Origin of the sequence: Streptomyces sp. NPDC047525, from assembly GCF_040643025.1 — a bacterium.
In the GTDB taxonomy this organism is placed as follows: Bacteria; Actinomycetota; Actinomycetes; order Streptomycetales; family Streptomycetaceae; genus Streptomyces; species Streptomyces durmitorensis.
In genome coordinates this window covers 465,945-523,615 of record NZ_JBEYTL010000006.1, presented here as the reverse complement: position 1 = coordinate 523,615, position 57,671 = coordinate 465,945, and the positions used below count along the sequence as shown (strand labels likewise).

46 protein-coding genes and 1 pseudogene (2 of these 47 cut by a window edge) are annotated in these 57,671 nt (G+C 70.1%); 31 read left to right on the top strand and 16 right to left on the bottom strand.

Going from position 1 to position 57,671, the window contains the following annotated elements; translation table 11 throughout:
• Both ABZ833_RS20505 and ABZ833_RS20500 read left to right on the top strand, forming a co-directional pair.
• Positions 1–1,120, top strand: the final stretch of a protein-coding gene (locus ABZ833_RS20505) for a glycoside hydrolase family 3 N-terminal domain-containing protein (RefSeq protein WP_361048583.1). Its footprint begins 1,187 nt before the window's first position; 1,120 of the gene's 2,307 nt are visible here — the last part of the coding sequence; its start codon lies off the left edge, out of view; its stop codon occupies positions 1,118–1,120.
• Between the two features lie 99 nt (positions 1,121–1,219).
• Positions 1,220–1,738, top strand: coding sequence for a methylated-DNA--[protein]-cysteine S-methyltransferase (locus ABZ833_RS20500; RefSeq protein WP_249591643.1), 519 nt, complete (start codon positions 1,220–1,222; stop codon positions 1,736–1,738).
• 36 nt (positions 1,739–1,774) lie between these two features.
• Here the strand turns inward: ABZ833_RS20500 and ABZ833_RS20495 are convergent, their stop codons facing one another.
• Complete coding sequence (locus ABZ833_RS20495) at positions 1,775–2,545, bottom strand: IclR family transcriptional regulator (RefSeq protein ID WP_361048581.1); 771 nt, start codon at positions 2,543–2,545, stop codon at positions 1,775–1,777.
• 231 nt (positions 2,546–2,776) lie between these two features.
• Here ABZ833_RS20495 and ABZ833_RS20490 point away from each other — a divergent pair, with 231 nt between their 5' ends.
• The 8 genes and pseudogenes from ABZ833_RS20490 to ABZ833_RS20455 all read left to right on the top strand — a co-directional run.
• Positions 2,777–3,937 (top strand): mandelate racemase/muconate lactonizing enzyme family protein, encoded by a 1,161-nt coding sequence (locus tag ABZ833_RS20490; RefSeq protein ID WP_361048579.1) that lies wholly within the window; start codon positions 2,777–2,779, stop codon positions 3,935–3,937.
• Positions 3,934–4,953 carry an alcohol dehydrogenase catalytic domain-containing protein gene (locus ABZ833_RS20485; RefSeq protein WP_361048577.1) on the top strand — a complete coding sequence of 340 codons (1,020 nt, stop codon included), beginning with the start codon at positions 3,934–3,936 and terminating at the stop codon, positions 4,951–4,953. The genes ABZ833_RS20490 and ABZ833_RS20485 overlap by 4 nt, the downstream gene beginning before the upstream one ends.
• Before the next feature lie 97 nt (positions 4,954–5,050).
• Positions 5,051–6,019 carry a hypothetical protein gene (locus tag ABZ833_RS20480; protein ID WP_361048575.1) on the top strand — a complete coding sequence of 323 codons (969 nt, stop codon included), beginning with the start codon at positions 5,051–5,053 and terminating at the stop codon, positions 6,017–6,019.
• A gap of 3 nt (positions 6,020–6,022) precedes the next feature.
• Positions 6,023–7,144, top strand: a complete 1,122-nt coding sequence (gene chvE, locus ABZ833_RS20475) for a multiple monosaccharide ABC transporter substrate-binding protein (RefSeq protein ID WP_361048573.1) — start codon at positions 6,023–6,025, stop codon at positions 7,142–7,144.
• A gap of 17 nt (positions 7,145–7,161) precedes the next feature.
• On the top strand, positions 7,162–8,700 hold the full coding sequence (gene mmsA, locus ABZ833_RS20470) for a multiple monosaccharide ABC transporter ATP-binding protein (protein ID WP_361048767.1): 1,539 nt from the start codon (positions 7,162–7,164) through the stop codon (positions 8,698–8,700).
• A 10-nt stretch (positions 8,701–8,710) separates the two neighbouring features.
• The gene (gene mmsB / locus ABZ833_RS20465; RefSeq protein WP_361048571.1) at positions 8,711–9,940 is read left to right on the top strand and encodes a multiple monosaccharide ABC transporter permease; all 1,230 of its coding nucleotides are present in this window, start codon (positions 8,711–8,713) and stop codon (positions 9,938–9,940) included.
• A 33-nt stretch (positions 9,941–9,973) separates the two neighbouring features.
• Positions 9,974–11,128, top strand: coding sequence for an aldose epimerase family protein (locus ABZ833_RS20460; protein WP_361048569.1), 1,155 nt, complete (start codon positions 9,974–9,976; stop codon positions 11,126–11,128).
• Positions 11,129–11,199: 71 nt separating this feature from the next.
• Positions 11,200–12,198 (top strand): annotated as a pseudogene (locus ABZ833_RS20455) (glycoside hydrolase family 43 protein); the annotation flags it as partial.
• 70 nt (positions 12,199–12,268) lie between these two features.
• Here ABZ833_RS20455 and ABZ833_RS20450 read toward each other — a convergent pair.
• From ABZ833_RS20450 to ABZ833_RS20440, 3 genes are read right to left on the bottom strand one after another with little or no spacing between them, the layout of a single operon-like run.
• The gene (locus tag ABZ833_RS20450; RefSeq protein ID WP_361048567.1) at positions 12,269–13,099 is read right to left on the bottom strand and encodes a pectate lyase; all 831 of its coding nucleotides are present in this window, start codon (positions 13,097–13,099) and stop codon (positions 12,269–12,271) included.
• On the bottom strand, positions 13,096–15,402 hold the full coding sequence (yicI, locus tag ABZ833_RS20445) for an alpha-xylosidase (protein ID WP_361048565.1): 2,307 nt from the start codon (positions 15,400–15,402) through the stop codon (positions 13,096–13,098). Before yicI ends, ABZ833_RS20450 begins: the two co-directional genes overlap by 4 nt.
• The gene (locus ABZ833_RS20440) at positions 15,399–18,248 is read right to left on the bottom strand and encodes a glycoside hydrolase family 3 C-terminal domain-containing protein (protein ID WP_361048765.1); all 2,850 of its coding nucleotides are present in this window, start codon (positions 18,246–18,248) and stop codon (positions 15,399–15,401) included. The genes yicI and ABZ833_RS20440 overlap by 4 nt, the downstream gene beginning before the upstream one ends.
• A gap of 338 nt (positions 18,249–18,586) precedes the next feature.
• Between ABZ833_RS20440 and ABZ833_RS20435 the strand changes: the two genes are divergently transcribed.
• From ABZ833_RS20435 to ABZ833_RS20415, 5 genes are read left to right on the top strand one after another with little or no spacing between them, the layout of a single operon-like run.
• Positions 18,587–20,287 carry an extracellular solute-binding protein gene (locus tag ABZ833_RS20435; RefSeq protein WP_361048563.1) on the top strand — a complete coding sequence of 567 codons (1,701 nt, stop codon included), beginning with the start codon at positions 18,587–18,589 and terminating at the stop codon, positions 20,285–20,287.
• A 1-nt stretch (position 20,288) separates the two neighbouring features.
• The gene (locus ABZ833_RS20430; protein ID WP_361048561.1) at positions 20,289–21,308 is read left to right on the top strand and encodes an ABC transporter permease subunit; all 1,020 of its coding nucleotides are present in this window, start codon (positions 20,289–20,291) and stop codon (positions 21,306–21,308) included.
• Positions 21,305–22,237 (top strand): carbohydrate ABC transporter permease, encoded by a 933-nt coding sequence (locus ABZ833_RS20425; RefSeq protein WP_361048559.1) that lies wholly within the window; start codon positions 21,305–21,307, stop codon positions 22,235–22,237. Before ABZ833_RS20430 ends, ABZ833_RS20425 begins: the two co-directional genes overlap by 4 nt.
• Before the next feature lie 7 nt (positions 22,238–22,244).
• Positions 22,245–24,281, top strand: a complete 2,037-nt coding sequence (locus tag ABZ833_RS20420) for a beta-galactosidase (RefSeq protein WP_361048557.1) — start codon at positions 22,245–22,247, stop codon at positions 24,279–24,281.
• Positions 24,278–24,991, top strand: coding sequence for a hypothetical protein (locus ABZ833_RS20415; RefSeq protein ID WP_361048555.1), 714 nt, complete (start codon positions 24,278–24,280; stop codon positions 24,989–24,991). The genes ABZ833_RS20420 and ABZ833_RS20415 overlap by 4 nt, the downstream gene beginning before the upstream one ends.
• Here the strand turns inward: ABZ833_RS20415 and ABZ833_RS20410 are convergent.
• The 5 genes from ABZ833_RS20410 to ABZ833_RS20390 all read right to left on the bottom strand — a co-directional run bounded on the left by ABZ833_RS20410 (position 24,988) and on the right by ABZ833_RS20390 (position 31,529).
• Complete coding sequence (locus tag ABZ833_RS20410; protein WP_361048553.1) at positions 24,988–27,711, bottom strand: Tat pathway signal sequence domain protein; 2,724 nt, start codon at positions 27,709–27,711, stop codon at positions 24,988–24,990. The genes ABZ833_RS20415 and ABZ833_RS20410 overlap by 4 nt on opposite strands.
• 82 nt (positions 27,712–27,793) lie before the next feature.
• The gene (locus tag ABZ833_RS20405; RefSeq protein WP_361048551.1) at positions 27,794–28,357 is read right to left on the bottom strand and encodes a hypothetical protein; all 564 of its coding nucleotides are present in this window, start codon (positions 28,355–28,357) and stop codon (positions 27,794–27,796) included.
• 6 nt (positions 28,358–28,363) lie between these two features.
• Positions 28,364–29,230, bottom strand: coding sequence for a carbohydrate ABC transporter permease (locus tag ABZ833_RS20400; protein ID WP_361048549.1), 867 nt, complete (start codon positions 29,228–29,230; stop codon positions 28,364–28,366).
• Complete coding sequence (locus ABZ833_RS20395) at positions 29,227–30,216, bottom strand: sugar ABC transporter permease (protein ID WP_361048547.1); 990 nt, start codon at positions 30,214–30,216, stop codon at positions 29,227–29,229. The genes ABZ833_RS20400 and ABZ833_RS20395 overlap by 4 nt, the downstream gene beginning before the upstream one ends.
• Positions 30,217–30,227: 11 nt before the next feature.
• Positions 30,228–31,529, bottom strand: coding sequence for an extracellular solute-binding protein (locus ABZ833_RS20390; protein ID WP_361048545.1), 1,302 nt, complete (start codon positions 31,527–31,529; stop codon positions 30,228–30,230).
• Positions 31,530–31,830: 301 nt separating this feature from the next.
• Between ABZ833_RS20390 and ABZ833_RS20385 the strand changes: the two genes are divergently transcribed.
• The 13 genes from ABZ833_RS20385 (at position 31,831) to ABZ833_RS20325 (ending at position 46,547) form a co-directional block, all read left to right on the top strand.
• On the top strand, positions 31,831–32,475 hold the full coding sequence (locus ABZ833_RS20385; protein WP_249591624.1) for a GntR family transcriptional regulator: 645 nt from the start codon (positions 31,831–31,833) through the stop codon (positions 32,473–32,475).
• On the top strand, positions 32,472–33,407 hold the full coding sequence (locus ABZ833_RS20380) for a dihydrodipicolinate synthase family protein (RefSeq protein ID WP_361048543.1): 936 nt from the start codon (positions 32,472–32,474) through the stop codon (positions 33,405–33,407). The genes ABZ833_RS20385 and ABZ833_RS20380 overlap by 4 nt, the downstream gene beginning before the upstream one ends.
• A complete protein-coding gene (gene araD / locus ABZ833_RS20375; RefSeq protein ID WP_361048540.1) occupies positions 33,404–35,119 on the top strand; it encodes an L-arabinonate dehydratase in 1,716 nt (571 codons plus the stop codon). The genes ABZ833_RS20380 and araD overlap by 4 nt, the downstream gene beginning before the upstream one ends.
• Before the next feature lie 99 nt (positions 35,120–35,218).
• Positions 35,219–36,175 (top strand): sugar ABC transporter permease, encoded by a 957-nt coding sequence (locus ABZ833_RS20370; RefSeq protein WP_361048538.1) that lies wholly within the window; start codon positions 35,219–35,221, stop codon positions 36,173–36,175.
• A gap of 32 nt (positions 36,176–36,207) precedes the next feature.
• Positions 36,208–37,083, top strand: coding sequence for a carbohydrate ABC transporter permease (locus ABZ833_RS20365; RefSeq protein ID WP_361048763.1), 876 nt, complete (start codon positions 36,208–36,210; stop codon positions 37,081–37,083).
• A 34-nt stretch (positions 37,084–37,117) separates the two neighbouring features.
• Positions 37,118–38,332, top strand: coding sequence for a Gfo/Idh/MocA family oxidoreductase (locus tag ABZ833_RS20360; RefSeq protein ID WP_361048536.1), 1,215 nt, complete (start codon positions 37,118–37,120; stop codon positions 38,330–38,332).
• Between the two features lie 7 nt (positions 38,333–38,339).
• Complete coding sequence (locus tag ABZ833_RS20355) at positions 38,340–39,194, top strand: PmoA family protein (protein WP_361048534.1); 855 nt, start codon at positions 38,340–38,342, stop codon at positions 39,192–39,194.
• Positions 39,191–40,744, top strand: a complete 1,554-nt coding sequence (locus ABZ833_RS20350) for a family 43 glycosylhydrolase (protein ID WP_361048532.1) — start codon at positions 39,191–39,193, stop codon at positions 40,742–40,744. Before ABZ833_RS20355 ends, ABZ833_RS20350 begins: the two co-directional genes overlap by 4 nt.
• 29 nt (positions 40,745–40,773) lie before the next feature.
• Positions 40,774–41,817 carry a right-handed parallel beta-helix repeat-containing protein gene (locus ABZ833_RS20345; RefSeq protein ID WP_361048530.1) on the top strand — a complete coding sequence of 348 codons (1,044 nt, stop codon included), beginning with the start codon at positions 40,774–40,776 and terminating at the stop codon, positions 41,815–41,817.
• A 72-nt stretch (positions 41,818–41,889) separates the two neighbouring features.
• Complete coding sequence (locus ABZ833_RS20340; RefSeq protein WP_361048528.1) at positions 41,890–43,254, top strand: sugar ABC transporter substrate-binding protein; 1,365 nt, start codon at positions 41,890–41,892, stop codon at positions 43,252–43,254.
• Complete coding sequence (locus ABZ833_RS20335; RefSeq protein ID WP_361048526.1) at positions 43,251–44,069, top strand: rhamnogalacturonan acetylesterase; 819 nt, start codon at positions 43,251–43,253, stop codon at positions 44,067–44,069. The genes ABZ833_RS20340 and ABZ833_RS20335 overlap by 4 nt, the downstream gene beginning before the upstream one ends.
• Before the next feature lie 2 nt (positions 44,070–44,071).
• On the top strand, positions 44,072–45,370 hold the full coding sequence (locus tag ABZ833_RS20330; protein WP_361048524.1) for a polysaccharide lyase family 1 protein: 1,299 nt from the start codon (positions 44,072–44,074) through the stop codon (positions 45,368–45,370).
• A 58-nt stretch (positions 45,371–45,428) separates the two neighbouring features.
• Complete coding sequence (locus ABZ833_RS20325) at positions 45,429–46,547, top strand: pectinesterase family protein (protein ID WP_361048522.1); 1,119 nt, start codon at positions 45,429–45,431, stop codon at positions 46,545–46,547.
• Here the strand turns inward: ABZ833_RS20325 and ABZ833_RS20320 are convergent.
• The 4 genes from ABZ833_RS20320 to ABZ833_RS20305 form a co-directional block, all read right to left on the bottom strand.
• Positions 46,471–47,706 carry an MFS transporter gene (locus tag ABZ833_RS20320; protein ID WP_361048520.1) on the bottom strand — a complete coding sequence of 412 codons (1,236 nt, stop codon included), beginning with the start codon at positions 47,704–47,706 and terminating at the stop codon, positions 46,471–46,473. The genes ABZ833_RS20325 and ABZ833_RS20320 overlap by 77 nt on opposite strands.
• A gap of 64 nt (positions 47,707–47,770) precedes the next feature.
• Entirely contained in the window at positions 47,771–49,486 is a 1,716-nt protein-coding gene (locus ABZ833_RS20315) for an ABC transporter ATP-binding protein (RefSeq protein ID WP_361048518.1), read from the bottom strand.
• The gene (locus ABZ833_RS20310) at positions 49,483–51,249 is read right to left on the bottom strand and encodes an ABC transporter ATP-binding protein (RefSeq protein ID WP_361048516.1); all 1,767 of its coding nucleotides are present in this window, start codon (positions 51,247–51,249) and stop codon (positions 49,483–49,485) included. Before ABZ833_RS20310 ends, ABZ833_RS20315 begins: the two co-directional genes overlap by 4 nt.
• Positions 51,246–52,706 (bottom strand): MFS transporter, encoded by a 1,461-nt coding sequence (locus ABZ833_RS20305; RefSeq protein WP_361048514.1) that lies wholly within the window; start codon positions 52,704–52,706, stop codon positions 51,246–51,248. Before ABZ833_RS20305 ends, ABZ833_RS20310 begins: the two co-directional genes overlap by 4 nt.
• Positions 52,707–52,845: 139 nt before the next feature.
• Between ABZ833_RS20305 and ABZ833_RS20300 the strand changes: the two genes are divergently transcribed.
• Positions 52,846–53,520 (top strand): helix-turn-helix domain-containing protein, encoded by a 675-nt coding sequence (locus ABZ833_RS20300; RefSeq protein ID WP_361048512.1) that lies wholly within the window; start codon positions 52,846–52,848, stop codon positions 53,518–53,520.
• Between the two features lie 53 nt (positions 53,521–53,573).
• Here the strand turns inward: ABZ833_RS20300 and ABZ833_RS20295 are convergent, their stop codons facing one another.
• From ABZ833_RS20295 to ABZ833_RS20285, 3 genes are all read right to left on the bottom strand, one after another.
• On the bottom strand, positions 53,574–54,416 hold the full coding sequence (locus ABZ833_RS20295) for a pectate lyase (protein WP_361048510.1): 843 nt from the start codon (positions 54,414–54,416) through the stop codon (positions 53,574–53,576).
• 107 nt (positions 54,417–54,523) lie between these two features.
• Entirely contained in the window at positions 54,524–55,405 is an 882-nt protein-coding gene (locus ABZ833_RS20290; RefSeq protein ID WP_361048508.1) for a hypothetical protein, read from the bottom strand.
• On the bottom strand, positions 55,405–55,938 hold the full coding sequence (locus ABZ833_RS20285) for a SigE family RNA polymerase sigma factor (protein WP_249591609.1): 534 nt from the start codon (positions 55,936–55,938) through the stop codon (positions 55,405–55,407). Before ABZ833_RS20285 ends, ABZ833_RS20290 begins: the two co-directional genes overlap by 1 nt.
• 426 nt (positions 55,939–56,364) lie before the next feature.
• On the opposite strand from ABZ833_RS20285, the gene ABZ833_RS20280 reads away from it, so the two are divergent.
• Together ABZ833_RS20280 and ABZ833_RS20275 are read left to right on the top strand one after the other, a co-directional pair.
• Entirely contained in the window at positions 56,365–56,937 is a 573-nt protein-coding gene (locus ABZ833_RS20280) for a hypothetical protein (protein WP_361048505.1), read from the top strand.
• A 137-nt stretch (positions 56,938–57,074) separates the two neighbouring features.
• Positions 57,075–57,671, top strand: the start of a protein-coding gene (locus ABZ833_RS20275) for a rhamnogalacturonan lyase (protein WP_361048503.1). Its footprint extends 1,308 nt past the window's final position; the window shows 597 of its 1,905 coding nt (coding positions 1–597); its start codon is at positions 57,075–57,077; its stop codon lies beyond the right edge, outside the window.

Below are 57,671 nucleotides of genomic sequence, written 5' to 3'. Positions count from 1 at the left end.
GTCCGTGGTCCTGCTGAGCCATGACGGGTCGACGCTCCCCCTGGCGGAGCCCTCCCGCATCGCCGTCATCGGCCCCAACGCCGACGCGCTCCCCCAGCAGCTCGGCGACTACACCGCGCCGCAGCGCCCCGGCACCGGGCTCACCGTCCTCGACGGCATCAGGGCGGTGGCGCCGCCGGGCACCGAGGTGGCGTACGCGCGGGGCTGCGATCTTGTCGGCGGCGACCAGGGCGGGGTCGCGGAAGCCGTGGCACTCGCCGCCGGTGCCGATACCGCCGTCCTCGTGCTCGGCGGGTCGAGCGCGCGGGAGGCCGACACCCGCTTCGACAGCAATGGGGCCGCTGTCGTGGCTTCCGGCGCTCCGGCGGGCATGACGTGCGGCGAGGGTGTCGACCTCGCCGAACTGGCGCTGCCGGATGGGCAGTTGGCACTGCTCGATGCCGTGGCCGCCACCGGTACGCCCGTCGTCGTGGTCCTCGTCCAGGGTCGGCCGCATGCCGTGCCGGAGCTTTCCGGGCGGGCCCGTGCCGTGCTCTGTGCCTGGTATCCGGGGCCGTGGGGAGGGCGGGCGGTCGCCGACGTGCTCTTCGGGCGCGCGGAGCCCGTGGGGCGTCTTCCCGTCTCCGTGCCGCGCTCGGCGGCCCAGCTCCCGGTGTTCTACAACGCCAAGGATCACGGCTACCGGGGCTACGTGGACCAGCCCGCCACCGCGCTCCACGCCTTCGGTCACGGCCTCTCGTACACGACCGTCGAGTACGAGGGGCCCCGGCTCTCCCGCACGCAGGCTCCGGTCGGCGATCCGGCGCTCACCTGCACGGTCGCCGTGACGAACACGGGTGCGCGGGCGGTGCGGGAGACCGTGCAGCTCTATGTGCGCCGGGTCGCGGGCTCGAGCTCCTGGCCGCGCGTCCGTGAGCTGCGCGGATTCGCCCGCATCGACCTGGATCCCGGCGAGCGGGCCGAGGTCGCCTTCGTCGTCGACGCGGATACGCTGGCCTCGCTGGACCGCGCCCTGGAGTACGTCGTGGAGCCGGGCGAGGTCCTCCTGGAGACGGGCCCCTCATCGGATCGCACACGCTGCGCCCGGCTGACCCTGACGCCGGCCGCGACACCCGGGTGAGCGCCACGTCCGAATCCCGCCAGCCGCGCGCCCGCGAAGACCGCAGACTTGTGGATGTCACCGGGCCACCAGGGAGCACGGGACACTAGGGAGCAACTGATGACCAAGGTCATGGCGAAGGCCGTCTACACGACCGTCGACAGCCCGCTGGGCGAGCTGCTGCTGGTGGGCGAGGAGTCGGCCACCGCGAACGGCGGCACCGCGCTGGCCTCGCTGTCCCTGCCGGGGCAGAAGGGCGGCGCCGTCGTGCGGGACGGGTGGGTGCGCGACGACGAGGCCTTCGCCGTGATCGCCGGGCAGTTGCGCTCGTACTTCGAGGGGACGCGTCGGCACTTCGACATCGAGTACGTGAGCGGCGTCGGCACCGACTTCCAGGAGCGGGTCTGGCACGCCCTCGACACGCTCCCGTACGGCACGACCACCTCGTACGGGAAGCTCGCCGAGCAGCTCGGCATCTCGCGCGCCGCGGTCCGCGCCCTGGGCACGGCGATCGGGCGCAACCCGCTGCTCGTCGTCCGCCCCTGCCACCGGGTCCTCGGCGCCGACGGCTCACTGACCGGCTACGCGGGCGGCCTGGAGGCCAAGCAGCTGCTCCTGGACCTGGAGTCGAAGAACTAGCCCGGGGCCGAAGAAGGCCAGCCCCGAGTCGAAGGTCTAGCGTCCGCCCCGGTGCCCCAGGCGCTCCGAGAGATCGCCCGCCCCCTTGGCGGCCAGCTCTGCCAGTTCGTCCTCGCGCTGCTCGCTCCAGCGGATCATCGGCACGGAGATGGACAGCGCCGCGACGACGTGGCCCGCGCTGTCGCGGACCGGGGCCGCCACGCAGCTCACGTCCGGGTTGGACTCGCGGTGTTCGGCCGCGACCCCGCGCTCGCGGACCTCGGCGAGCGCTGCCAGCAGTGCGTCCGGCTCCGTGATGCTGTTCTGGGTCATCGCCACCAGCTCCCGTCCCGCGAGCCGGGTCTCGAGCTCGGCCGGGGGCAGTGAGGCGAGCAGCATCTTGCCCACCGACGTGCAGTGCGCGGGCAGTTTGCGGCCCGCGGCGGAGACCATGCGGACGGCGTGCGTGGAGTCCACCTTGGCGATGTAGATGACGTCCGTGTCCTCCAGGACCGCCACGTGGACCGTCTCGTCGCAGGTCTCGGCGACCTCGCGCGCCACCTGCTGGCCCTCGGCGGCCAGGTCGAGCTGTTCCGCGTACCGGCTGCCGAGCTGGTAGGCGCGGACACCGAGGCGGTAGCGGCCCGTCTGGTCCGGGATCTGGACAAGGTACGAACGGGCGGCGAGGGTGGTGAGCAGTTCGTGCACGGTGGTGCGCGGCAGCTGGAGTCTGCGAGTGACCTCGGGGGCGGACAGTGTCCCGTCGCCCTCCAGGAACAGCTCCAGTATGTCCAGCGCCCTGGTCACCGCTGGAACCAGTCGTCCCATGGTCGGCCTCCCACCCCGTGCGTCCGAAGCTGCGTCCGAAACTTCGGTCAACGATCGATATGACGAACACAGGCTAGACACAGCGAGGTTCGACGCGCAACGGCCTGAGGGTCACCTGTGGGTCCAAGACCGTTTCGCGCGACCCATTGACACCCTGCCGCCTGCGTGAATACGGTCACGCCAACATTTCGAACGTGTGACGAAATACCGAACAACCAAGGGGCAACTGCCTTGCGTATTACGGGAATCAGCACGCACGTGGTGGGGACGCCGTGGCGCAATCTCACCTACGTCCAGGTCCATACCGACGAAGGCCTCACCGGCGTCGGCGAGACCCGCATGCTCGGCCGCACCGACGCGCTGCTCGGCTACCTCCAGGAGGCGGCGGCCAACCACATCGTGGGGTCCGACCCGTTCGCGGTCGAGGACCTCGTGCGGAAGATGAAGTACGGCGACTACGGCCGGGCCGGCGAGATCGTCATGTCGGGCATCGCCTGCGTGGAGATGGCCTGCTGGGACATCAAGGGCAAGGCCCTGGGCGTGCCGGTCTGGCAGCTGCTCGGCGGGAAGGTGACCGACAAGGTCAAGGCGTACGCCAACGGCTGGTACACCACCGAGCGCACCCCGGAGGCGTACCACAAGGCCGCTCGGGCCGTGGTCGAGCGGGGCTACCGCGCCCTGAAGATCGACCCGTTCGGGACCGGGCACTTCGAGCTCGACCAGGCGGGCACGTCCTACGCGGTCTCGCTGATCGAGGCGGTGCGGGACGCGATCGGCCCGGACGCCGAGCTGATGCTGGAGATGCACGGGCGGTTCAGCCCGTCCACGGCCGTGCGCCTGGCGAAGGACATGGCGCCGTTCCGGCCGGCCTGGCTCGAGGAGCCGGTGCCGCCGGAGAACCTCAAGGCGCTGGAGAAGGTCGCCGCCAAGGTGGACATGCCGATCGCCACGGGTGAGCGCATCCACGACCGGATCGAGTTCCGCGAGCTCTTCGAGTCCCAGGCCGCCGACATCATCCAGCCGGACCTCGGCCACATCGGCGGCATCCTGGAGACCCGCAAGCTGGCCGCGACCGCGGAGACGCACTACACGCTGATCGCCCCGCACAATGTGGGCGGCTCCGTGCTCACCGCGGCCTCGCTCCAACTCGCCGCCTGCACACCCAATTTCAAGATCCTCGAGCACTTCAACGACTTCGCGGACGCGGAGATCAAGAAGGTGGTCAAGGGCGCGCCCCAGGTGGTCGACGGCTACTTCGAGGTGTCGCACGAGCCGGGCCTCGGCGTCGAGCTCGACACGGACGCGGCGGCCGAGTTCCCGCAGCAGCAGGCGCGGTTCGACCTGTGGGCCGAGGGCTGGGAGAAGCGCGCCCCCAAGGCGGCGGGGAAGTGAGCACCGGCTCACGCGCGATCGTCGTCGACCGGCCGGGCTCCCACCGGCTCACGGTCGGGGCGCCGCCCGAGCCGGGACCCGGTGAGGTCCTGGTCCGGGTGGCGGCCGCCGGGATCTGCATGAGCGACCGCGAGGTCTACGACGGTCACCGGGACGCCGCCTATGTGCGCTATCCCGTGATCCCCGGGCACGAGTGGTCCGGCACCGTCGAGGCCACCGGCGAGGGCGTCGACCCGGCGCTCGCCGGGCAGAAGGTCGTCGCCGAGGGGTTCCGCGCCTGCGGCACCTGCGAGCGGTGCCGGTGCGGCGAGACGAGCCTGTGCGGCGGCGGGTACGCGGAGACCGGGTTCACCGAGCCCGGCGCCTTCGCCGACCATGTGGCCGTACCCGCCCGTCTGTTGCATCTCCTGCATCCGGACGCGGACCTGGCCGCCGCCGCCCTGCTCGAACCCGCCGCGGTGATCGCCGGCGCGGTGCGGACGGGGCGACCGAGGCCCGGCGAGCGGATCGCGGTGGTCGGCGCGGGCACCCTCGGGATGCTCGCGGTGCAACTCCTCGCCGCCTCGTCGCCCGGCGAGCTGTCCGTGATCGACCCGCGGGCCGAACGTGGCAGGCAGGCACTGGACTTCGGGGCGAGCGAGAGTCTGACGCCCGCCGAATCGGAGGCGTACCACGGTCGTTTCGACCTGGTCGTGGAGACCGCGGGCGCGCCGAGCACGGCCGCTTCCTCGTGCCTGCTCGCGCGCAGGGGCGGCCGGGTGGTGCTGACCGGCATGTTCACGCCCGGCGCCGTCGGCATCGATCCGGTGCATCTCTCGCTGAGCCAGCTGGAGGTGCGCAGTGTCTTCGGCGCGCCGTCCTCCGCCTGGTCGGACGCGGTGCGGGCGTTCGGGCTCGGTCTGCTCGACCCGGCCCCGCTCATCACGCACGAGTTCCCCCTTGAGCAGTTCGGCGAGGCCGTCGCGCTGGTCGGCGGCGGTGACCCGAAGACCGGGAAGGTGCTCCTGCGCCCCTGACCCACCGGGGAGTCGTGGCCGTACCGCCGTGCACCCCTTGAACCGACCAACGTACGAAATATCGAACACAGCAGAATCCACTGCGTATGGGAGTCCCGTGACCAGCCCGTCAGCACCCCGCCGTCCCGGCGTCGACGCCCTCGCCCGCATCGGGCACCCCGTACCCGCCATCGACCCGGCCGACGCGTCCCCGCACGCGTTCCCCGACGGTGGCACCTGGCGCACCGAGATCCCCTCCGTGGAGGGCCCCGAAGCGCTGGCCGTCGTCCTCAAGGAGAGCTCGCGGCTCGACGTACCGATCCACCGGATCAGCCAGGGCAGCGGCATCTGGATGCTCTCCGACGACGAGATCACCGAGATGGTGGAGGCCTGCGCCGAACGGGACATCGAGCTCTGCCTGTTCACCGGGCCGCGCGGCACCTGGGACATCGGCGCCGCGACCCGCACCGACTCCGGCGGCGGCGGCCTTCGCTCGCGCGGCCACGACGCGCTCGCCGGATGCGTCGAGGACGCCGTGCGCGCCACGGAGTTGGGGGTGCGCTGCCTGCTCGTCGCCGACGAGGGCGTGCTGTGGACGCTGCACCGGCTGCGGGTGGCCGGTGTACTGCCCGCCGACACCACGTTCAAGGTGTCGGCCCTGATCGGCCCGGTCAACCCGGCCTCGTACGCGGTCTACGAACGGCTCGGCGCCGACTCCCTCAACATCCCCTCCGACCTCACCCTGGACCACCTCACGGAGATCCGCCGGGCAAGCAGCGCCCCGATGGACCTGTACGTCGAGGCACCCGACGACCTCGGCGGCTACGTCCGGATGTACGAGGCGGCCGAGCTGATCCGGCGCGGCGCCCCGCTCTACCTCAAGTTCGGCCTGAGCAAGTCCCCCGGCATCTACCCCTACGGTGCCCACCTGCGCGACCACACCCTGGCCACCGCCCGTGAGCGGGTCCGCCGCGGCCGTCTCGCCCTCGACCTGCTCGCCCGGCACGGAGCGGACGGCGGGATGTCGCCGCTCGGCTCGCGCCTGCCCGGCGAGCTCCAGCGCTTCCCCGTCCCGGAAGGGGACTGACCCATGACTACCCGCACATCGAGAAAAGTACGGCTCACCGCCGCCGTGGCCACCGCCGTCCTGCTCGGCTCGCTGACCGCCTGCGGCCAGGAGGCCAAGGGCGGCAGCCGCTACCAGCCGGAGGAGGGCAAGGGCAGCACCATCGGTCTCGCGATGCCCACCAAGGCCTCCGAGCGGTGGATAGCCGACGGCAACAACATGGCCAAGCAGTTCCAGAAGGCCGGGTACAAGACCGATCTGCAGTACGGCGACGACAAGGTCGAGAACCAGATCGCCCAGCTGGAGAACATGATCACCAAGGGGCGCAGTCTTCTGGTGGTCGCCGCCATCGACGGCTCCGCGCTCACCGAGGTCCTGCAGCGCGCACACGACGCGGGTATCCCCGTGATCTCGTACGACCGCCTCATCCTCGGCACGCCGTACGTCGACTACTACGCGTCGTTCGACAACGAGCGCGTCGGCCGCCTCGAAGCCCAGTACATCGTGAAGAAGCTGAAGCTCGGCAAGCCGGAGAAGGGCGGCGACGCGCACAGCATCGAGCTGTTCGCGGGCTCGCCGGACGACAACAACACCAAGTACTTCTGGAACGGCGCCATGAAGGTCCTTGAGCCGTACTTCAAGAGCGGCCAGCTCAATGTGCGCAGCAAGCAGACGAAGATGAACCAGGCCACCACGCTGCGCTGGGACGGCGGCACCGCGCAGAAGCGCATGGATGACCTGATCAGCAAGAACTACGGCTCCGACAAGGTCGACGCGGTCCTCTCGCCGTACGACGGGATCTCCATCGGCATCATCTCCGCCCTGAAAAGCGCCGGATACGGCTCCAAGAGCGAGCCGCTGCCGGTGATCACCGGGCAGGACGCGGAGCTGGCGTCGGTGAAGTCCATCATCCGCGGTGAGCAGACGCAGACGGTGTTCAAGGACACCCGCAAGCTGGCCGCGCAGACGGTGTCCATGGGCGACGCCGTCCTGAACGACAAGAAGCCGAAGGTCAACAACACCAAGGACTACAACAACGGCAAGAAGACCGTACCGTCCTTTCTCCTGGACCCGGTCAGCATCGACAAGTCGAACACCCAACTCCTCGTGGACGAGGGTTACTTCAAGGCAGGGCAGCTCCAGTGAGCGGGCCCGTACTGGAGATGCGCGGGATCACCAAGACGTTCCCCGGCGTCAAGGCGCTCTCCGACGTGAATCTGACCGTGGGCGCCGGGGAGATCCACGCGATCTGCGGCGAGAACGGCGCGGGCAAGTCGACGCTGATGAAGGTCCTCAGCGGCGTTCACGAGCACGGCAGTTACGACGGCGAGATCCACTTCGAGGGCCGTCAGATGGCCTTCAAGGACATCCGCGCCAGCGAGAAGCACGGCATCGTGATCATCCATCAGGAGCTGGCGCTCGTCCCGTATCTGTCCATCGCCGAGAACATCTTCCTGGGCAACGAACAGAGCACCCGGGGCTTCATCGACTGGAACGACACGCTGCGCAGGGCGAGTGCGCTGCTCAAGCGGGTCGGTCTGAGCGAGAAGCCGCAGACTCCGGTGGCCGACATCGGTGTGGGCAAGCAGCAGCTGGTGGAGATCGCCAAGGCCTTGTCGAAGGAGGTGAAGCTGCTCATCCTGGACGAGCCGACGGCCGCGCTGAACGACGAGGACAGCGCCAAGCTGCTCGACCTCATCCTGGAGCTGCGCGATCAGGGCATCGCCTGCATCATCATCTCGCACAAGCTGAACGAGATCCGTGCCATCACCGACTCGGTGACGATCCTGCGCGACGGGCAGACCATCGAGACCCTGACGGTCCGTGAGACCCCTTCGGCCGAACCGCAGTTGTCCGAGGACCGCATCATCCGCGGCATGGTCGGGCGCGACCTCGACCACCGCTTCCCCGACCGCACGCCCTACGAAGGCGACGACGCGGGATCTCTGGCGCTGTCCGTGGAGGGCTGGACGGTGCGGCACCCGATCGACCACCAGCGCAAGGTCGTCGACGACGTGTCGCTGACCGTGCGCCGCGGTGAGATCGTCGGCATCGCGGGCCTGATGGGCGCGGGCCGCACGGAGCTGGCGATGTCCGTCTTCGGGCGTTCCTACGGCCAGTACGTGGCCGGCACGGTGGCCGTCGGCGGGCGCGACGTCGTGACGAAGAACGTGCCCGCCGCGGTCGACGCCGGGATCGCGTACGTGACCGAGGACCGCAAGCAGTACGGCCTCAACCTCATCGACAACATCAACCGCAACATCTCCCTGCCCTCGCTCTCGGGCATGCGGCGGGGGGACGGCTTCGTCGACGAGCACCAGGAGCGCTCCGTCGCCGAGCGCTACCGCAAGTCGATGAACATCAAGGCTCCCACCGTCTTCGAGCAGGTGGGGCGGCTCTCCGGCGGCAATCAGCAGAAGGTCGTCCTGAGCAAGTGGATCCACGCCGACCCCGAGGTCCTCATCCTCGACGAGCCGACGCGTGGCATCGACATCGGCGCCAAGTACGAGATCTACACCGTCATCGACAAGCTGGCGGCCTCGGGCAAGGCGGTGCTCTTCATCTCCTCCGAACTGCCCGAACTGCTCGGGATGTGCGACCGGATCTACACGATGGCCGAGGGCAGGCTGACCGGTGAGGTCGACCGCGCGGACGCCACCCAGGAACTCCTGATGCGCCACATGACCAAGAACAGAAGCTGAGGCATCCGCCATGACCACCACGACCACGCCGCCACGTGACACCTCGTCCACGCCGTCCGCCAAGGAGTCCACCAGGGCTCTGCTGCTGCAGAGCGTGCGCTCCAACATGCGCCAGTACGGCATGCTCGTCGCCCTGGCCTTCATCGTCATCCTGTTCCAGATCTGGACCGACGGCACGCTGCTCCTGCCGAACAACGTCTCCAACCTGATCCAGCAGAACGGCTACATCCTCATCCTGGCCATCGGCATGATGATCGTCATCATCGCCGGGCACATCGACCTGTCCGTCGGCTCACTGGTCGCCTTCGTCGGCGCCATGTCGGCGGTGATGATGGTCAAACACGACATGCCCTGGGTGCTCGCGCTCGTCCTGTCGCTCCTCATCGGCGCGGTCGCGGGTGCGTGGCAGGGCTTCTTCATCGCGTACGTCGGCATCCCGTCGTTCATCGTGACCCTGGCCGGCATGCTGCTCTTCCGCGGTCTCACGCAGATCGTCCTCGAGGGCCAGTCGCTGTCGCCGTTCCCCGAGGGCTTCCAGAACATCGCCAAGGGGTTCATCCCCGAGATGGGCCCGTACACGCAGTACCACAACCCGACGCTTGTGCTCGGTCTCGTGACGGTCGCCTTCCTGCTCTTCCGCGAATGGCGCAGCCGCAAGCAGCAGTTGGCGTACGACCTCGACGTGACGCCGACGGGCCTGTGGGTGGCCAAGCTGGTCGCGATCACCGCTGCCGTCGTCGCCTTCACGCTGACCCTCGCGAGCTTCCACGGCGTGCCCGTCGTGCTGCTCATCATGTGCGGCCTCCTGATCGCCCTCGGCTATGTGATGCGCAACGCGGTGGTCGGACGCCACGTGTACGCGCTCGGCGGCAACAAGGCCGCGGCGAAGCTGTCCGGCGTCAAGGACAAGCGCGTCACCTTCCTCATCTTCGTCAACATGGGTGTGCTCGCCGCGCTCGCGGGCTGTGTGTACGCGGCGCGCCTGAACGCGGGCACGCCGCAGGCGGGCCTGAACTTCGAACTCGAGGCGATCGCGGCCTCGTTCATCGGCGGCGCGTCGATGAGCGGCGGCGTCGGCACGGTGATGGGCGCCGTGATCGGCGGCCTGGTGCTCGGCGTCCTCAACAACGGCATGTCCCTGGTCAACATCGGCACCGACTACCAGCAGGTCATCAAGGGCCTGGTGCTGCTTGCCGCGGTCGGCTTCGACGTCTGGAACAAGCGGAAAGTCGGCCGCTAGTCCTCACCTCAACTTCGCTGCCTGGAGTCGCACATGGAAACAAGCAGACGCACCGTCCTGGCCTCGGCTGCCGCCGTCGGCCTCACCGCCGCCGTCACCGGCACCTCGTACGCGTCACCGGGGTCGGGCAGGACGCCCACCAAGGAGCTCTTCGGGAAGCTGGCCGACGGGACCAGGGTGTACCGCTGGTCCCTCGCCAACGGAGGCACCCGCATGAAGGTGCTGTCGTACGGCGGCATCGTGCAGTCCCTCGAACTCCCGGACCGGCACGGCCGGTACACCAACGTCTCGCTCGGTTACGACACCGTCGAGGCGTACGTCGCGGGAACCACGTTCTTCGGCGCGCTGATCGGCCGCTACGGCAACCGCATCGCCAAGGGCCGCTTCACGCTGGACGGCAAGACCCACCAGCTCTCGGTGAACGACGGCGAGAACAGCCTGCACGGCGGGGCCAAGGGCTTCAACACGCGGGTGTGGGACGTGGAGCCGTTCGCCGACTCCACCGGCGTGGGCCTCGTCCTGCGGTATGTCAGCGTCGACGGCGAGATGGGCTACCCCGGCACGCTGCGCGTGAAGGTGACGTACACGCTCACCGCGCGCGGCGACTGGCGCATCGACTACGCGGCGACCACGGACAAGGCCACCGTGGTGAACCTGACGAACCACACGTACTACAACCTCGCGGGCGAGGGCAGCGGCGACATCCTGGACCACGAACTGAGCCTGGCCGCGGCCCGGTTCACCCCGACCGACACCGGTCTCATCCCGACCGGCGAGCTGGCGAAGGTGGCGGGCACGCCCTTCGACTTCCGCCGCGCGAAGACCGTCGGCAAGGACATCCGTGTCTCGCACGAGCAGCTGGTGACCGCCAAGGGCTTCGACCACAACTGGGTCCTGGACAAGGGCATCACGCAGCGACCCGAGCCCTTCGCGACGCTGCGCGACCCGGAGTCGGGGCGCTCCATGAAGATCGCCACGACCGAGCCGGGCGTGCAGTTCTACTCCGGGAACTTCCTCGACGGCACCCTCACCGGGCCTTCGGGGCGCACCTACCGCCAGGGCGACGGTCTGTGCCTGGAGACCCAGCACTTCCCGGACTCCCCCAACCAGCCGAAGTTCCCCTCGACGGTGCTGCGGCCCGGCGAGACCTACCGGTCGAGCACGGTGCACAGCTTCTCGGCGCGCTGAGTCGCGCTTTGCCCGAGAGAGGACACATCTTGCGCCCCAGATCCAGATTCCTGATCCCCCTGCTCGCCCTGATGGCCGGGCTGCTCGCCGCCCCGGGAGCCGCAGCGCACCCGGGCACGGCCCCCGCGAAGCAGAAGTACGCGGGCTATCTCTTCAGTTACTTCACCGGTGAGGGCACCGCCGACGGCGAGCAGATCCGCATGGCGCTCAGCGACGGCGACGACCCCACGCGCTACCGGGAGTTGAACGGCGGCAAGCCCGTGCTGACCTCGCAGCTCGGCACCAAGGGGCTGCGCGACCCGTTCATCATCCGCTCGCCGAAGGGCGACAAGTTCTATCAGATCGCCACCGACCTGCGGATGTACGGCGGCAGCGGTGGCAGCTGGGACCAGGTGCAGCGCACCGGCAGCAAGTCGATCATGGTGTGGGAGTCCACGGACCTGATCCACTGGACCGACCAGCGCCTGGTGAAGGTCGCCCCGGACACGGCGGGCAACACCTGGGCCCCGGAGGCCTATTACGACGACAAGCTCAAGGCATACGTCGTCTTCTGGGCGTCCAAGATCTACGGCGCCGACGATCCGGACCACACCGGTTCGACGTACAACAAGATGCTGTACGCGACCACGAAGGACTTCCGTACCTTCAGCAGGACCAAGGTCTGGAACGACCCGGGCTATTCGGTGATCGACTCCACGGTGGTCAAGGACGGCGGCGACTACTACCGCTTCACCAAGGACGAGCGGGACCCGGCATCGGGCACCCCCTGCTCGAAGTTCATCACCGCGGAGAAGTCGAGGAGCCTGACGGACACGTCGTACGACTTCGTGGCCGACTGCATCGGGAAGGGCGTGATCGACCGGGGCGAGGGGCCCGCGGTCTTCAAGTCCAACTCCGGGGACAAGTGGTACATGCTCATCGACGAGTTCGGCGGGCGCGGCTATGTCCTCTTCGAGACGACGGACCTCGCATCGGGCACATGGGCCGAGACGAAGAACGCCGCCCTGCCGGCGGGCGCCCGGCACGGCACGGTCCTGCCGGTGACCCAGGCCGAGTACGACCGCCTGCTCGGCACCTGAGCTCCTGGAAGCACAGCGATGCGGCACGGCCGAGGGTGGCCGTGCCGCATCGCCGTGACCGCTACTTGTAGCTGATGTCCGAAGCGGTGAACTTGCAGTACTTGCCGTCGGGGCCCGTGCCCGTCTTCGGCGGCTCGGCACCGGTGTTGTTGCCGGTGAAGCGGTCGCAGGTGGCGATCTTCTTGTTGCTGTCGCCGTGGATGCGGATGTTGCGCAGCGCGGCCGTGTCGCCGTAGTTGGTGTTGATGCCGACGATCGACTTGCCGGGGGCGGTGATGTCGACGTCGTTCACGATGATGTTGCGCTGGTACTGCTTGGAGCAGTTGCCGCAGGCCCGCACCAGCTTGCCGAAGTCGGAGACCTGGAACTTGGTCACGACCAGCTTGCCCGCGCCGTTGAACTGGAAGACCTTGTCGTCGGCCTTCTTCGCGCCACCGCCGTAGACGGTGTACGTCGAGTTCGCCGATGTCCCCTTGAACGTGGCCGCGTCCTCGCCGACGTCCTCCCACCACACGTTCTGGAGGGTGCAGCTGCCCGAGCAGTGCACGCCGTCCGCGGCCGGGGAGCCGAGGATGACGTTCTTGAGGACCGCACCGTCCTTCAGCTTGAAGATCGGGTCCTGGCCCTCGTCCTGGCCGTCGCCGCCCAGGTCGCCGGTGCCGTAGTGGCGCTTGAGGCCGCCGTCGTAGGTGCCGGAGACCTCGATGGTCTTGGACGTCGGCTTCTCGCCCTTGGCCTCGGGCCACGCGGTCGCCGCACCCGCGCTCGACATCATGGTGCTGGTGACGAGGGCGGCGCCGGTCATGCCGAGCGCGGCGATGCCGCCGACGACGGCACGGCGCTTGGTGAGACCTCGGCGATGACGGACGCGCTTGGTCGCTCGTGGGGTCATGTTCCCGAATCATTCCTTCGGTGGTGGACGGCTTGCATGTCCTTGTCGCCGCCGCCCGGCGAAGGGTTGCCGCCCGGGTCCGCCCAATCCGCCACCGTCCGCACCGTGAAGGCGCGTGCGCTCCCCTCGGCCATGACGCGGACCCCGGCGCCGTCCCGTTCCGCGCGGAAGACGGCCGCGGGCCTGCCTTCCAGGTCGGGCACGGTGATCGCGGTGCCGTCCTGCGTGTCCGGGGTGACCAGGAGGGTGAGGTCCTGGAGCCAGTCGCCGTCGGCGCGCTGGTCGTCGGCGCCCAGTGGGAGCAGCGCACCGGGCCGGACGTACAGGGGAAGGCTGTCGAAGCCGTGGGTCTCGTGCCGCCATGCGGGACCGGTGACGGTCTCGCCGGTCAGCAGGTGGGTCCAGGTGCCTTCGGGCACGTAGAACTCGACGTCCCCCTCCGCGGTGAAGACGGGGGCGACCAGGAGGTCGGGGCCGAGCATGTACTGCCGGTCCAGGGTGCGGCAGGCGGGGTCGTCGGGGAACTCCAGGAACATGGGGCGCATGACGGGGACACCGGTGCGGTGGGCCTCGACGGCCACGCCGTACAGGTACGGCATGAGGCGGTGCTTGAGCCGCGTGAACGTGCGTGCCACGTCGACCGCTTCCTCGCCGAACGCCCACGGCACCCGGTAGGACACATTGCCGTGCAGGCGGCTGTGCGAGGAGAGCAGGCCGAAGGCGAGCCAGCGTTTGAAGACCGCAGGGTCCGGGGTGCCCTCGAAGCCGCCGATGTCGTGGCTCCAGAAGCCGAAGCCGGAGAGCGACAGGGAGAGGCCGCCGCGCAGCGACTCGGCCATGGCACCGAGCGAGGCGAAGCAGTCGCCGCCCCAGTGCACGGGGAACTGCTGGCCGCCCGCCGTCGCGGACCGGGCGAAGACGATCGCTCGGCCGGGGCCTCGTTCCTTCTCCAGGAGTTCGAAGACCGTGCTGTTGTAGAGCTGCGCGTAGTAGTTGTGCATGCGCTCGGGGTCCGAGCCGTCATGCCAGTGGATGTCGGTGGGGACGCGTTCGCCGAAGTCGGTCTTGAAGCAGTCGACTCCCTGGTCGAGCAGGTTGCGCAGCAGGCCCGAGTACCACTCGCGCGCGGCCGGGTTCGTGAAGTCCACGAGCGCCATGCCCGGCTGCCAGAGGTCCCACTGCCAGATGTCGCCGTTCGGCCGCCGGACGAGAAATCCCTCGGCGGCGGCCTCGGCGAAGAGTGCGGACTTCTGCGCGATGTACGGGTTGATCCACACGCTGACCTTGAGGCCTCGTTCGCGGAGCCTGCGCAGCATGCCCTCCGGGTCGGGGAAGACCTCCGGGTCCCAGCGGAAGTCGGTCCACTGGTACTCGCGCATCCAGAAGCAGTCGAAGTGGAAGACACCGAGCGGGATGTCGCGCTCGGCCATGCCGTCGACGAAGGCGGTGACGGTCTCCTCGTCGTAGGGCGTGCAGAAGGAGGTCGTCAGCCACAGGCCGAACGACCAGGCGGGGGGCAGCGCGGGGCGGCCGGTCAGCGCGGTGTAGCGGCGCAGGACGTCCTTGGGCGTGGGTCCCGCGATGACGTAGTACTCGACCGACTGGTCCTCGACGCTGAACTGGACCTGGCCGACGGACTCGGAGCCGATCTCGTAGGAGACCTTGCCGGGGTGGTTGACGAAGACGCCGTAGCCGCGCGAGGAGAGGTGGAAGGGGATGTTCTTGTAGGCCTGCTCGCTGCTGGTGCCGCCGTCGGCCTGCCAGATGTCCACGTTCTGGCCGTTCTTGACGTACGGAGTGAAGCGCTCGCCGAGGCCGTAGATGTACTCGCCGACTCCCAGGGCGAGTTGACCGATCATGTGGTGGCTTCCGTCGGGCGCGGTCGCGAAGCCGGTGCCTCTGCGTTCGACCGCTGTCAGCAGCTTGTCCTCGGCGTCGAGGAATTGGAGGCCCCAGGGCTTGTCGGTGTCCAGGCGCACGGTGAGCGGGCCACTGGCGAGCTCGATGACGGTGCCCTCACGCTTGAGGATTCCCGCGCCCTCGGTCTCGTACAGGCGGAAGTCAGGTCCGTGCGCGGCCTTTCCGGCGTGGTGGGTCGCCCGGACACCGATCACGCCGTCGGCGGGCGAGAAGCATTCGATGGTGATGAGCGGCGTGTTGAGGGTGTCGCCGCGTTCACGGACCCGGTGGACGGCGGCGTACGCCGTGAACCGCCCCTCGCCCTCCCGCACGTCGCGCACATCGGTCGCGTACGAGGCGCGCACCCCGTCACGCATCAGCCAGAAGCCGTCGGTGAACTTCATGCGGTCTCCCTCGGCTGTGCGGTGGCGGTGAAGGCGAGCCGTGCGAGCCGCAGGGGGCCGCGCAGCCGCACGCGCAGATCGCGTACTCCGGCGGCGGTGAAGCCGGAGGTACGCAGGCGGTAGTCGTACGCGCCGCCGGTCGCCGGGACGGTGACGGTGGTGGCGGTGCTGCCCGAGATGAGGTCGACGGCTCCCTCCCCCGAAGCCTCGACCGAGACGGCACACACGCCGTCTCCGAAGTCGCAGTCACGGAAGAGCAGTTCACCGGTGCCTCCGTCCACCGCGCGCACGGCGTCGCCGGCCGTCCTGGTGCGGTCGACGATCTCGGTGCCGTCCTGTTCGTCGTAGCCGGTCGCCGCGAGCCCCGCCTCCCGCACCGGCCTGGGGGCGATCGGGGCGGCGTCGATGTCGACGGTCGCAGCGATCCGGAGGTCGCCGCTGGAGGCTCCGGCAAACATCTCGTACGTGCCCGGCGCCACGACCCAGCGGTCGTGGCGCACGTCCCAGAACGCAAGCTCGTAGAGGGGCAGTTGGAACTCCAGGCGGCGCGCGGCCCCTGGCGCGAGGTGGACGCGGCGGTGCGCCATGAGTTGCCGGTGCGGCAGGGCGAGGGCCGCCGCGGGGTCCCGGGGTGCCCGGGTGTAGAGCTGGGCCACCTCGTCCGCGGCGCAGGCCCCGGTGTTGGTGACGGTGAACGCGACCCGGATCAGTTCCCCTTCGCGCGCGGTCACCAGGTCCGCGTACGCGAAGGACGAGTAGCCGAGGCCGTGCCCGAAGGGGTAGAGCGGGGTGCCGTCGAAGTAGAGGTAGGTCTGCCGGGAGCCGATGACGTCGTAGTCGAGCAGGTCCGGCAGGTCGGTGTCGGCGGCGTACCAGGTCTGCGGGAGGCGTCCGGCAGGGGAGACGTCGCCCGCGAGGACCCGGGCGAGCGCGGTGCCCGCGGCCTGTCCGCCGTGCGCGGTCCACAGCAGCGCGGGCAGCTGGGCGTGGGCGTCGGCGACCGCGTACGGATAGGCGGAGACCAGGGCGAGCGCGGTGCGGGGGTTGGCGGCTCGGGCCGCCCGCCAGAGCCGATCCTGGTGGGGTGGCAGGGCGAGCGTCGTGCGGTCCTCGGTCTCGCGGCCGTTGATGTGGGGGTCGTTCCCGGCGACGACGATCACGGCGTCGGCCTGCGCTGCGGCGCGGGCCACGGCCTCGTCGCCGCGCTCCAGGTATTCGAGGGTGAAGACCTGCGGCTCCTCGGCAACCTTCACGCCGTCGGCCGCGACAGAGACGTACCCACCCGTCCCTTTGTGCTCGATGAGGTACCCGTCCCCGTGGCCGACCAGCGCGAACGTCTCCTGTACGACCCAGCCGCCGGGCTGGTCCGCGGACGCGCGCACGAACCCGTCGTCGGCGACCGAGAGGTAGCGGCCGTCGGGGGCGCGCAGCGTCCACGTGCCGCATCCCCAGTCGACGAGGGCGAACTCGGTCGGCTCGGGGCCGCAGGTCAGGGGGGCCAGGTCGGTGCGGCCGGTGAGCAGGGCCGGGTCCAGGGCGATCTCGGGTCCTTGGACGTGGACACTCTCCCCGGACTCCGGCACCCGCAGCCACCCGGCCGCGCACTTCAGGCGCACCCGGTCCACGCCCTCGGTGAAGGTGATGCTGTCGGCGCCGAACCGTTCGCGCAGTCCGTCCAGGGGTGTGCTGCGGCGGATCAGGGTGCCGCTGTACCAGTCGGTCTTGCACGCGTCGGCGAGCAGGCCGACGACCGCGATCCGGGTGTCTTCGGGCAGCGGGAGCAGGCCGTCGTTCTTCAGCAGGACGACGGCCTGCTCGGCGGCCTCCTGGGCGAGCGCGCGGTGTCCGGGGGTGTCGAAGGCGTGCGATGCCGGGTCCGCGTACGGGCCCTGGCCGGGGTCGAACTCGCCGAGCCGGAAGCGGACGGACAGGTGACGGCGTGCCGCCGTGTCGATGTCATGCTCGATCAACAGGCCTTGTTCAAGCGCGCGTTGGATGCGTCCGGTGATGATGCTCGCGTCGGTGCCGTGGTCGGTGAAGCTGTCGACGCCCGCGACGAGCGACGCCGCGGTGGCCTCCTCGTGGGTGTCGAAGTACTTCTCGGAGTCGACGAGGTTGCTCGGCGCTCCCGCGTCGGAGCAGACGAGCAGGTCCTGGTCCGTCCAGGCGCGCAGATGCTCGCGCAGGTACGGCGAGACGTGGTTGGGGCGTCCGTTGACCAGGTTGTACGCGGGCATGACCCCGGCCACAGCGCCCGCCTCGACGGCCGCGCGGAAGGCCCGCAGGTCGTACTCGTGCAGGACGCGCGGGCGCACGGAGGCGGACGACGTGTCCCTGTCCGTCTCGTTGTTGTGGGCCAGCCAGTGCTTGAGCACGGGGGCCGTGCGCCAGTGGTCCGGGTGGTCGCCGCGCAGGCCACGGGTGTAGGCGACGGCGATGGCGGAGGTGAGCCGGGAGTCCTCCGAGTAGCCCTCCTCGTTCCTGCCCCACAGCGGGTGGCGGAGCAGGTTCACCGTCGGGGCCCAGAGGTTGAGGCCGACGCGGTCGTCGCGCGCCCGCATGGCGCGCGCCTCGGTGGCGACGGCCTCGCCGATGCCGCGGACGAGGTCGTCGTTCCAGGTGGCGCCGAGGCCGATCGCCTGCGGGAAGACGGTGGCGGGGCCCATCCAGGCGACGCCGTGCAGGGCTTCCTGTCCGGTGCGGAACGCGGCGATGCCGAGCCGTTCGACGGCCGGTGTGAACTGGTGCAGGAGCGCGATGCGTTCGCTGCCGGTCAGCCGGGACAGCAAGTCGTCCACGCGCTGGTCCAGGGGCAGTTCGGGGTCATGGAAGGGCAGCTGTTCCAGGGCGCGGAGCGGCGGCGGGCTTGCGGTCACGTGCGGATCCCCTTGGCGAGCGGTGGGCACGGAGGAGCTGACTCGTTCTTGTTCTCGTTCTCATTCTTCGAAGCGCTTCGATGCTCTGTGCCGCTCAGGGCTCATGTCAAGGAGAGGAACGCGTACTACCCGCGAACTCGGGCTGGTTGGCGTATTCCTGGAACTCCCCCGCGCCTTGGAGGAATTCAGAACCGAGTCTTGTTACGGCCCAAGCCTTCACTTAACCTCGCAGCAACATCGAAGCGCTTCGAAAGCCGACCGGCGGTGACCGCCGTGTGTCCGGGCGCGCGCCACGAAGGGTTGACGCAATGACGCCGAACTCCCTCTCCACCAGCTCCCGTTCGGGAAGCCCCCGATCGAGCCGGAGAACCTTCCTCGCCCACTCCGGCCTCGCCGCGCTCGTCGTGGCCGGCGGAACCCCACTGCTCACGGCCTGCGGGGGCAGCGGGTCGAAGAACGAGGGCACCACGACGGGGAAGAAGCTCAAGGGGCTGCTCCCCACGTACGCCGCGTCGTCCCTGGCCAGCCCGGACATCCCCGCCAAGAACGGCTCGGCGGCGGGCTTCACCAAGGCCCTCCCGGCGGCCGAGCTGAAGGTGTCGGTGCCTCAGAAGCTGGGCGAGGGCGGTGAGTTCACCGTCATGGCACCGATCTGGGGGAACGTCCCGAAGCAGGGAAATCCCTACTGGGCGGCGATGGACAAGGCGGCCGGCGTCCGCGTCAAGTGGCAGAACCAGCAGGGCGACACGTACGGCCAGAAGCTGGGCGCGGTCCTCGCCTCCAGCGGCGTCCCGGACGCCGTGGTCGTGCCCGGCTGGGAGCTGACCGGCAAGATACCGAGCGCCATCGCCAACAAGTTCGCGGACCTCGGCCCCTACCTGAGCGGCGACAAGATCAAGGAGTACCCGAACCTCGCCGCGATCCCCACCGGCGCCTGGCAGCGCTCCGTCTTCGGCGGCAAGCTGCGCGGCCTGCCGATGCCCTCCGCCACCACGCCGAACATCGCGCCGTTCTACCGCACCGACCTCTTCGAGAAGGAGGGGCTCGAAGCGCCCACCAGCGCCCAGGAGTTCTACGACCTGTGCAAGCAGCTCAACGCCCCCAAGAGCAAGGTGTGGGCGTGCGGCGACATGAGCTGGGCGGCCTGGAACATCTTCGGCGTGCTCCCGGAGAAGCCGTACTACTGGAAGCTCGTCGACGGCAAGCTGGTCAACCGCTACGAGACCGATGAGTATCTGGAAGCCCTGGAGTGGTCGCGCAAGCTCTACTCGGCGGGCTTCGTCCACCCCGACGCGAAGGCCGAGACCGGCAGCATCGGTGACCTGTGCGCGGCGGGCAAGGTCTGGATGTACTGCCAGGACCTGTCCGACTGGTACGGCAAGGCGGCCGTGCAGCGCGTGGACAACAAGAAGTTCCGCATGGAGGCGTTCGACTACTTCGCCGCCGACGGCGGAGCGCCCACGCTGTACGCGCGTCCGCCCGCCGACATCTGGACGTTCATCAGCGAGAAGGCCGACGAGAAGACCGTCCGTGACATCCTCGCGCTCGCCAACTACACCGCCGCTCCCTACGGTTCGAAGGAGCAGCGCCTTCGCATGTACGGCGTCGAGGGCGTCCACCACACGTTCAAGGACGGCGTCCTCACCAAGAACGGCAAGGGCAACAACGAGGTCTTCTCGACGTACGAGTATCTGGCGTCCCCCGCGCCCTTCGTCGCCTATCCCGATCTGCCGGACGTCACCGAGGGCATGGTCGAGTGGCAGCAGCGCCAGGGCGCGCACACGAAGAAGCCGCTCTTCCACGGCATGATGATCATCGAGCCGACCCGGTACACCGAGCTGAACGCCGAGTTCGAGGACCTGGAGAAGGACATCGTGCGCGGCCGCAAGAAGGTCGGCGACATGCAGCAGGCTGCTGCGGACTGGAAGTCGGGCGGCGGCGACAAGCTGCGCGACTGGTACAAGAAGCTGCTCGATGAGACCGGGGCGACCGGCGACTCGGCGTCCTGACATGGCCCAGATCACGACTCACGCGCGCGACACCACCGAGCGGGCGCCCACCGGGCCCGTCGAAGCCGCGCCCCCCGCGAAGAAGGCGCCCGCCCGCATGCCGCTGCGGCACCGGCTGCGCCGCGACCGCGCGCTGCTCCTCATGGTGCTGCCCGCGCTGCTGCTCCTGCTCGTCTTCAACTACGTACCGCTGATCGGCAACGTCGTCGCCTTCCAGGACTACGACCCCTACATCGCCGACAACGCGTTCCAGGCGATGACGCAGAGCCCCTGGATCGGCATCGAGCACTTCCGGCACATGGTCGACGACCGGCTGTTCTGGCAGGCGGTCAGGAACACCCTCGCGATCTTCGCGATCCAGCTGACGCTGTTCTTTCCGCTGCCGATCGCGCTGGCGCTGTTCATCAACAGCTTCGTGCGGCCCCGGGTGCGGGCGGTCGCCCAGGCGATCCTGTACCTGCCGCATTTCTTCTCCTGGGTCCTGGTCATCACGGTCTTCCAGCAGATGTTCGGCGGGGCGGGTCTCGTCGCGCAGGTCCTTCGGGACCACGGGCACGAGGGCTTCGACCTGATGACCGACCCGGGCCTGTTCAAGTTCCTCGTCACTTTCGAGATGGTCTGGAAGGACGCGGGCTGGGGCGTCATCGTCTTCCTCGCCGCACTCGCCGCGGTCAGCCCGGATCTGTACGAGGCGTCGGCGATGGACGGCGCGAACCGCTGGCGGCGCATGTGGCACATCCAGCTGCCCGCGCTGCGCCCGGTGGTGGCGCTGCTGCTCGTGCTCCAGGTCGGCAACGCGCTCACGGTCGGCTTCGAGCAGATCCTGCTCCAGCGCACCGCCGTGGGCCCCACGGCCTCCGAGGTCCTTGACACCTACGTGTGGAACACCGGCCTGGACAACGGCAACTTCGGCTACGGCGCCGCCATCGGCATCGTCAAGGGCGTCTTCGGCCTCCTGATGGTGCTCGGGGCCAACAAGGCCGCCCACCTCATGGGCGAGCAGGGGGTGTACAAGCGATGAGCCAGTGCCTCTTGAACTTCGGCATCAAGCCCGGCAGCCGCACCGGTCTGCGTCCGGTGTGGGAGGAGCCCCCGACCCGGGCCGGCCTGGCCACCAAGGGCGTGACGCTGACCCTGGTCTGCCTCGCGGTCCTCTTCCCGGTGTGGGTGGTGGTCGTCACCAGCCTCTCCTCGGTGAAGACGATCACCGAGACGGGCGGTCTGGTGGTGATCCCCCGGGGCGTCACCTTCGTCCACTACCAGGAGCTGCTGGGCGGCGGCCAGGTGTCGCGGGCCACGCTGGTCAGCGTGGGCGTCACGGTCGTCGGCACGCTCTTCAGCATGGTGGTGTCCGTCCTGTGCGCCTATGGTCTCTCGCGCCCGGGATCGGTCCTGCACCGCCCGGTCCTCCTGCTGATCGTCGCCACGATGTTCTTCGGCGCCGGACTGATCCCCACCTATCTGGTGGTGCAGGGCCTCGGCCTCACGGACACCTATCTGTCGCTGATCCTGCCGAGCGCCCTGAACGTCTTCAACATCCTCGTCCTGCGGGCGTTCTTCATGGGCACGGCGCAGGAGCTGATCGAGAGCGCCCGCATCGACGGAGCCGGGGACCTGCTCATCCTGTGGCGGATCGTCATGCCCCTGTCCCGCGCGGTGATCGCGGTCATCACGCTCTTCTACGCGGTGGGGTACTGGAGCGCGTGGTTCAACGCGTCGATCTACCTCAGCGACCCGGACATGATGCCGCTGCAGAACGTCATGCAGCAGCTGGTGATCAAACAGCAGAAGCCGACGGGTCTGGCCCAGGCGATCAACACGGGGCATCTGTCGCCGCTCGCCATCCAGATGGCCGTGATGGTCCTGGCTCTCCTGCCGGTCGCCGTCCTCTCGCCGTTCGTGCAGCGGCATTTCAAGCAGGGCATGCTCACCGGCGCAGTGAAGGGCTGATCCACCGATGCCTTCCCTCGACGACACCACCCGCGGCCGGATCCTGTTCGGCGGCGACTACAACCCCGAGCAGTGGCCGGAGGAGGTCTGGCTCGACGACGTACGCCTGATGCGCGAGGCCTCGGTCAACTCCGTCACCCTCGGCGTCTTCTCCTGGGCGAGGCTCGAACCCCGGCCCGGAGAGCGCGAGTTCGGCTGGCTCGACCGGCTGATGAACCTGCTGCACGAGCACGGCATCGGTGTCGTCCTGGCGACGCCGACCTCCGCTCCCCCGCCGTGGCTGGGCCGCCTGCACCCCGAGACGCTGCCCCGGGACGAGAACGGGCAGGTGGAGTGGTGGGGCTCGCGTCAGCACTTCGCGCACTCCAGCGCCGACTACCGAAGGTACGCCGCCGCCATCACCGAGGACCTGGCAGCGCGGTACGCGCACCACCCCGCGCTCACGATGTGGCACATCAACAACGAATACTGCACCTACGACTGGGGCGACGAGGCGGCCGTGGCGTTCCGCCGCTGGCTGCGGGCGAAGTACGTCTCCCTCGACGCTCTCAACTCGGCCTGGGGCAGCGCCTTCTGGGGCCAGAGCTACGACAGCTGGGCGGAGATCCTGCCGCCCCGCCGCGCCCACTACCTGAAGAACCCCACCCAGGTCCTGGACTTCAAGCGCTTCACGTCCGACTCCTGGCTGGAGTGCTTCCGTGCCGAGCGGGACATCGTCACCGCGCACACCCCGCACCTGCCGGTCACCACCAACTTCATGCCGCTGTGGTCGGGACAGGACGCGTGGGAGTGGGCCGCGCACGAGGACGTCGTCTCCGTCGACGTCTACCCCGACCCCAGGGATCCGCTCGGCGCCCAACAGGGCGCGCTCGTACAGGACATGACGCGCTCTCAGGCAGGCGGCGCCCCTTGGATGCTGATGGAGCAGGCGGCGGGTCCGGTCAACTGGCGCGGCGTGAACCACCCCAAGCCGCCGGGCCTGAACCGCCTCTGGTCCTGGCAGGCGGTGGCGCGCGGCGCGGACGCCGTCTGCTACTTCCAGTGGCGTCAGTCCCGGCAGGGCGCGGAGAAGTTCCACTCCGGGATGGTCAGCCACGCGGGCGAGCACGGCCGCACCTTCCAGGAGGTCAGGGAGCTCGGCGCCGAACTCGCCGCGGTCGGCCCCGCGGTGGCGGGCACGCGTGTCACGGCCGAGGTGGCGGTCCTGCACGACTGGGACTCCTGGTGGGCGAGTCAGCAGGAGGGCCGCCCCTCCCGCCTGGTCGACCACGCGGAGGTCCTTCGCGCCTGGCACCGCGCGCTGTGGGAGGCGAACACTCCCGTCGACTTCGCCCACCCCGAGCACGACCTGAGCCCGTACCGCATGGTGGCCGTCCCCCACCTGTACCTCCTCACCGACAGCGCGATCGACAACCTCCTGTCGTACGTACGCGACGGGGGCACCCTCGTCTGCGGCTTCCTCACCGGTGTGGCCGACACCGACGACCGGGTGCGGCCCGGCGGCATGGACGCCCGCCTGCGGGAGCTGTTCGGCATCCGCACCGTGCACGAGTGGTGGCCGCTCGATGCCGGCGAGAGCGTGGACTGCGGGGAGTTCACCGGAACGCTCTGGTCGGAGGAGCTGGAGGCCGACGACTGCGCGAAGACGGTCGCGAGTTACCGGGGCGGCGAGCTCGACGGTCTTCCTGCGGTACTGCGCCACGACCGCGCCTGGTATCTGTCCACGCTTCCCGAGCCCGAGGCCCTGCGCGAGCTGCTCGCGCGCGTGGCCGCCGAAGCAGGCGTACGGCCTTTGCTCGCAGGCCTCCCCCGCGCGGTGGAGGCCGTACGCCGCGGCGATCTCCTGTTCCTCCTGCACCACGGCCGCGAGCAGGTGACCGTGCCCGTGCCGGGCAGGCACCTCGATCTGCTGACCGGCAAGGAGGCCGAGGGCGCGATCGCCCTCGGCCGCCACGGTGTGGCCGTGCTGCGCCACGCCGACGACGACCGCGGGCCCGACCCGGACCCGCGGCACTCCTCCCCCCACCCTGGAGACCCCACATGACACGACACCCCCGCCGCACCCTGACCCGCCTGCTGCTCGCCCCCACCCTGGTGGCGGGCGCGGCGCTCGGGCTCGCATCCGCCCCCGCCCAGGCCGCCGTCTGGAGCTCCTGCGACCAGTGGGGCAACACCACCCTGGACGGCTACACCCTCTACAACAACATCTGGGGCTCGGGCGCGGGCAGCCAGTGCGTGTCGGCGGACTCCGGCACCAAGTGGAGCGTGCACGCCGACCACCCGAACACCAGCGGCATCAAGTCCTACCCGAACTCCAAGAAGGTCATCGGCAAGCCGATCGACTCACTCTCCTCGCTCAAGAGCTCGTACGACGTCAAGGTCCCCTCGGCAGGCGACTACAACTCCTCGTACGACATCTGGGACACCGACCACGACTACGAGATCATGCTCTGGGTCAACTACAACGGGAACGTCGGCCCGCTCGGCACCGCCCAGGGCACCGTCAGCCTGGGCGGCCACACCTGGGCGGTCTACAAGGGCACCAACGGCGCCAACGAGGTCTTCTCCTTCCTGCGCACCTCCGACTCCTCGTCCGGGACCGTCGACGTCCTGCCGATCCTCAAGTGGATCAAGAACACCAAGGGCTGGATGGGCAACGAAACCATCGGCGACGTGCAGTTCGGCTACGAGATCAGCGGCTCGGCGGGAGGCCTCGACTTCACGACCAACTCCCTCACTGTGTCGGGCGGTTAGCCGGGGATCCGGTCGCCGACCAGGGCGAGGTTCTGGATGGCGGCAAGGCCGAACAGCGCGGTCTCGTTGGTGTTGATCCGCAGGTTCTCGTAGCCGGGTTCCAGGACGGCCGGGCCTTCCAGGTCGGTCTTGTCCCAGCTCATCGCCTTCGTGTAGCCGTCGCTGTCGTGGAACTTCTGCCAGGCGCGCGTCGCGAGCCCGCCGTCCTTCAACTGGGCGGCGGCGTACGCGTCCTGGCGGGAGTGGCCCTGGAACAGCAGCAGGCTGCCGAAGTCCTTGCCGTAGCGCTCCTTCTGCTCGGCCTTGGTGGCGTTGAAGTAGCGGCAGTAGTCCAGCCAGGCCTCCTTGAACTTCGGCTGGTCGACGAGGTCGATCAGCTCGGCGCACATCTCGACGAGGCCGAACATCGCGGAGAGGTGGGAGACGTTCACCGCGGGCTCGGCGGCCACCGCGAACGTTCCGGTGTCGAGGTCGTAGAGGCCGCTGCCCTGGACGAAGCCGTTCGGCTGGGCGGCGATGGTCTCCATGGTGGAGCGCAGGCGGGCCTCTGCCTTCGCCGCCTTGGGGCCGCCGCGCTCCCATTCCGTGAGCCAGGCCGCCGCCAGGCCGCTCCAGTCGGTGCCGAAGCCTATGGACAGGGCGTTGCGGTCGGGTTCGTACGGCTCGGTGCGGATCTTGCGCAGGGGGTCGAGGACGAGGAACGTCTCGTCGGAGTCGACCAGGGCGTGCATCAGGTCGCCGACGCGTTCGTCGGCGGTGAGGAAGTAGTAGGGGCGACGGTAGACGGCCGTGGAGATCCGCTGCTGCTTGGCGCTGTCCGCGAAGTGCTGCACGCCGTGGCGGGTGCCGAGGCCCGCCCACTTTCCGAGGTGGTAGGAGTCGACCTCGCCGGTGTGGCGGGTCATGGCCTCGGCGAAGCGGAAGATGTCGGCGCGGCCCGAGCGCAGGTAGGCGAACCAGAGCCACAGGTCGGGCGAGAGCTCGGAGTTGTCCCAGGCGTAGCCGCCGACGTCGTACCGCCACTGGTGCCGGTCCTCGTCGTAGGTGTGCATGATGTCGCCGTAGTCCCAGAAGCCGTACCAGCGGCGCTGCTCGGCCTGGTCCTTGTAGTACGTGAAGAGGAAGTCCAGGTGGTCCTCGATCGTCGCCTTCGCGGGCGTGGAGCGGTCGACGGGTGAGAAGAGGCCGCCGAAGACGCCCGTCTTCGTCACATGCTCGGGGGCGGCGGCCAGTTGGGGCGGGGTGCGCACTGCGGTGACCTGGTCGACGAGGGTGGACGCGGAGGGGGTCGCGGCGTTCGCCCAGAACATCAGCTCGCTGGTGCGGGCGATGCCGTACGGGGTGCCGAAGCCGGGTTCGTAGTCCTCGTAGGTGATGTTGAGGCCCTCGATCTGCTCGGGGAACGTGTCCTGGCCCATCCCGTCGTGGTACGTGCGCAGGTCCATCGGCTGCGCCTCGGGCGACCAGAGCCAGAGCGTGACCTCGGCCGTGTCACCTGCGGCTCCCCGGATGTCCAGCTGGGCGGGGTGCTTCTCCCAGAAGTCCCGCAGGCCGAAGGAGAAGCCGCCGCCGACACCGCCGACGTACCCGAACCCGGTCGCCCGGCCGCCGCCTCCCGCCGTGATCCAGGTGTGCCCCGGCTTGGTGCGCTTGCGCAGGGTGAAGCCGTCGGCGGAGAGCTGGGCGAGGGTGTAGTCGCCCCAGGTGGGGACGTACTGCAGGCGGGTGGTGACCCGCTGGTCCCAGGTCGCCGGGTCCGGCAGCTTCTCGCCCTTGACCTGGGCGGTGCGGACGGCGGCGCCGGGGTCGCGGCGAAGCCCGGTGATGCCCTTGACCGCCTCGGTGAGGAATCCCTTGCCCTCGCCGGCGATCCGGATGTGCCGGTCGTACGCCGCGTCGCGCATCGGCACGCTGAAGCGGACACCCAGGCCACGGATGAAGTCCTTCTCCGCGTCGCCGTCGTACGTGATGGTGTGCACCATGCGGAAGGAGTCGGCGCCCGCGTAGAAGTAGAGACGCACGCTGAAGGGCAGCCAACTGCGGCTGCCCTTGCGGTGCTTGCCGTCGATGCGGACCACGGCACGCACAGGGCCGTCCTGCTCCGTCTTCGCGCCGCTGATCTCGCCGTCGAACCGATCCCACTTGGCGTTGCCCCGGTCGCCGTCGTCGAGGTCGCCCTGGCGAAGGAGGACGAGCCGCCCGTCGGTGGCGATCTTCGTGCCGCCGCGGGTCACGGACTCGACCAGCCGCTCACCGTCCTTGGCGATGACGGCCTTGATGACGCCGGTGTCGATGGTGATGGCACGGCGGGTCTCGGTGACGCTGACCTTCTTGTCCGGTGCGGCGGGCGTCCCGGCCTTGAGGGTGAACTCCTCGGCACCTGCCGCCGCCGGGCCCACCGCATGCGCGGTCCACTTGAGCGAGCCGTCGGGCCAGTGGGCGGTCTCCCAGGTCTGTACGGGGATGTCCTTGCCCTCGGCGGCGACGGCGAACTTCTGCCCGGCGGGGTGGGCGCCCTTGGGCCACGGGACGCCGAAGGTGGAGCCGGGCGCGGCACCGAGCCCGCCCTTCTCCAGCCAGCCGACGGTGACGGGGCCGTCGGCAGCCGCCGCGCGGGGAGCCGCTTCGGCGTCGCCGCGGCCGAGCGCCCAGCTGAACTGCGCGGCGGCACCGGCCACGGCGGCGGCCTTGAGCAGGGACCTGCGGGGGATCGGAGACATGGTGATCCTCTCTCTTTGCGTGGGCATGACAGGTGCTGATGTGCGGATGGCTCGATGCGGGCCGGTCCTGGAACGCGGGGCGTCAGGCCGCCGTGCCGCGCCGTTCGACTGCCAGCGCCGCCGCCGCGACCATTCCCAGCGCGGGAGCCGCGAGCGGCAGGGTGAACCACGCGGAGGCCACGACCACGGCGAAGCCGCACACGATCACCAGCGAACCGGCGGGATCGCGCAGCGTGCGACGCACCGCTTCGGTCAGGAGCGCGCGCCACGACGCCCCGGGGCGCCAGTTCGCGGCCGCCCGCAGGCCGGTGACGACCAGGACGAACAGGGCCACGACCCCTACCGCGCCGACGAACGCGCCGCCGGGCAGACCCGCCCGTACGAACGCGATGTCCGCCAGGAGCAGGGCGAGCGCCGCCCAGCCTGCGAGGCCCACCAGCCAGCCGCGCCGCGCCGCCGCGCGCAGATCGGCGGTGAACTCCCGCCACCCCGAGGTCTCGTGGGCCAGATGCCGGTTCAGGTGACGGGCCCCCGCGGCGAAGGCGGCGGGCAGCGTGACCAGGGGCAGGGCGGCGAGCGCGATCCACACCCCGGTCAGCAGACATTCGGCGAAGGTGCCGAAGCGGTCCATCGTCCTGGCCTTCATCGGCGCTCAGCCCTTCAGACCCGACGTGGCCATACCGTCGATCAGGTACCGCTGGAAGGCCAGGAAGAACGCGAGGACCGGCAGCAGCGCGACGAGGGACATGGCGATCATGCCGCCGTAGTTGGCAAGGCCCTCCTGGTCGACGAACATCTTCAGGCCGAGCGAGACGGTGTACTTGGAGGGGTCGTTGAGATAGATCAGCGGACCCATGAAGTCGTTCCAGGAGTTGATGAAGGTGAAGATCGCGCTGGTGATCAGGGCGGGCCTGCACAGCGGAAGCACGATCGACCAGTAGATGCGCAGATGCCCGCAGCCGTCGAGCCGCGCCGCCTCGTCCAGTTCCTTGGGCAGGTTCCGCATGAACTGCACCATCAGGAAGACGAAGAAGGCGTCCACCGCCAGATACTTGCCGAGCAGCAGCGGCGTGTAGGTGTTGATCAGGCCCATCTTCTGGAAGAGCACATACTGCGGGATCAGGAGCACGTGGTACGGCAGCAGCAGGGTGCCGATCATCAGCGCGAAGAGCACGTTGCGCCCGGCGAACTTGATCCGCGCGAAGGCGTAGCCCGCGAGGGAGCACGAGAAGAGCACTCCCACGACCGACCCGAGCGCCAGGAAGAGGGAGTTGGAGAAGAAGGTGGAGATGGAGATGTCGGCGATGCCGTCGGCGAGTCCGGCGTAGTTCGCGACGATGGGGTCGGTGGGGAACAGGTCGAGGCTTCCGACGATCTCGTCGTTCGCCTTGAACGAGCCGCCGATCGCCCAGATCACCGGGTAGAGGACGACGGCCAGAACCGCCAGGGAGCCGACGTGCCAGGCCAGCGAACCGGCCCCGCGACGGCGGCGGCCGGACAGTGCGCTCGGCGCGGTCATCGGGATCCCTCCTCGTAGTGCACCCAGCGCTTCTGGGACCAGAACAGGACCGCCGTCACCAGGGCCACCGCGAGCAGCAGCATCCAGGCCATGGCCGATGCGAGGCCCATCCGGCTGTTCTCGAAGCCCTGGACGTAGAGGTAGCAGGTGTAGACGAGCGAACCGTCCGCCGGGCCGCAGGCGTTGCCGCCCGCGCCGCCGCCGACGATGTACGCGGAGGCGAAGATCTGGAAGGAGTGGATGGTCTCCAGGAGGACGTTGAAGAAGAGGACCGGGGAGATCATCGGCAGGGTGATGTTCCAGAACCGCCGCCAGGTGCCCGCGCCGTCGACCTCCGCAGCCTCGTACAGCTCGCGCGGCACCTGCTTCAGACCGGCCAGGAAGATGACCATCGGCGCGCCGAACTGCCACACGGTCAGCGCGATCAGGCTGTAGATGATCCACTGCGGGTCGCCGGTCCAGCCGCCCACGTCCATGCCGAAGATCGCCCGCTGCGTACGGTCGACGATCGCATCGTCGGAGAAGATCGCCTTCCAGACGACGGCGATCGAGACGCTGGCGCCGATCAGGGACGGGGCGTAGAACGCGGCCCGGTAGAAGGCCTGTCCGCGCCGCTTCTGGTTGAGAAGGAGCGCCACGCCGAGCGCCGCGGCCAGCTTGAGCGGGGTGCCGACCACGACGTACCAGAGCGTGACCTCCACCGACTTGCGCCAGCGCGGGTCGCCGAACATCTCGGTGAAGTTGTCGAGGCCGATCCACTGGGGGGCGTCGAACAGGTTGTAGTCGGTGAACGCGAAGTAGAGCGAGGCGACCATGGGCCCGGCGGTCAGGACCAGGAAGCCCGCGAGCCAGGGCGACATGAAGAGGAACCCCGCGATGTTCTCGCCCCGCCGTCGCCGCCGCGCGGCCGCGGGGAGGCGGGTACCGCGCGGCGGCTTCGGCTTCTCGGGGACGGCCGGGGCCACGGGGGTTCGGAGGGACGCCATCGTGCCGCCCATCAGGAACCGAGCGCGGTTTTGCACTCGGTGAAGAACTGCTTCACCGCTTCGTCCACCGACCGCTCCCCCAGGGCCAGTTCCTCGGCGATCCGCAGGAACGCCGACTCGCAGACGTCGGCGCCCGCCGGGTGCGGCGTGATGGGCTCCAGGACATCGGCTTCGACCAGCTGCTCCTCGTACGCGGCGATCTCCTTGTTGACCGCGGCGATCACCTTGTCCTTCTCCTCGGCCGGCTTGTACGCCTCGTACTGCGCGGTCGTGGTGGGCACCCCGCGGTCGTATCCCATGATCTTGGCGACCTCGGGGTCGTGCACCATGAAGTCGATGAACTGCGCGACCTCCTTGGGGTGCTGGGTGCGCTTGGAGCCGCTGAGCATCAGTGAGCCGAGGTACTGCCCCGTCTTCTTGCCGTCGGTGGTCGGGAGCGGCGCGAGGCCGTACTCGCTCTTGCCCTCGGCGGTGTAGCGGACGGTGAAGTTGTCCCAGGTGAACTCGCAGGCGGCGATCTCGGCGGCCACGGCCGACTTGGGCTTGATCTGGGCGACCTTCTTCGGGTCGGAGTAGATCCCCGACTTCACCCCGGCGTACCCCTTGGTCCACCACTCCTTGAGGTCGGCCTCGTCGAAGCCCAGGCCGTCCTCGGTGAAGAAGGCCTTGCCCCGCTGGCGCAGGTAGGGGTCGTAGAGGTACATGACGCCGTACAGCCCGCTGTCGCCCGACCTTCCCTGCTTGTGGATCTTCTCCATCGCGGAGTGGTAGTCGTCCCAGGTCCAGCCCATCTTCGGGGTGACCCCGGCCTTCTCGAAGACCGGCTTGTCGATCACCAGGGCCATGGAGTTGCTGCCGACCGGAACGCCGAGCAGCTTGCCGTCGACCTCGCCGAACTTCTCCAGGCCCGCGCGGAACCCTTCGAGGCGCAGGTTCCCCGCCTTGGCCTGTGCGTGCAGGTCGAGCAGCACGTTGCGCTGGTCGTACTTGCGCAGGAAGCCGATCGCGTTCTGGAAGACGTCCGGCGGATTGCCCCCGGACGCCTGGGTGTTGAACTTCTTCCAGAAGTCGAGGTAGGGCTGGAAGTCCGTCTTCACCTTGATCTTCGGGTACTTCTTCTCGAAGAGCTCGATGGTCCGGTTGATCCGCTTGGCGCGGTCGTCGGAGCCCCACCACGCGTACCGGATGGTGACGGTCCCGTCCCCCGACCCGCTTGTGCCACCGCAGCCCGCGGCGGTCAGTCCGAGGGCCGCCAACGAGCCGCCGGCCAGTTTCAACAGGCCGCGCCTGTCAACTTCCCCATTCGTCGGCACAGTTCGTCCTCCGCTACGCGATTGAATCGTTTTAGGAAAGCGCTTGCCGGGACAAGGTAGGGAGCCGGGGTGAGTACGTCAACGGTTCGGGCAGGAACTTGTCGAAGCGCTTCGAGCCCCAGCGGTCCAACTCCACCGCACCGAACGGTTTTTCCTGCGCGAAACATTGACGCGGGCCGATGGGCGCCCTAGCTTCATCGCGTCGTACTTCGTACGTCATATATGAGACGCGATACGCGATGACGGCACCACGGCTTCACGCGATGGCTGCACCACGGCTGCACGACGACTGAGAGCATCGATGAACTTTGCGCCCCACCCCATCCCCTCGCGCACGCAGTACGTGCTCGAGGCGGTCAAGCACCGTATCCTCACCGGGCAGTTGGCGCCCGGCCAGCCCCTCGTCGAGACCGAGCTCGCCGCCCAGTTCGCGGTCTCCAAGACGCCCGTCCGGGAGGCGCTGAAGACACTCGCAGGGACCGGGCTCGTCGTCATGAGCCAGTACAAGGGCGCCACCGTGCGCACGGTGGACGCGGCCATGGCGCAGGAGGTCTACGACGTCCGTCTGCTGCTCGAACCGGAGGCGCTGCGCCGCACCGTCCGCTCCGGCGCCCTCCTGGAGGAGGCGCGCGACGCCCTGGAGCGGGCGGACACCGCTGCGGACGCGGCCGAACGCTCCCTGGCCAACCGGGAGTTCCACCGCGCGCTCTATCTCCCGTGCGGCAATCCGCTCCTTTCCCGCATGCTCGACGAGGTGCGCGACCAGGCGGCCCTGGTCTCCGCCGTCGCCTGGGCCACGCTGCCCTCCTGGGAGCGGGAGGCGGCCGAGCACCGGGAGATCCTGCGGCTCGCGCTCGCCGGGGAGGCCGACGCGGCGGCCGCCGGACTCCACGACCACATCGCCTCGTTCGTGCGGCGCGCGTTCCCGGAGGGGGATCCTTCATGACCGGACCTGGGCCCGGATCCAGCCACAACTCCCGCTTCGACTCCCTGCGTTCCGCGCTCGCCGACGTCGTGGCGATCCCGGTGACCCCGTTCGCCGATGACGGCTCCGTGGAGCGGGACACCTACCGCGCCCTGGTGCGACGGCTCGTCGACGGCGGCGTCCACACGCTCACCCCGAACGGCAACACCGGCGAGTTCTACGCCCTGAACCCCGAAGAGCGGCGCCTGGTCACCGAGTTGACCATGGAGGAGGCGGGCGGCGAGGCCACCGTGCTCGTCGGCGTCGGCCATGACCTGCCGACCGCGGTCGCCGCCGCCCGGCACGCGCGGGACGCCGGTGCGCACATGGTGATGGTGCATCAGCCCGTGCATCCGTACGTGTCCCAGGACGGCTGGGTCGACTACCACCGTGCCATCGCCGACGCCGTGCCGGACCTCGGCGTCGTCCCCTACATCCGCAACCCGCGGCTGACCGGCCAACGTCTCGCGGATCTCGGGGCGTTGTGCCCCAATGTGATCGGCGCGAAGTACGCGACGCCGGACGCCGCCGCCTTCGCCGCGTTCGCGCGGGACGCGGGGCTCGAACGTTTCGTGTGGGTGGCGGGGCTCGCCGAGCTGTACGCGCCCGCGTACTGGGCCGTCGGCGCGACCGGCTTCACCTCGGGCCTGGTCAATGTCGCGCCCGAGGTGTCACTGCGCATGCTCCAAGCCCTGCGGGCGGGTGACTACCCGGCGGCCATGGACGTCTGGGAGCTGATCCGGCGCTTCGAGGAGCTGCGCGCCGCCGACCAGTCCGCCGACAACGTCACCGTCGTCAAGGAGGCCCTCGCCGCGCTCGGTCTGTGCCGCCGCGAGGTGCGCCCGCCGAGCCGGGTCCTGCCCGTCGAGCGGCGCGAGGAGATAGCGTCGCTGGTGAAGGCGTGGTCGCCATGAGGCCGGACGAACTGCGCAGCCACCAGTGGTACGGCACGGACGGCCTGCGGTCCTTCAGCCACCGGGCGCGCACCCGGCAGCTCGGGTATCTGCCCGAGGAGCATCTGGGCAAGCCCGTCATCGCGGTCCTCAACACCTGGTCCGACATCAATCCCTGCCACGTCCATCTGCGCGACCGCGCCCAGGCGGTCAAGCGCGGGGTGTGGCAGGCGGGCGGCTTCCCCCTGGAGTTCCCCGTCTCCACGCTCTCGGAGACCTTCCAGAAGCCGACCCCGATGCTCTACCGGAATCTCCTGGCCATGGAGACCGAGGAGCTGCTCCGGTCCTATCCGGTGGACGGCGCCGTGCTGATGGGCGGCTGCGACAAGACGACGCCCGCCCTGCTCATGGGCGCCGCGAGCGCCGACCTGCCGACCGTCTTCGTGCCGGCCGGGCCCATGCTCCCGGGGCACTGGCGCAATGAGGTCCTCGGGTCCGGCACCGACATGTGGAAGTACTGGGACGACAAGCGCGCCGGACTCATCGGCGACTGCGAACTGGCCGAGCTGGAGAGCGGGTTGGCCCGCTCCCCCGGCCACTGCATGACCATGGGGACCGCCTCCACGCTGACCGCGGCGGCCGAGGCACTCGGCGTGACGATGCCCGGCGCCTCCTCCATCCCCGCGGTGGACTCCGGGCACGACCGGATGGCGGCCGCGTCCGGCATCCGGATCGTCGAACTCGTCCACCAGAAACTGACGTTGTCCAAGCTGCTCACCCAGGACGCCTACGCGGACGCGGTCGCCACCGTGCTCGCGCTCGGCGGCTCCACCAACGCCGTCATCCATCTGATCGCGATGGCGGGCCGCAGCGGCGTACGGCTCACGCTCGACGACTTCGACCGGATCGCGCGGACCGTGCCGGTCCTGGCCAACCTGCGTCCCGGCGGGCAGTACCTCATGGAGGACTTCCACTTCGCGGGCGGACTCCCGGCGTTTCTGGCCCAGTTGACCGACGTACTCCATCTGGACCGGCCCACCGTCGCCCACGACACCCTGCGGGAGCAGCTCGCGGGCGCCACCGTGCACAATCCCGAGGTCATCCGCCCCCGCGACAAGCCGCTCGCCGACGAGGGCGGAGTGGCGGTGCTCCGCGGCAACCTCTGCCCGGACGGCGCCGTCATCAAGCACATCGCCGCCCAGCCGCACCTGCTGCGGCACACCGGCCCCGCGGTCGTCTTCGACGACTACCAGCAGATGCAGCGCACCATCAACGACCCCGCGCTCGGCATCACCGCCGACCACGTGCTCGTACTGCGCGGCTCCGGCCCGCTGGGCGGGCCCGGCATGCCCGAGTACGGCATGCTCCCGATCCCCGACCATCTGCTCAAGCAGGGGGTGCGCGACATGGTGCGGATCTCCGACGCGCGGATGAGCGGCACGTCGTACGGCACATGTGTGCTGCACATCGCGCCCGAGTCGTTCGTGGGCGGGCCGCTCGCCCTCGTCCGTACGGGGGACCTGATCACCCTGGACGTCGAGGCGCGCTCGCTCCATCTCGACGTGTCCGACGAGGAGTTGGCGCGGCGACGCGATGCGTGGACGCCGCCGCCCGCGCGCTACGGACGCGGCTACGGCGCGCTCTACAGCGAGCAGATCACCCAGGCCGACACCGGCTGCGACTTCGCGTTCCTGGCCCGCGAGGGCGAGGTCCCCGACCCGTACGCGGGCTGAGCCCTCCCGACCATCCTTTTTGTACGAGATCTCGAACAACGTCTGCGAAGCGCTTCATCTCGCCGACTGTGTGCCGCCCATGAGAACGGAGAAGCAGACATGGCCTCAGCTGTGGCGAAAGCGCCACCGCAGCCACCGCCCCGGCGCCGCACGCCGGGTGCGCACCGGCGCCGAACGGGAGCGACCCCGCGCCGCCTCCCGTATCTGCTGATCGCGCCGGCCGGACTCCTGATGCTGGGCTTCATCGCCTACCCGGTCATCAGCGTCTTCTACTACAGCCTGCGCCACTACAACCCCACGAAGCCCTGGCGTGACGGCTTCGCGGGCTTCGACAACTTCGTCACCGCGTTCACCGAGGACCCGCAGTTCTGGCAGACGCTCGGCTTCAGCCTGCAGTGGGTGGCCGTCGAGGTCGTCCTGCAGCTGCTCCTGGGCCTGGGGCTCGCACTGATCGTCAACCAGACCTTCATCGGCCGTGCGATGGCGCGCGCCCTGGTCTTCTCGCCGTGGGCCGTCTCCGGCGTGCTCACCTCGACGATCTGGCTGCTGATCTTCAACTCGCAGACGGGCATCACCCGTTACCTCGCGGACATGGGGATCGGCTCGTACGGCACGTCCTGGCTCTCGGACACCAGCACCGTCTTCCCGGCCGTCGTCGTCGCCGAACTCTGGCGCGGCGTCCCCTTCTTCGCGATCCTCATCCTCGCCGACCTGCAGTCCGTCTCGAAGGATCTCTACGAGGCCGCGGAGGTGGACGGCGCGAGCCGCCTCCGGCAGTTCTTCCACATCACGCTGCCGCACCTGAAGGACGCGATCATCCTCTCCACGCTGCTGCGCGCGGTCTGGGAGTTCAACAACGTCGACCTGCTCTACACCCTCACCGGCGGCGGCCCCGCGGGTGAGACGACGACCCTGCCGCTGCGCATCGCGTCCATCGCCGTCGACTCGCACGACTTCGGCTACGCCTCCGCGCTGACCTCCATCGCGTTCGTGATCCTCCTCTTCTGCTCGATGGTCTATCTGCGGCTGAGCAAGTTCGGAGGTCAGGACAAGTGACCACCACTCAGCACCTCGACAGGGAAGCCCACATGGCGGCCACCACCGCACCCACCAGGCCGCGCGACGGCGGCCCGCGCGCCCCCAAGCGGCGCGCGTGGGACGAGGCCCCCCGCTGGCAGATCTATCTCCCGCTCGGCCTCTACCTCCTCTTCACGCTCATCCCGTTCTACTGGATGCTGCTCTTCGCGATCCGCCCGGCGGGCTCGACCTCGCTGCTCCCCTGGCCCATCACGTTCGAGCACTTCGACAAGGTGTGGACCGAGCGGAGCTTCGCGCTCTTCTTCCAGAACAGCCTCATCGTCGGCGTCCTTTCGATGCTGATGACGACGCTCGTCGCCCTGGCCGGCGGCTATGCCCTCGCCCGTTTCGACTTCAAGATCAAGCGCGGCTTCATGCTGGCGCTGCTGTGCTCGCAGTTCATCCCCGGCGCGCTGATGCTGGTGCCGCTCTTCCAGATCTTCGCCAACCTCCAGATGATCAACTCCCTCGGCAGCGTCATCATCGCCGAGGCCGTCTTCCAGCTGCCGCTCTCGATGATCCTGATCAGCGGGTTCATCAAGAACGTGCCGTACTCCCTGGAGGAGGCCGCCTGGGTCGACGGCTGCGGACGCTTCCGCGCCTTCTGCGCCGTGGTCCTGCCCCTGCTGCGGCCGGGTCTGATCGCGGTCGGCTCCTTCGCCTTCGTGCACAGCTGGAACCACTTCCTGTTCGCCCTGATGTTCCTCTCCAACCAGGACAAGCAGACGATCCCGGTCGGCCTCGCCACCCTGATGGGCGCCGACAGCGTCGACCTCGGCGCGCTCGCGGCGGGAGGCGTCATCGCCGCCCTGCCCGTCGTGATCGTCTTCGCCTTCATCCAGAAGTGGCTGGTCACCGGGTTCAGCGCAGGGGCGGTGAAGGGATGAGCCACCTGCCGTCATCCCTTTCGGGGAGGATCCGATGAACCCAGGCCCTGGGCCCGCGGCGCCCCGCACCGCGCTGCCGCTGGTCCTCGCCGGTGCGCGCGGGCACGGCAGATGGCACCTGGAGAACATCCGGCGCCTCCAACAGGCGGGCCGCGTACGGCTCGTGGGGATCTGCGAGCTCGAACCGCTGGCCGGCGCCGAGCTCGACGGGCTCGGTGAGCCCGCGCAGTCCGCGGACTTCGCCGGTCTGCTCGACGCCACCGGAGCCGCCGTCGCCGTGATCTGCACGCCGATCCCCACCCACGCGGACCTGGCCGTCGCCGCCGCCGCGCGGGGCGTTCACCTGCTCCTGGAGAAGCCGCCCGCCCCTTCGTACGCCGACTTCCGGCGGATCACCGACGCGGTGGCCGCCGCGGGGGTGGCCTGTCAGGTCGGGTTCCAGTCGCTCGGCTCACATGCCGTGCCCGCGATCCGCGCGCTGGTCGCCGACGGGGTCATCGGCGCGTCGATGGGGGTCGGCGCGGCGGGTGCCTGGGCGCGCGACGAGGCGTACTACCGTCGCGCGCCCTGGGCCGGGCGGCGCCGTCTGGACGGCGTGGACGTCGTGGACGGGGTCCTGACCAACCCCCTCGCCCACGCCGTGGCCACCGCCCTGGCGGTCGACGGCTCCCCGCGGGCCGATGACATCAAGCGGGTGGACACGGAGCTGTTCCGCGCCAACGCCATCGAGTCCGACGACACCTCGTTCGTGGGGGTCACCACCGCGAGCGGCAGCCGTATCGGCGTCGCCGCGACCCTCTGCGCCGAGCGTCCCGACGAGCCGTACGTCATCGTGCACGGCACCCAGGGCCGCATCACGTTCTGGTACAAGCAGGACCGGGTGCTCGTGCAGCGCGCCGGACACGGTCCCGAGGAGGTCCTTCACGGGCGGACGGACCTCCTCGAGAACCTCGTCGACCATCTCGCGGACCGGGCCGAGCTGCTGGTCCCGCCGGCGTCGACGGGCGCCTTCATGAAGGTCGTCGAGTCGATCCGCCGGGCACCCGACCCGCTCCCCCTGCCCGTCGAGGCCTGGCGCTCCGTGCCCGGTGAGCACGAGGGCGTGCGGCGCCGCATCGTGCACGGCATCGACGGGCTCGTCGCGGCGAGCGCCGACACGCTGTGCGGCTACGCGGAGCTCGGCACGTTCTGGGCGCTGCCCGGCCCCGTGCCCGATTCCCGTCCCATCGCCGAGACCCCACCGAGGTGAGAACGCCATGAACAGAACCGCGACCGACACCGCGCTCATGCTGCGCTGCTCGGGCCGCCCCGTCGGCCGCTACGTCATCCACCCCTCGGCCGACGCACGGCTCGCGCCCCGCCCCTACCTCCACCCCGTCCGCACCTTCGGCGGCCTCCCCGTCACCGAGTACGGCCCCGCCGACCACCCCCACCACCTCGGCGTGGGCGTCGCCGTGCCCGACGCGGCGGGCCGCAACTTCTGGGGCGGGCGCACCTACGTACGCGACCAGGGGCCGACCGAGCTCGACAACCACGGTGAACAGCGCCACCTGGAGTTCAAGCTGCGCGACCCCGACGGGTTCGTCGAGGAGATCGGCTGGCTCGACGGCGAGTGCGAGCTGCTGCGCGAGCGCCGCACCGTCGCCGTCACGCCCCTCACCACGTCCGCCTGGGCCCTGGACTTCACGTTCTCGCTCACCAATCCGGGCGCCGCGGAGATCTCCCTCGGCAGCCCCGCCACCAACGGCCGTCCCGGCGCCGCCTACGGAGGCTTCTTCTGGCGTGCGCCCAAGGAGCGGCAGGCCCCCGAGGTGTTCACCGCGGACGCCGACGGCGAGGCCGCCGTGCATGGCGCCGCTGCCGACTGGCTGGCCCTCGCGGGCCAGGGCTGGACCCTCGTCTTCGCCGGGGCGACGCCCGAGACGCGGCTCGATCCGTGGTTCGTGCGGACCGAGGAGTATCCGGGTGTGGGCTCCTCGCTCGCGCACGCGCGGCGCCTGCCGATCGGCCCCGGCGAGACCGTCGTACGCCGCGTCATCACTGTCGTCGCCGACGGCCGCCCGAGCCGGGCCGAGGCCGCCGGGCTCGTCCGCAAGGCGGTGACCGCGTGAACGCGCCCCGGGCTGCGGTCCCGTACAAGTTCGGCGACCTCGGTGACGGGACCTATCGCAATCCCGTCCTCGCCGCCGACTGGTCCGACCCCGATGTCGTCCGGGTCGGCGACGACTTCTACCTCACCGCGTCCAGCTTCGGGCGCGCCCCGGGCCTTCCGCTGCTGCACTCCCGCGACCTGGTGAACTGGACCCTGATCGGGCACGCCCTCGATCGCCTCGAACCCGCGGAGTCGTTCGCCGCGCCGCGCCACGACTGCGGGGTGTGGGCGCCGTCGATCCGGCATCACGAGGGGCGGTTCTGGATCTTCTGGGGCGACCCCGACCACGGTGTGTTCCAGGTCAACTCCTTTGACATCCGGGGCCCTTGGAGCGCCCCGCACCTCGTCAAGGAGGGCAAGGGCCTCATCGACGCCTGCCCGCTGTGGGACGAGGAGCGCGGCGAGGCATATCTCGTGCACGCCTGGGCCAAGTCGCGCTCCGGCGTCAAGAACCGGCTCACCGGCCATCGCATGAGCCTTGACGGGCGTGAACTCCTCGACGAGGGACAGGTGTTGGTCGACGCCGACCGGATCCCCGGCTGGTTCACGCTGGAGGGGCCCAAGCTCTACCGCCACGACGGCTGGTTCTGGATCCTCGCTCCCGCCGGCGGGGTGGAGACCGGCTGGCAGGGCGCCTTCCGTTCACGGTCCTTCCACGGACCCTACGAGGAGCGGATCGTCCTGGAGCAGGGCGACACCGCCGTCAACGGCCCCCACCAGGGCGGCTGGGTGCGCACCCCCTCCGGCGACGACTGGTTCCTGCACTTCCAGCAGCGCGGCGCCTACGGCCGTGTCGTCCACCTCCAGCCGCTGCGCTGGGGCACGGACGGCTGGCCGGTGGTCGGGGACGGCGGCGCCCCCGTCGACGTACACAAGAAGCCCGGACTGCCTCCGCAGCCCGTTTCCGCGCCCGCCACCGACGACGACTTCCCCGGCGGGCGCCATGGCCGACAGTGGCAGTGGTCCGCCAACCCCCTTGACGGCTGGGCGACTTCGCACGCCGCGGACGGTCTGCGCCTTGCCTGTGTGCGGTCCGCGGACGCCCACGACCTGCGCCGCCTGCCGCACGTCCTGACCCAGCGGCTCCCGCTCACGCCGTGCACCGTCGAGGTCGGTCTGCGGCTCGACGGCACGGCGGCCGACGCCAGGGCCGGGCTCACCGTGCTCGGCGACGCCTTCAGCTGGATCGGCCTCGAACGTGACGGCGCGGGGACGGTCCGGCTCGTCCACCGGTTCGCCGAGTCCGTCGCCGAGCGGGAGCGCGACGCCGAGCATCCGCGCCCGGCCCCGGACGGCACCGCACGGCTGCGGATCGACATCGCGGACGGCGCCCGCTGCCGCTTCCTGGCCGACACCGGCGACGGATTCCGTCCCTCGGGCCAGGTCTTCGCCGCGACGCCGTGGCGGTGGGTGGGCGCGCTGCTCGGCCTGTTCGCCACGGCACCGGCGGGACGGAACGGGGCCGGGACGGCTCTGTTCACGCACTTCCGCGTCACCACCGCCGACTGACCTTTCCCGTACGCCTGTTGGGAGCCGCAATGGAGCAGCACCTGCACAGCACCAGACGCCTGAGGGCACGCGCCTTCGCCGCGGTGGCCGCGCTGGCCGTCGTCCTCGGCCTGACGACCGTGCACGATCCGGCGCCGGCCTCGGCCACACCGGCCCAAGGCCGTCTCTCCGGCACCGCGCACGGCTTCGCCTCGCTGGCCGGGGGCACCACCGGGGGCGCGGGCGGCAAGGTCGTCACCGTCACCGACCGGGCCTCGCTCGCGCAGTACGCGGGCGCCGCCGAGCCCTACGTCATCCGCGTGAAGGGCACCGTGGCCGTCGAGCCGTTCGGCTCGGACATCGTGGTGGCCTCGGACAAGACGATCGTCGGCGTCGGCACGTCCGGCGAGATCGTCCACGGCGAGCTGCACCTGAACCCCGGCACGAGCAACGTCATCATCCGCAATCTCACCATCCGCGACTCGTACGTCGAGGGCGACTGGGACGGCAAGACGCAGGACTTCGACGCGATCCAGATGGACTCCGTCGACCACGTCTGGATCGACCACAACCGCCTCACGCGCATGGGCGACGGCCTGATCGACCTGCGCAAGGACAGCGAGTACGTCACCGTCTCGTACAACCGCTTCGAGAACCACAACAAGGCGTTCGGCATCGGCTGGACCGACCAGGTCAAGACGCAGGTGACCATCGACCACAACTGGTTCAGCGGCACCAAGCAGCGCAATCCGTCCGCGGACAACTGCGCCTACGCGCACCTCTACAACAACTACGTGTCCGCGCAGGTCGCCGACGGCGACCCGGTGTGGACCTACGGCAACTGGGCGCGCGGCAAGACCAGGATGGTCATCGAGAACAGCTTCTACGAGGACGTCCAGCACCCCTACCAGGCCGACGAGACGGCCGAGTTGGTGCAGCGCGGCTCGATCGCGAAGAACACGACGGGGCGCCACGACACGCACGGCGCGGCCTTCGAACCGCGCGACTTCTATGCCTACGACCTCGATCCGGCCGCCGCGGTACCCCGCCTGGTGAAGAAGTTCTCCGGGCCGCAGAAGGCGCTCGCCCCCTGACCCCACAGCACCCCACAGCACCTCGCAGCACCCGTACACGTACACCCGTACATCTGAAGAAGAGAGCCGACCATGAACATCACCATCCGTGGAAACAGAAACAGCAGCAGAAACAGAAGCCGTCGCGCGGTGGCCGCCGTCGCCTTCACCGCCGCGTTCGCGCTGACCGCCACCGCCTGTGGCGACGACGGCAGCGGGGCCGGCGGGGACAAGGGCAAGGAGGGTTCGGGGAAGGGCGAGATCACCTTCTGGGACAACAACGGCGGTGTCCGCACCGACGTCTGGAAGGAGATCATCAAGGACTTCGAGGCGAAGAACCCGGACATCCACGTCAAGTACGTGCCGATCCCCGCCGAGAGCGTCCAGTCCAAGTACGACACCGCCATCCAGGGCGGCGGCCTGCCGGACGTCGGCGGTGTCGGCGCCGCGATGCTCGCCGGGATCTCCGCGCAGGACGCCCTGGAGCCGCTGGACGACCGGCTGAGCCAGAGCTCGCTCGAGGGCAAGCTGAACCCGGGCATGGTCGACAGCGTCCGGGCCGCGGGCGGCGGCAACCGGCTCTTCACGGTGCCGACGTCCGCGAGCAACGGCGTGCTCTACTACCGCACCGACCTGTTCAAGGCCGCGGGCCTCGAAGCCCCCACCACCTGGAGCAAGTTCTACGCCGCGGCCAAGAAGCTCACCGCCAGGGACGACAACAAGTTCGGGTACACCATTCGCGGCGGCGAGGGTTCCATCGCGCAGGCGCTCGACGCGGCCTACGGCCAGTCCGGCATCGGATCGTTCTGGGACGGCGACAAGACCACCGTCAACGACCCCAAGAACGTGGCGGCGTTGAAGAAGTACGTCGCGCTCTACAAGAACAACACCCCCGCGGCCGACGTCAACAACGACTTCAAGAAGATGAACGCCCAGTGGGACACGGGCCAGATCGGCATGCTCAGCCACAACCTCGGCTCCTACACGGACCATGTGAAGGCGCTCGGTGAGGGCAAGTTCCGCGGCCTGCCCAACCCGACGACCGACGCGGGCGTCCGCGTCCAGGTCTCCAACCCCGTCGACGGGCTCGGCCTGTTCAAGTCCAGCAAGAAGAAGGCCGCGGCCTGGAAGTTCATCGAGTTCGCGGCCTCGCACGAGTCCAACAGCAAGTGGAACAAGTCGGCGGGCGCCATCCCCGCCAACACCGCGGCCTCCAAGGACGCCTGGGTGAACGAGGCCGAGCCGACGAAGCTGGCCGCCGCCGCGCTCAACGACGGCTCGCTGAAGATCGTGCAGCTGCCGTACTACCTGCCCGACTGGAACACCATCAGCAAGGCCGACAACGAGCCGAACTACCAGAAGGTCCTGCTCGGCAAGATGTCCGCGAAGGACTTCCTCGACACCCTCGCCGAGCAGCTCAACAAGGCTCAGGCCGAGTGGAACGACCAGAACAAGTGACAGCGCGCCCCGCGCACGGCGTCGGCCGACGCCGTGCGGTCGCGGCCCTCGCGAGCCTTCCGCTCGCGGCGGCCGCGGCCCCGGCCGCCCTCGCCCGCTCGTCGACGACCGCTCCCACGAGCACGCTCTACATCGCCGGGGACTCCACGGCCGCGCAGAAGTACACCGACGCGGCCCCCGAGACCGGCTGGGGCATGGCCCTTCCCTTCTTCCTCCACGACCGCGTCAGGGTCGCCAACCACGCGATGAACGGCCGGAGTTCGAAGAGCTTCGTCGACGAGGGCCGCCTCGCCGCGATCCTGCGGACGATCGGACCCGGCGACCGCCTCCTCGTCCAGTTCGCGCACAACGACGAGAAGAGCGCCGACCCGACGCGCTACACCGAGCCCTGGTCCACGTACCAGGACTACCTGAAGCAGTACGTCGACGGGGCGCGGTCCCGAGGCGCGCGGCCGGTGCTCGCCACCGCCGTCGAGCGCAGGAAGTTCGCCGCGGACGGCACCGCGCAGCCCACCCACGGCGAGTATCCGGCGGCGATGCGGGCGCTCGCCAAGGCCGAGGACGTGCCGCTGCTCGACGTCCAGGCCCTGTCGCTCGCCCTGTGGCAGAAGCTCGGCGCCGAGGCGACCAAGGCGTACTTCAACTGGACCGCCACCGAGCAGGACAACACGCACTTCAATCCGCCGGGCGCGATCGCCGTGGCACGCCTGGTGGCGGCCGAGCTGCTGCACCGCGGGGTGCTCGCGCCGCGTGACGTGCGACGGCTCGACGACGCGATACCCGACTCCTGGATCACCTGGCCGGAAGGACCGTGACGATGAGGACGACAAGAACGACGCGCAGGGCTGTCCGCGGATCTCTCACCCTGCTCGCGGGGTGCACCGCGCTGGTCGTGGCCGTCACGAGCGCCCCGGCCTCCGCCGCCGGGGCCCGCGACGTGCTGCCGCCCCGCGACGGCTGGGCGTCCGCCGACGGCGGGACCACGGGCGGCGCCGGTGCCGATGCCGCACACAGGTACACGGTCAGCACCTGGGAGCAGCTGCGGGCCGCGCTCGTTGACGCCCCCGGGGCTCCCCGCGTCATCAAGGTCAAGGGGACGCTGAACGCGACGGCCGCGGGCTGCGCCGCTTTCGAGGCCGACGGCTACGACTTCGACCGGTACCTCGCCGACTACGACCCCGCCGTGTGGGGCCGTGACACCCCGGTGAGCGGCGCTCAGGAGGACCTGCGAGCGGCATCGGCGGCCCGGCAGGGCGCGGCCATCAAGGCGTACGTCCCGGCCGACACGACCATCGTGGGTGTCGGGAAGAACGCCGGGATCACCGGCGGCAGCCTGCAGATCCAGGGCGTGGACAACGTGGTCGTCCGCGATCTCACGCTGGAGAGTCCGTTGGATTGCTTCCCGCAGTGGGATCCCACGGACGGCGCCACCGGGGCCTGGAACTCCGAGTACGACAGCATGGTCGTTTACGGCTCGACGCATGTGTGGGTCGACCACAACACGTTCACCGACGGCGCGCACCCCGACAGTTCGCTGCCGTCCTACTACGGCGAGATCTACCAGCAGCACGACGGCGAGCTGGACGTCGTGCGCGGCGCCGATCTGGTCACCGCCTCCTGGAACGTCTTCGCCGACCACGACAAGACCCTGATGATCGGCAACAGCGACAGCGCGGGCGGCACGGACCGCGGCAAGCTGCGGGTCACCCTGCACCACAACGTCTTCCGGGACATCGTCGAGCGGGCACCGCGCGTCCGCTTCGGCCAGGTCGACGCCTACAACAACCATTACATCGTCCCCGCGGGCGGCTATCAGTACTCGTTCGGCATCGGCCAGGAGTCTCAACTGGTCGCCCAGAAGAACGCGTTCACGCTTCCGGAGGGGGTCAGCGCGGCGAAGATCCTCAAGAAGTGGAAGGAGGCGCCGGTCACCGCCGACGCCAACTACGTCAACGGCAAGCGCGTCGACCTCATCGCCGTCCACAACGCGGAGATTCCCGAGGAGACCCTCGCGTCGGGTGCGGGCTGGACGCCGAGCCTCAGGACGCGGGTGGACGACCCGCGCAAGCTGCCCGGACTGCTCGCGCATCAGGCGGGCGCGGGCAAGCGCCGCTGACACCTCTCCCTCCCCCTCCCGGTACCTCCTCACCGAGCCGCACAGCGAAGGATCAGCCATGCCCTCGCACCACACCCCTGTCCCCCTCGGAGCGGGCTTCAGCCGGCGCACGCTGCTCACCGCGAGCGCGGGCGCCGGCGCCGCCCTGGCCATCGGTCACACCTCCCCCGCCCGTGCCGCCGCACCCCGCCCCGCCCGCCGGACGCTGTACGTCGACCCGGCGGGACGCGGCGACCACACCACCGTCCAGGCCGCCGTGAACGCCGCCACCGGCACCGGCACCGGCTGGACGCTCGTCCTCGCCCCGGGCACGTACCGCGAGACGGTGACCGTGCCGGAGACTCTGGCCGGGCTCACGCTCGTCGGCGCGAGCGGCGACCCGCGCGACACGGTGATCGTGTACGACAACGCGGCGGGCACCCCGAAGCCCGACGGGTCCGGCACGTACGGCACCAGCGGCTCGGCCACCACGACCGTGCGGGCCGCCGGTCTCACCGCCCACGCGATCACGTTCGCCAACGACTGGCTGCGCGCCGACCACCCCGACTACACCGGAACCCAGGCCGTCGCCCTCAAGGTGACGGGCGACCGCTCGGCGTTCTTCCGCTGCCGCTTCCTGGGACATCAGGACACCCTCTACGCCGACACCGCGGACCTGGGTGCCTTCGCCCGCCAGTACTTCCGTGACTGCTACGTGGAGGGAGACGTCGACTTCGTCTTCGGCCGGGCCACCGCCGTCTTCGAGCACTGCCGCTTCCACACGCTCACCCGCGGCGATCTGGCAGCGGCGCCGTACGGCTTCGTCTTCGCGCCGTCCACCGCCGTCGCCAACCCGCGCGGCTACCTGGTCGCCCGCAGCCGGGTGACGAGCGGCGCCCCGGACGCGTACTACAAGCTGGCCCGCCCCTGGGTCCCCACCTCGGACACGACGGCCCGGCCGATGCTGACGGTGCGCGACACGCATCTGGGGCGCGGCATCGACGCGGTGAGCCCGTACGCCAACATGCGGGACGCGCATCCCTGGCAGGACCAGCGGTTCGCCGAGTACCGCAACACGGGGCCGGGTGCGGCCGTGACGGTCCCGGCGAACCGGCCCCAACTCACCCGCACCCAGGCCGGGTCCGCGACCCGCGCCGCCTACCTGACGGACTGGACGCCGGTACGGAAGGGCTTCTGAGCAGCCACAGCCACAACGCCGCCCCCACGAACTGGAACACGGCGATGCCCAGCATCAGGCCATCCGCGCCGAGTTGACCGGCGAACACCCCGGTCAGCGCCGCACCACCGGCGGACGCACCGATCTTCAGGCTGCCGCCGGTGGTGTTGACCTGCCCGAGCCGGTCCGGCGGCGACTCGCGCTGACGGAGCATCAGCGTGGCGGCGAAGAGCGGCCCCTCGGCCAGACCCGCCCCCACGCAGACGGCCCACGCCCAGGGCAGCGACGGCACCACCGCCAGGGCGGCGACCGCCGTGCCGAATCCCAACAGGCCTGCCATGACGGCCCGTTCGGACCTGCCGGGCGTCAGCCACCGCGACGCCGCCAGCGTTCCGACGAGGGATCCCACGGCGAAGAAGGCGATGAGCTGCCCGCCCGCCGCGGGACCCGCCCCGATGTCCTGGCCGAGCAGCACCGCCGCCACCGCGAACCCGCCGTACCCGAACCAGGCGAACATCGTCGACACGGTCAGGGCCCGCAGCACCCGGTTCTTCCCGAGGACCGAGAGCCCGCCCGTCACGACCTGCGCGAGGCCGGGCCGTGTCCGCTCGCGCGCGACAGGGGGCCGGGCCTCCGGCGGCGGGATCCGCAGCAACGGGAGGAAGAGCAGGCCGAGCACGGCGGCTGCCACGGTCACGGTCCCGGCCTGTCCCCCGCCCGCGAACGCGGCGACCAGCGCGGCGAGTCCCGGCCCGGCGATGGCCGCGACGTTGTAGCTCGACGCCTCCAGGCCGTACGCGCGCGAGAGCCGTTCGGCGGGGACGAACCTCGGCAGCAGGCTGGTGAGCGCCGCCACGACCGGCTCGACGCAGCCGACCACGACGGCCACCATCAGCACGAGCACCAGCGGCGAGCGCCCCGCCGACATCATGAGCAGGGCGATCGCGACGGCATAGCCGCACGCCAGCGCGATCACAAGACGGCGCGGCCGGTCCGTCCGGTCGAGGGCATGGCCGATGACCGGCCCGCTCAGCACGTACGGAAGCGTCATCGCGGTCTGGACGAACCCGGCGCTCGCCGCGTCCCCGGTGCGCGCCTGCACGGTGAGCACCAGGGCGGTCGCGGCCCCTTCGGCGGACACCCTGAGCAGCGTGGCGGCCGTCAGATGCGAGCGGAGCAAGCGGGTCCCCTCTGAGCCTCGATCACGAGGACCGATGCATGAGGCACCGATCCATGAGGTCGACTCAATCACTCGCCGCCGGTGTCAGGGAGACGTTCCAGAAATCGGCGTAGCGGCCGCCGTGGCACAGCAGTTCGTCGTGGCTGCCTTCCTCGACGATGCGGCCGCCGTCGAGGAAGACGACGCGGTCGGCGCGTTGGACGGTCCGCATGCGGTGCGCGACCATCACGACCGTCCGGCCCGCCATCAGGCGCTCGATGCCCTCGTGGACGGCTGCCTCGTTCACCGGGTCAAGGGCGGAGGTCACCTCGTCCAGGAGCACGATGGGCGCGTTCTTCAGGAGCGCGCGTGCGATCGAGACTCGCTGGCGTTCACCGCCCGAGAGGAGTGCGCCGCCCTCGCCCACGTGCGTCGCCCATCCGCCGGGCAGTCGCTCGATCACCTCGTCGAGGCGTGCCGCTGTGGCCGCCGCCCGCACCTCGGCCTCGTCGGCGTCGGGACGGCCGATGCGGATGTTCTCCTCGATCGTGCCGTCGAAGAGGTAGACGTCCTGGAAGACGATGGCGATCCGCGCCATCAGGACCTCGGAGCTGACGGCGCGCACATCCGCGCCTCCCACGCGTACCGCGCCCGCGTCCACGTCGTGGAACCGCGCGAGCAGGTGCAGCAGGGTGCTCTTGCCCGCACCCGAGGGTCCGACGACGGCGAGCCGCTGCCCCTGGGGCACGGACAGCGACGCGTGGTCGAACACCGTGCGCTCCCCGTGCCGGAAGGTGACGGACGCGAACTCGAGTCCGTGACCGGCCGGTTCGACCGGTTCTGCGGGTTCCGGCAGCGGCTCGGTGCGCAGGACCGTGTCGAGCTTCACGAGGACGGAACGCGCGCCGCGGAGTCTGCCTCCGATGTCCGACAGCGAGAGGAGCGGGTCGGCGCAGCGGGCGGCGAGCACCAGGGTCGTCAGGACCTCGGCCACACCGATGTCGCCGCCGAGCGCGAGGTGGGCGCCCAGGACGAGGAGCCCGGTGAACATCGCCTGCACCGTGAGCGTCAGGCCCACCGCGCCGGGCAGCGCCGACAGCGTGGAGCGGCGGGAGGCGCGCTCGACCTCCTTGAGTGAGTCGTCGAGCAGGCCGAAGCGTTCGGCCGTGCGGCCGCCTGCCCGCAGCACCGGCTGGACCTGGAGATACTCGATGACCCGCCCGGTGGCCTGGTCGTCGCGTACGGCGCGCTCCGCGTCGCCCGCGGCCGTCGAGCGTGCCGTCCAGATCTGGATGGCCGCCACGATCGGTATCGCGACCGAAGCGGCAAGGCCCATCTGCCAGTTGAAGGCCAGCATCACGACGACGATCGTCAGGGGCGTCACGCCGGCGGAGATGAACGGCCCGAGCAGATGCGCGATCACGCTCATCGCCTGCAGGACGCCGCGACTCGCCAGGACGGACACCTCACCGACGCGGCCCGCCTCGTACCAGCCGATGGGCAGCCGGGCCAGATGGTCGCCGATGCGGTGGTACATACCGCGCAGCAGCGAGGTCCCGACGAGGAAGCCGGACAGATCGCTGACGTAGCGCAGCGCCGCGTAGAGCGCGATCGCCGCCCCGAAGGCGATCAGCCAGGGCCAGGCGTCGTCGGGCGTGCTGCCGAACAGGGCCCGCAGCACGGGCACCAGGAGCGCGTAGGAAAGGCCCTCGGCCATCGCGCTCGCCGTCATCAGGGTCACGGTCCGGCGCAACGGCCGGGCGTAGGCGCGTCCAAGGACGCGCAGGAGCATGCGAATCATCGGGGTCCGTCTCCTCGCGGTGCGCCGCCGGGGACTTCGGTCTCCTCGGCGAGCGCCGATCGGTGGGATTGCCAGAACGCGGCGAACCTGCCGTCCTGGGAGAGCAGTTCGGCGGGCCTGCCGCGTTCGACGATCACGCCGTCGTCCAGCATCACGACGGTGTCGGCGTCCGTGATCGTCTCCAGGCGGTGGGCGATGACGAGGACGGTCCGCTCGCCCTCCCGTGCCGCCAGGGCCCGGCGCACCGCCTGTTCGGTCTGCGGGTCGGCGAAGGCGGTCGCCTCGTCGAGCACCAGGACGGGTGTGTCGGCGAGGAGGGCGCGGGCGAGCGAGATCCGCTGTGCCTCGCCGCCGGAGAGGCCGGCGTCCTCGCCGATCACCGACTCGTAGCCGCGGGGCAGTTCGAGGATCCGGTCATGGATGTGGGCGAGACGGGCGGCGCGCACCACGTCATCGCGGTCGGCGTGCGGTACGGCGAGGGCGATGTTCTCCGCGATCGACGCCCGCAGGAGGCGTACGTCCTGGAAGACGAAGGAGACAAGGCGGTAGAGCTCACGGCTGCCGAGCTCACGGAGGTCGACACCGCCGAGGGCGACCGAGCCGTGGGTCGGGTCGAAGAACCGCGGCAACAGCCGCACCAGTGTGGACTTTCCGCTTCCCGACAGCCCGACGATCGCGGTGACCGTCCCCGGTTCGAGCACCAGATCGACCCCGCGCAGCACCTCGTGATCGGCCTCGTACCCGAAGCGCACGTCCCGCAGTTCCACCCGGTGTCCCTGCGGGACGGCGGGGTGCGCGGGCTCCGGCAGCGGCTCCACGTCGAGCACGTCCCGGATCCGGCCGACCGCGCGCCGGGCGGCCTGCATCTCGTCGAAGCCGTGGCCGAGGGCGGCCACCGGAGCGGTCAGCCCGAGACCGAGCAACAGGAAGGGCAGCAGATCGGCCGGGGCGAGGCCGCCGTCGGTGATCAGGGACGCACCGCCGATCAGGACGACGAGCAGGACGAACGGCGGCGAGAGCACCAGCTGCATCCCGGCGGCGATCCGGGAGATGCCGTGCACCCAGCGGTGGAACGTGCCGACGAAATCATCGGTGGCCGTGAGGAAGGTGCGATGGGCGCGCCCGGATCCGCCGAACGTCTTGACCACCGCGATGCCCTGCACGAACTCGACGACGGAGCTGGAGATCCGCCCCATGGCCGCGTCGAACTCCTCCTGCTCGCGCAGCCGGGTCGGCGTCATCATCAGCGGGACCAGTGCCACCGCGAGGACCACGGGGATCAGCGTGATCAGGGTGAGCCGCCAGTCGACGGCGAACAGATAGATCAGGGAGACCAGCGGCACCACGAACGCGGAGACGAGTTCGCCGGGGGTGTGGGCGATGAACGGGTGCACGGCACCCACGTCCTCCCCCACCACCTTGGCCAGTTCGCCGGTGCGGCGCCGGGAGAACCAGCCGATCGGTACGTGCCCGAGGCGGGCGGCCAATTGCCGACGGAACGTCAGTTGCACTCGCCCGTCGACGATGTGCCCGATCCCGGACGACGCGGCCGTGCACAGCAGCCGGACGAACAGACCGGCCGCACCCGCGATGACGACGGTCCACACATGCCCGCGGTCCACCGGTCCCGGCGCCAGCAGGGTGCGCCCCAGTTCGACGACCGCCAGCAGCGGCGCCAGACCCGCGACGGCGCCGATGACCTGCAAGATCACCACGGCCGCGAAGCTTCGGACATGAGGGCGCAGCAGCTCGCCGATGGTCATCGTTCTCCTGCTTTCGTCAGCCGGACGGAGGGCAGGTCGCGGCCGTCGGCAGGCTCGTCCTGTGAGGGCGGCCCGGTCCGCCGCAGGACGGTCAGGGCGACGAGGGCGGCGGCGACCAGAAGCGCGGCGCTGAGCGTCAGGCCGAGCGCGTATCCGTCGTTGAGGGACTCGGGGGTGGTGCTCGGGCCGGTGCGGTGGTGCGCCGCGGAGCCGACGGCGGCGAGCCCGAGGGAGGCACCGATCTGGCGTGAGCTGTTGAGCAGCCCCGACGCGGTGCCGGTCTCGTGGGGCGCGACGCCCGCGGTGGCGAGGGAGACGACCGGTCCGAGGCAGAGCCCGAAGCCGATGCCGATGGTGACCGAGGGGCCGAGGACGTCGGTGGTGAAGGAGCCGTCGGGACTGATCAGGCCGAACCAGGCGAGCCCGGTCGCGGTCAGCAGGGTGCCTGTGACCAGCAGGGTGCGGGGAGCGAGACGGTAGCCGAGCTTGACGGCGAGCACGGACCCGGCGACCACCGCGAGGGCCAGCGGCAGGAACATGACGCCGGTCCGTGCCGGTCCCGTACCGAGGACTTGTTGGAGGTAGAGGGACGCGAAGTAGAAGGTCGATCCCATGGCCGCGCCGACAAGAAGGGTGGAGGCGTTCGCGCCGACGACCGAGCGGTTGGCGAACAGGCCGAGCCGGACCAGTGGATCGCGGGAGGTGGTCCGCTCGACGTGGAGGAACGCGGCGAGCAGCGCGACGGCGACCGCCAGCGTGGTCAGGGTGACCGGCGAGGTCCACGCGTGCTGATCCGTGCGCACGACGCCGAAGACCAGCAGGGTCATGCCCGCCGTGACCAGGACGGCACCGAGCACGTCGGGGCGTCCGCCTCCTGCGGTCGGCGGCCCGGGGGCGATGCCGCGCCAGGCCACGGCCAGGGCGAAAGCGGCCATCGGTACGTTCACGAACATCACCCAGCGCCAGTCGGCGTACTCGGTGAGCACTCCGCCCACCAGGACGCCGAGGGCGCCTCCGGCGGCGTTCGTCGCGCTCCACACCCCGAAGGCGCGGACGCGGGCCCTGCCCGCGGGGAACGTCGCGGCCAGGAGCGCCAGCGCGGCAGGGGCCAGCGCGGCGGCCCCGATGCCCTGCGCGGCTCGGGCGGCGACGAGCTGGCCGGGCTCCTGGGCGAAGCCGCCGGCGAGCGAGGCGAGGCCGAAGAGGCCGAGGCCGAGCAGCAGGACACGCTTGCGGCCGTACCGGTCGGCGGCCTTGCCGCCGAGCAGGAGCAGCCCGCCGAAGGTGAGGGCGTAAGCGTGGACGACCCAGGTCAGGCCCACCGCGCTGAAGCCGAGACCGGCCGCGATCCGCGGGAGTCCGACGTTCACCACCGACAGGTCGAGGGACACCATGAACTGCACGACGGCCACCACGGCGAGCGTGAGCCCCGGCCTGACCACCGATCTATTCGTCATCGCGAACTCCGTTGCTGACGCCGCTCGTTAACTTTCGGAACATGTTCCGAAAGTAGCATCGAGACAGGCGGCTGTGAACACGAAGGCTGAATCCGCACCCGTATCGAGGCGGAGGAGGGCGGGGCGGCATGATGGGGCGATGGCCCGATCCCCCGCTCCGCACGGCCGCACAGGCCGGCCACCCCTGACCTCCCGCGCGCAGATCCTGGTGGCGGCCCGCGAGCTGATCGACACGGACGGCTGGGAGAAGCTGACCATCCGCCGTCTCGCCGCCGAGCTCGGCATCGGGGCGACGACCCTGTACCACCACATCCAGAGCAAGGACGATCTCCTGCTCCTGCTGCTCAATCACCACGTCGCCCAGATCGAGCGCCCCCCGTTGCCCGGCGACCCACGGGAGCGCATCGTCGTGGCCACCACCGCGCTGCACAACGCGCTCGCGGCGTGGCCATGGGCCGCGGAAGTCCTGTCGGCCGACGGTTTCGTGGGCCTCCTCGACGAATCGGCGATGTGGATGGTCGAAGCCATCGTGGCCGGAGCCGGCGACCACGGATGCACACCCGAGCAGAGCGTCGACGTCTTCCGCAGCCTCTGGTACTACACCGTCGGCGAGGTGCTCGTCCGCGCCCACTCCGCCCGTCGGCACGCCGCCGGCCGGCCCTTCGCCTACCGCGACGACCTCGACCCGTCCCAGGTGCCCCACCTGGCCGCCATCGGCGTCCGATGGGCCGCGCTGGCCGCACGGGACATCTACCCCCAGGGACTCCGCGCCTTCGTGGACGGACTGCTCGCGGAGGTCACGCCGACGGCATGACAGCAGAGAGCCACCAGCGACCGGCAGGTCACTGGTGGCTCGGGATGCCGCGGCTACTGGTAACTGATGTCCGACGCGCTGTACTTGCAGTACGTCCCGTCGGGGCCGCTGCCCGTCTCGTCGGGCTCGTCGCCCGAGTCGTTGCCCGTGTAGCGGATGCAGGGCTTGATCTTCTTGTCGTCGTCGCCGTGGATGCGGATCTTGCTCAGGGTCGCCGTGTCGCCGTAGTTGGTGTTGATGCCGACCAGGGACTTGCCGGGTGCGGTCACGTCCACGTCGTTGACGGTGATCGTGCGCTTGTACTGCTTGGAGCAGTTGCCGCAGGAGCGCACCAGCTTGCCGAAGTCCGAGACCTGGAAGCCGGTGATGTTCAGCTTGCCCGCGCCGTTGAACTGGAGGACCTTGTCGTCGGCCTTCTTCGCGCCGCCGCCGGTCACGGTGTACGTGGAGCTGGTCGACGTGCCCTTGAAGCTGGCCGCGTCCTCGCCGACGTCCTCCCACCACACGTTCTGGATGGTGCAGCTGCCCGAACAGTGCACGCCGTCGGCGGCCGGCTTACCGATCACGACGTTCTTCAGGACCGCGCCGTCCTTCAGCTTGAAGATCGGGTCCTGGCCCTCTTCCTGGCCGTCGCCGCCGAGGTCTCCGCTGCCGTAGAAGCGCTGGAGTCCGCCGTCGTAGGTGCCGGACACCTCGATGGTCTTGGAGACGGCCTTGTCGCCGGTGGGGGTGGGCCAGTCGGCCGCGGCGGTCGCCGCTCCCGCCGGGGAGAGCAGCACGTTGGCGCCCAGGGTGGCGCCGGTCAGCAGGAGCGCGCCGCCCGCCGCGCCCACGACGCGGCGGCGGGTGAGGCGGCGCTTGCGGCTGGTGCGCAGTTCGGCTCGTTGCGTGGTCATGGGGACCGCTCTTTCGCTGGGGGGATGACCTTGCGTCTGCTGGTCTCCGCCCGGGTACGGAAGGTTGCCGCCCTGCGGGAATTTCTCCCCTGGATGCTTCGGTGGTCTCAGGACGTGCGGGCGAAGTCGCCGCGCACCGCGGCCTTCCGGCCCGAGGCGGTCGCCTCCGCCGCGTACGTGTCCTCGCCCGCGTCCCTGCCGCCCTCGGCGTGGTTGTACTGGCCCGCGAAGACATGCTCCCCCGTGGGGACGGTCCGGCCCGCCTTCAGCGTCCAGCGGTAGACCAGCTCACCGCCCTGCTCCCGTACGGAGACGGTGAAGTCGTCGGCGGGCAGGGAGCGCCAGTTGCCCGCGTCGGCGACGCCGCCGGTCTGTGCGACGCGCAGTTCGACGGTGAGCGCGGTGAGCGGTTTCCCGGTCTTGAAGGTGAGGGTGCTCTGCGCCCAGAAGTCGTTGCTCTGCGGGTCGATGGATCCGTCGCTCCAGAGGTAGCCGTCCTCGACGCTCTTGGCGTCCGGGGCCACGCGCTGTGTGGAGGGCGGCGGATCGGCCTTCTCCGGCGGCCGGTTCGCGTCCCGGTCCGCGTCCTCGCCCTTGTCCGGCGCGCCCTTCGTCTCCTTGCCCGACGGGTCCGTGGGCTCGGCCGGCGGGCTCGACTTGGCGTGCGCGTCGTCCGGTACGGATGCCGAGGGGCTCGGCGCGGAGGTGGCGTCAGGGGCGGGCGGTGTGCCCACGGTGCTCGGCGGCGGCTCCTCGCCCTGGACGACGGAGGCGACGGCGTAACCGCCGAGCGCGAAGACTCCGGCCACGGCGGCCGTCGCGCCCGCGATCCGCAGCCAGGGGGCGGGCCGTGGCAGCCTGCCGCGGTGCGGGGCGCCGAGGTCGGCGGCGTCACGCTCCATGCCGCGCTCGACCCGGGCGAGCATCCGTTCCCGGTCGGGGCGGTGCTCTGCCGCGGCATCGCGCAGCCGCTTGCGTACGTCGTCCATCACTGCCTCCCTCCCACGAGTTGCGACGCGGCCAGGTCACCCAGGAGCCGTTGCAGCTCCGCCATCCCCTTGGACGTCTGGCTCTTCACCGTACCGACCGATATCCCGAGGGTGAGCGCGGTGTCCTTCTCCGACAGGTCGAAGGCGTGCCGCAGGACCACACAGGCTCTCTTACGGAACGGCAGCGTACGCAACGCCTCCTGGACGTCGACGACCGCCGGTACGTCGGGGTCGTCGACGCCCTCCGCGCGCTGCCCCCAGAACAGGGCCACGCGGCGGCGCTCGCGGACGGCGCTGCGGATGCGGCTGCGCGCCATGTTGGCGACGACGCCTCGGGCGTACGCGGCCGGGTGGTCGGCGGCGCGCACCCGGTCCCAGCGGTGCCAGAGCGCGACCAGGGCGTCCGCCGCGAGGTCGTCCGCGGCGTCCTTCTCGCCGGTCAGCATGTGCGCGAGGCGGGCGAGTTCGGCGTAGTGCCGCTCGAAGAAGTCATGGAACTCCGCGGCGGCTGCGTCATCGACGGCTGTCCCCACGGGTGACCTCATTTCTGTGCTTGCGCGGCTCTGCACACGCGCTGGTGGCCCCCGTGCCGCCGAGTGCGGTGCGCGAGCATAGCAACGTCTGTGCGAGAGATCGAACAACGTCCGGAATCCCAATCAGATCTGAGCCAGGCGGTTTGGGGCCATCCGACACGGTTCACTTCGGCCCGGCCTGTGGTCCGCACACTGCGGGTGTGGTCGTCACCGCACTCAATCTGACGGAAAGTCACTTCTCCGCCCCGAGTGCTGAATTGAACGGGACCACTCCACGTTCATCCTTTCGTCACGGTTCCGTCACTTTGATCGCACAAGTCCCGCCAAAGCCCTGCTCTTCCCGATACGGTCGGGCCCCTCGAAACGCTTGGGGGGCTCATGTCGAACAACCAGCCACCGCCGAACCAACCGCCCTTCCCTGGAGCGATGCCACCCGGGCACTCCACCCCGCCCGGTCGGCCGAAATGGGCACGGAAGCGGGTCGCGATCCCGGTCGCGGTCGTCGTTCTGCTCGTAGGTGTCGGCATCGGCTCCGCCGGCAGCGACCAGAAGAAGACGAGTGCCGACGCGAAGCCGCAGCCGACCGTCACCGTGACGAAGACAGCAGCAGCCGCCAAAGACGCCAAGGCGAAGGCGAAGCCCCAGCCGACCAAGACCGTCACCAAGACCCCGAAGCCCAAGGCCCCGGCAAAGCCGGCCGAGGACGAAGCACCCGCCGGGAAGGTCGTGTTCAAGGTCTGGGGGTCCGCCCCCTCGGGCGCCGACATCAACTACAGCAGCGACAGCGACAGCCGCCAGGGCTCAGGCCTGCCGATGACGAAGACGCTGAAGCTGGACACGGAGGCGCTGTACTACCAAGTGTCGGCGCAGCTGACGGGCGGCGGCGACATCAACTGCTCGGCGACCGTGAACGGCGAGACGAAGAAGGGCCACGCGGAGGGCGGCTACAACATCTGCTCCGCACAGCTCAACGGAGGAGTCACCGGGGGCTGGGAGTAGGGAGAGCGGGGACAGCAGCGTGCCTCCGCCCGCGCGCGCCCAAGGCTCCCCGCGAAGAGTGCGCACAAGCGGCAACCTTTCGTGCTGCCCGCGGCGACTGGGTCGAGGCACTGTCCCTCTCCCCGCAGGAGCACCCCATGGCCGAGCGTCCTTACACCGAAAGCCGCCGCCGCAGCGGACGAAGAGGGCGGCGGGCCCGCGGGCGGGTTCTGATCACCGCCGTCGTTGCGGGCTTCCTCGCCGCCGGTGGGCTCATCGCCCTGTCGTCCACCTCCTCCGCGGCTGCCACCACCCGGCAGGCCGAGGCGCTGGACCGGGGTGTTGTCAGCGTGCACACCGACGCCGGGAACCTGGTCAGCTGGCGCTGGCTCGGCACCGATGACGACGACGTCGCCTTCAACGTCTACCGGGGCGGTACGAAGGTCAACTCGTCGCCGGTCACCGGCTCGACGAACTACTTCCACGCGGGCGCCCCGAACAGCGCCGACTACACGGTGCGCGCGGTGGTCGACGGCACCGAGCAGGGCGACTCCGTGCACGCGGTGCAGTTCCGCGCCGGGTACAAGGACGTGCCGATCACGCCGCCCGCCGGGGGCACGACCCCGGACGGCGTGGCGTACACCTACGAGGCCAACGACGCCTCCGTCGGCGATCTCGACGGCGACGGCGCCCTGGACTTCGTACTGAAGTGGCAGCCCACCAACGCCAAGGACAACTCCCAGTCCGGCTACACC

Bases quoted from the DNA above. Each gene is read 5' to 3' on its own strand.
- ABZ833_RS20500 (WP_249591643.1), top strand. From the start codon at position 1,220: ATGACCAAGGTCATGGCGAAGGCCGTCTACACGACCGTCGACAGCCCG.
- ABZ833_RS20495 (WP_361048581.1), bottom strand. From the start codon at position 2,545: ATGGGACGACTGGTTCCAGCGGTGACCAGGGCGCTGGACATACTGGAG.
- chvE (WP_361048573.1), top strand. From the start codon at position 6,023: ATGACTACCCGCACATCGAGAAAAGTACGGCTCACCGCCGCCGTGGCC.
- mmsA (WP_361048767.1), top strand. From the start codon at position 7,162: ATGCGCGGGATCACCAAGACGTTCCCCGGCGTCAAGGCGCTCTCCGAC.
- mmsB (WP_361048571.1), top strand. From the start codon at position 8,711: ATGACCACCACGACCACGCCGCCACGTGACACCTCGTCCACGCCGTCC.
- ABZ833_RS20460 (WP_361048569.1), top strand. From the start codon at position 9,974: ATGGAAACAAGCAGACGCACCGTCCTGGCCTCGGCTGCCGCCGTCGGC.
- ABZ833_RS20450 (WP_361048567.1), bottom strand. From the start codon at position 13,099: ATGACCCCACGAGCGACCAAGCGCGTCCGTCATCGCCGAGGTCTCACC.
- yicI (WP_361048565.1), bottom strand. From the start codon at position 15,402: ATGAAGTTCACCGACGGCTTCTGGCTGATGCGTGACGGGGTGCGCGCC.
- ABZ833_RS20435 (WP_361048563.1), top strand. From the start codon at position 18,587: ATGACGCCGAACTCCCTCTCCACCAGCTCCCGTTCGGGAAGCCCCCGA.
- ABZ833_RS20430 (WP_361048561.1), top strand. From the start codon at position 20,289: ATGGCCCAGATCACGACTCACGCGCGCGACACCACCGAGCGGGCGCCC.
- ABZ833_RS20425 (WP_361048559.1), top strand. From the start codon at position 21,305: ATGAGCCAGTGCCTCTTGAACTTCGGCATCAAGCCCGGCAGCCGCACC.
- ABZ833_RS20420 (WP_361048557.1), top strand. From the start codon at position 22,245: ATGCCTTCCCTCGACGACACCACCCGCGGCCGGATCCTGTTCGGCGGC.
- ABZ833_RS20415 (WP_361048555.1), top strand. From the start codon at position 24,278: ATGACACGACACCCCCGCCGCACCCTGACCCGCCTGCTGCTCGCCCCC.
- ABZ833_RS20410 (WP_361048553.1), bottom strand. From the start codon at position 27,711: ATGTCTCCGATCCCCCGCAGGTCCCTGCTCAAGGCCGCCGCCGTGGCC.
- ABZ833_RS20405 (WP_361048551.1), bottom strand. From the start codon at position 28,357: ATGAAGGCCAGGACGATGGACCGCTTCGGCACCTTCGCCGAATGTCTG.
- ABZ833_RS20400 (WP_361048549.1), bottom strand. From the start codon at position 29,230: ATGACCGCGCCGAGCGCACTGTCCGGCCGCCGCCGTCGCGGGGCCGGT.
- ABZ833_RS20395 (WP_361048547.1), bottom strand. From the start codon at position 30,216: ATGGCGTCCCTCCGAACCCCCGTGGCCCCGGCCGTCCCCGAGAAGCCG.
- ABZ833_RS20385 (WP_249591624.1), top strand. From the start codon at position 31,831: ATGAACTTTGCGCCCCACCCCATCCCCTCGCGCACGCAGTACGTGCTC.
- ABZ833_RS20380 (WP_361048543.1), top strand. From the start codon at position 32,472: ATGACCGGACCTGGGCCCGGATCCAGCCACAACTCCCGCTTCGACTCC.
- araD (WP_361048540.1), top strand. From the start codon at position 33,404: ATGAGGCCGGACGAACTGCGCAGCCACCAGTGGTACGGCACGGACGGC.
- ABZ833_RS20370 (WP_361048538.1), top strand. From the start codon at position 35,219: ATGGCCTCAGCTGTGGCGAAAGCGCCACCGCAGCCACCGCCCCGGCGC.
- ABZ833_RS20365 (WP_361048763.1), top strand. From the start codon at position 36,208: ATGGCGGCCACCACCGCACCCACCAGGCCGCGCGACGGCGGCCCGCGC.
- ABZ833_RS20360 (WP_361048536.1), top strand. From the start codon at position 37,118: ATGAACCCAGGCCCTGGGCCCGCGGCGCCCCGCACCGCGCTGCCGCTG.
- ABZ833_RS20355 (WP_361048534.1), top strand. From the start codon at position 38,340: ATGAACAGAACCGCGACCGACACCGCGCTCATGCTGCGCTGCTCGGGC.
- ABZ833_RS20345 (WP_361048530.1), top strand. From the start codon at position 40,774: ATGGAGCAGCACCTGCACAGCACCAGACGCCTGAGGGCACGCGCCTTC.
- ABZ833_RS20340 (WP_361048528.1), top strand. From the start codon at position 41,890: ATGAACATCACCATCCGTGGAAACAGAAACAGCAGCAGAAACAGAAGC.
- ABZ833_RS20330 (WP_361048524.1), top strand. From the start codon at position 44,072: ATGAGGACGACAAGAACGACGCGCAGGGCTGTCCGCGGATCTCTCACC.
- ABZ833_RS20325 (WP_361048522.1), top strand. From the start codon at position 45,429: ATGCCCTCGCACCACACCCCTGTCCCCCTCGGAGCGGGCTTCAGCCGG.
- ABZ833_RS20315 (WP_361048518.1), bottom strand. From the start codon at position 49,486: ATGATTCGCATGCTCCTGCGCGTCCTTGGACGCGCCTACGCCCGGCCG.
- ABZ833_RS20310 (WP_361048516.1), bottom strand. From the start codon at position 51,249: ATGACCATCGGCGAGCTGCTGCGCCCTCATGTCCGAAGCTTCGCGGCC.
- ABZ833_RS20305 (WP_361048514.1), bottom strand. From the start codon at position 52,706: ATGACGAATAGATCGGTGGTCAGGCCGGGGCTCACGCTCGCCGTGGTG.
- ABZ833_RS20300 (WP_361048512.1), top strand. From the start codon at position 52,846: ATGGCCCGATCCCCCGCTCCGCACGGCCGCACAGGCCGGCCACCCCTG.
- ABZ833_RS20295 (WP_361048510.1), bottom strand. From the start codon at position 54,416: ATGACCACGCAACGAGCCGAACTGCGCACCAGCCGCAAGCGCCGCCTC.
- ABZ833_RS20290 (WP_361048508.1), bottom strand. From the start codon at position 55,405: ATGGACGACGTACGCAAGCGGCTGCGCGATGCCGCGGCAGAGCACCGC.
- ABZ833_RS20280 (WP_361048505.1), top strand. From the start codon at position 56,365: ATGCCACCCGGGCACTCCACCCCGCCCGGTCGGCCGAAATGGGCACGG.